We start from the raw sequence: 52,682 nt of genomic DNA, 5'->3' as shown, positions 1-52,682 counted from the left end.
AATCGCGGCGCGAGGTTTGTAACCTAGTGGGCTAAGTAAAAACCGAGCAACAAAGAGTTAATCGTCCCTAGAAAGAACCCAAAGGGCAGCGCATGTTTGGTATTTATGCTGCGTTATCGCCTATTTATGGGGAATAACCACACTACATAGGCTCTGCCTTGCCTAAATACCAAACAGTCTGCTGCAAATTCACCCACCAAAGATCAACACGCCCTAATCTATGAGAAAATAACGGATCACGTTTTTACTAACTAAGGCTAGTTTAATGCTAAAAACAACCCACTTAGTACAACTAACACGCTATTTAAAACACTAAACCACTTCACGTAGCCTACTAAAAAATTATAAAAAACCATTATAATTAAGACACTTAGGCTCATAAATCCGCAAAATAGTAATGCACCATATCCATCTTGAGTAACTATACAAAGCACCAAGCTTAGTAAAATACTGATCCAAGCAGCTAATAGCAGCTTTTTACGTTGGGATTCTGTAGGGCGTTTTTTAAATACATCTTTAAAATGATTATACTTAGCCAGCGCAAAACAGTTAAAACTGAGCAGGCATAGGCTAAACCCAAGTAAATCAATCATGGTTTTTGCCTTTTAAGGTTATTAGATTGACTAGGGCTGATTATTTTTGAGTTGTTTTTAGCAGTACGTAATTTTTCGGTTTGTATAAAAAACAATATACTAAATAACAAAAACAGTGCATCAAAAGTAAATAAAGCCCACTGTTTGTGCATCAAATAGCTAACTAGATTACCGTTAGTTGTAAGGGCATTAATAACCGGTACGCTAAAACATGCAGCAGCATTTATAGCTGCCATAACTCGCCATTGCAGCCTATCTCGTTTTAAAAGGGCAATAACAGCCACTGCTAGCCATGTTAAAAAGAACGCGAGTATTTCTTTATCGGCGCGCTCTGCGGTAGTTGAGCTAAGTAGTCTGTTAGCAATAAAAAATGCACACGTTGCCAGTGGAAGTCCCATAATAGTGGCTAGGTTTAACCCCTCAACTAGTTTTAAACCAAACGAAGGTTTAACGTTATTTTTAGTTCGCTCGCGAATTCGCTTAGCCCACATAATACAGCCAGAGCCAATCATTACACAGCCTGCAATACCGCCTAATACGTATAACCAACGCAGTAACCACGTAGCTAAACGCCCTGTATGCATTGAATTAAGTGATTCGTAAAGCGCTTTGCTGCTAGTTAGCTCGTCATCAGTTTTAGCGACCATTTGCCCTGTAGCACCACTAAATATTAAGCGTGGTGCTTGGTCACGTAGTGTTTTACCTGCGCTTACCAATACGGTAATTGTTGAAGCTGCCATATTTGGTTGGTTAACTTGTACGCGAGTAATATCTGCATGAGGCCACTTAGTATAAACCTGATCTAAAATGCGTTGTATTGGCACCATTGGCAATTCGCCTTGGGCTTTATCGGTCATGGTATTGCGAGGTGTTACATCGTTAAAAAAGCCACGCATGCCGTCATCATAAGACGTTTGCGCAGGGTAGGGAAACAACATAAATATAAGTGTAATTATACCCGTGTAAGTAATCATTAAATGAAAAGGAAGGGCAAGCACAGAGCTTAAGTTATGGGCATCTAACCATGTACGGCTACCTTTGTTACGCCTAAAGCTAAACATATCTTTAAAAATACGCTTATGAATAACCACCCCCGATATAATGGCAATCAGCATAAAAAAGCTAGCAAAGCACACAATCCAGCGTGCGGTTATTGCATCCATGTAATGTAAATCATAGTGCAGCCGATAAAAAAAGTTACCGCCTTTAGTATCTACAAAGGGCTCAAGCTCTTGCATGGTATTAGGGTTTAGCTGTGTGTTTTCAAACCGGCTGCGGCGCTGGCCTGGCTCTTTTGGTTTTGCATAACCATAAATTAAATAAGGAATACGCGGCTCGGGTAATGTAATACGCCAGCTTGATGAGTGAGCTCCATGGCTAGCTAAGTAATCAAATCCGGTAATTATTTGTTGTTTTTGCGCTTCTATACGCTGTGTTTGGGCTTGCACATTATGAATGGCTGGTTGATTCCACAACGTTATTTCGTCTCTAAAAAAGCTAAGAGTCCCTGCAAAAAATATTAAATATAATAACCAACAAACGAGTAACCCTACCCAAGTGTGCAACCAAGTCATCGATCTGAAAAAGCTGTCTTTCATACCCAACCCTTCAGTAATGCAAGCAATCCTATGAACGCTCCTGTACTTAGTAAAATACTGATCCATACTGTTTTTAATGATTTAACGCTAAAAGCATAAATAAATACAACGGCATAAATTAAAATGCTGATTGAAACACTAAACAGCACAGCGTCTTGTTTAGCTATTGGCAATACAAAACTTAATAACGCAGTGCTTGCAGAGGTAAAAGCATAGCCACCAATTATGGCAATAAAAAAACGTAAAAATACCAAAACTCGATAACTGCTTACGCTTTTTACTATAAGCGCAATCACGTTAACCTTATCGAATGGCGCACTTTGCAAAGGTGCCTGCATAGTTAATTAATCCCTTTATTTTGAGCTGAGGATAAAACAAAGGCGCTATTATATATGTTACAAATACAAAAGATAGTTATTCTCATTTGTGATATTTAATTTTTAAGTAAGTTATGCTTACTTAATTACTTAGTAAAATACTGATCTGATATTGTTTAATGATATTGCACAGGCTCTATGTAAAGCTTAAGGTTAATAAACTGAGTAAAAATAAAGAGTGAATAACGATGAGCGATCACGAAAAACTAAATTACGTTGAGTTTCCTGCATGCGACTTACCCGCAACTAAGGCCTTTTTTAGTCGTGTATTTAATTGGCAGTTTACTGACTACGGCCCAGAATACACGGCGTTTAGTGGCCAAGGGCTCGATGGTGGCTTTTTTAATGCGCCGCTTAAATCGCTAACTCAAAACGGTGCTGCGCTATTGGTTTTTTATAGTAATGACATTCACGCCACGTATAGAAAAGTACAACTCCATGGTGGCACAATATTAAAACCTATTTTTGAATTTCCGGGTGGTTGCCGGTTTCATTTTGCAGAGCCAAGCGGCAATGAATTTGCTGTATGGGCCGAGCAACGCTAGGTTTTACAAGGCTTGTAGCGCGAATGAGCTTAAAGATCACGATTTTACTAACTAACGCTCGTTTTAATTAAAATAAACCGATTTTTTACCAACTCATTTATCCTAAATGGCCATTTAGGATAAATATTAAGCATTTAAGGCCAAATAAACATGAATAGTCACCAATTAATAGAGCAAGTTAGTAAATGCGTGATCTGTGAACCTCATTTACCTTTAGGGGCTCGTCCTGTTATACAATTTAACCCAAACGCACGTATTTTAATTGCAGGGCAAGCACCTGGAATCAAAGTTCACGAAACAGGTGTGCCGTTTAACGATGCAAGCGGAAACCGCCTGCGAGAATGGCTTGGGCTAACACGTGATGAATTTTACGACGCTAATAATATAGCCATTTTACCTATGGGCTTTTGCTACCCGGGTAGGGGGAAGTCGGGTGATTTACCACCGAGAAAAGAATGTGCGCCTGCATGGCGCGAGCAATTATTGGCTGCACTACCAAATATTGAGCTGACAATAGTGCTTGGTAAATACGCGCAGGCGTATCATTTACCAGAGACTAAAAAAATGCCACTTACGGAGTTAGTAAAATCGTGGCGTGAGTATTGGCCAAATTATTTAGTGCTTCCACATCCGAGTCCGCGTAATAATATATGGCTTAAAAAGAACCCATGGTTTGAACAAGATGTACTTCCAGAACTAGATAAGCACGTGGCTGCTATTTTAAATAAGTAATACTTCTAGCTATTGTAAAGGGGCGTTACAGTTAACTTAAAAATTAACACTCTAATTAAAAACAATAACAAACGAGGCTGTCTAATTTGAATGCATCTATATTAACTGAAGTAATACTTCCACTCGCCCTTGCACTTATTATGTTTGGTATGGGTCTTGGGCTCACAACAACCGATTTTACTCGTTTATTTAAAAGCCCGCTTGGCATTGTCATGGGTTTAATAGGCCAACTTGTAGCAATGCCTTTATTAGCATTAGGGCTGTGTTATTTACTAAACCTACCAACGCCTATCGCTATTGGTTTAATGATATTAGCTGCTTGCCCCGGCGGTACTATGTCAAATGTAGTAAGCCAGCTTGCTAAAGCTAATTTAGCGCTTTCGGTAAGTTTAACAGCTGCCTCTACCGCAATTAGTATAATAACCACACCGTTTATTATTGGCTTTGCTATGAGTCAGTTTGCCCCAGCAGACGATGCTACTTTTTCTATTTTAACTACTTCATTAGGGCTATTTTTTATTACCTTAGTGCCAGTTGCTATAGGCATTTGGTTGCGTCACTTTAAAAGTGATTTTGCCATTAAAGCAGAGCCGTTTTTTAGACGCTTCTCGTTGTTTTTTATGCTTATGATGATTGCCGCACTAGTAATAAAAGAGCGCGATTTATTAGTTAGCTCATTTAACAACGTATTTTGGGCGTGCATAGCGCTTAATATTGGTTCAATGGTTGTTGGTTGGTTAATTGCTAAGTGTTCAAAATTAAATTTAACTGATTCGCTGACGCTTTCAATTGAGGTTGGAATTCAAAATGCATCGTTAGCTATTTTAATCGCTATTAGCTTTTTAAATAAACCAGAATACGCAGTTACCGGTGGCGTGTATGGCCTTGCCATGTTTATAGGACCACTGCTATTAATTGGCGGGTTAAAGCTTAAAAATAAACGTACCGCTAGGGCTGTTAACTAGGACTTTTAATTAGGGCATGTTGACCAAGTTACTTTAATTTATGGCTGCGGATAACGTAGCCTTAAACTCAAGTCTAAAAATACCACCAGTTAAATGTATGCTCTGCACTCATCGCGCCAACAAGTTGTAAGCTTATAAAACACTCTCAAGCTTGAATATTGCGCCAGGCGCTGAACTTGCTCGCGCAAGGAGCGAAGCTCCTAATTACTAAAGCGCATTTTAGGATGGGATAAGAGTGTAAGTAATACGGTAAAAAAGCAGTTAATTATTTAGTTACTAAAACAGCGCCTCAAATATGAGGCGCTACTTTAAAACTTACTATTTGGTTTGCATGTTTTTAGCGCGTTCTTCTGCATCTATTAATGCTTGCGATTTAGGCGCGCGTTTTTTCTCTTCTATTTTGGGTTTTTCAGTTGAGTCAGGATCCCAGCTTGAGTCTAACGATAAGTTAGCAAATGGATTGTTACTGTCTGCTTTTTTAGGCTCACTTTGTGGCTCATCAACTGGCGGTGTTGTTTGTGCTTGCTCAGGTGTTGAGCTTTGTTTTTTAGGCATCGGCTTTTCACCAGGTAATGGTGCATCTGGGTTAAATGTACGTACCTCTGGTTCTTTAAAGTCTTGCTCTGTTGTATATGTAGTCGATTGAGCGTCAGCTATTTGCTCTGGTGCGTGTAAATCTACAACCGGCTCACTCGCTGTTACTGGCTCAGGAGTACTAATAACCGGCTCTACAGTGTTGTGTTCGGCTTCTATTGGCGCAGGCTCCGTTACTTGCGCTGTATGGTGCTTACGTTGTTTTTTTACAGGCTTTGCATCTGGATCAAAGTCGCGTACTTCTGGCTCATTAAAGCTGCTGGCATTTTTAATACGCTCTAAGGTTGTTTTTGCTGCTGCTTCAAACTCGGCGGTATTAGGCTCAGGTTTTTGCTTTACTTCGTTAAACGTAGCGGTACTTGTTTGCTCTAAAGTATCAATTGAGTTAAGCGGTGTAGGCTCAATTTCGCTTGTTTGCACTTGTGTAGCTACGTTGTTTTGCTCATCTGAAATTTGCGGTGGTGTATGTTCAATATCAGCATTTTGTGTAGTGTTCGTAGGCTCTAAAGGCTCTTCATTTGCCTCTACGCTGCTCTCAACTGGTTTATTATTTTGAGTTACTTCGTTGATGACGACAGGCTCAATCTCTGGCTCTTTTGTTGTTTTAGTTTCAGGTTTCACTGGCGTAGCAATTTTTTCTGATTTAACTTCAGGTGGAGCCGCCATAGTAGGTTCTGCCATCGCTTTACTTTGTTTTGCACGGCGCAGGCGCACGACGACCATAGCGCCAATAAGTACCACTATAACAAGTATTAAAGTGGGTAAAAGTAACGAGCTTGGGCTTTGTGCTATAGGTTGCGGCGCAATTACAGGCGCTGGTTTAGTTAACACCGGTGCTGGTTTTACAAGTACAGGATTTTCAGGCGTAGGTTGAACGTTTTGCTCTGGCGTCGCAGGTTTTACTTGCTCTATTGCGGCTTCGTTTTTTTGCTCTGTAACTACTTGCTCGGGTACTGCTTTTGTTGGCTCTGCATCAATTAGTATTTCGTTACTGTTGGTATTTAGCTGATCGTTAATTTGTTGTTTTTGATCATTAGTTAAATTAAGGGTTTGCTTGTTGATGCTTTCTTTAACAGCTTCTTCAGTAGGTTTAATTACAGGGGCAGGTTCAACAATTTTAGGTTGTGGCTGAGTAATAATGGCTGGCTCTGGCTCTATTATTTGGGGCTTAGGTTGTGCTTGAATTTCTTTTGGCTTATTACAGTTATTTTTGTAATCACGCGCAGCTTTACGGTATTTTTGACTCGCTTTATTATTACTATTTTGCTGCATTTCTTGTTTAATTAAAATGCACATAGCTTCGTTGTATGCAGCACTTTGCGCACTATAAAATAAGGCAAAGCAAAGGGTAAATCTAATTAGTTTTGATATCATGAAGTTATGCGCGCTTAAATATTAATAGTTTGATTTTAAGCGCAAAATTAAAAATTATCCAGAGTAATACGACTAATCAATAACCATAAGGCTGCGATATTCATCGTAAGCAAATTGGTCGGTCATACCGCTTATATAATCTTGAATTAATCTACAGCGATAATAAAATTCATACGCCGCAAAGTGATCGGGCTCTTCTTGCATCGCATCTATTGCGTGTTGGTAACTGTTTAAGTGCTTTTTAGAGAGCTTTTTAACAAGTCGCGACTCTATTAATAAACGTGAATCGCCATTTAGAGCGCGCCTAAAGTCATCGCTGTTCAATTGCAGTAGCGGTTTGTAGCAATCGAGTAAGCCATTAATTATTCTATAACCTTGCAGCTCTAATTTTTCGACTTCTTTATTTGAAAAAACATGCTCAAGTGCCACTTGCTTTAGCATTTTGGTTACAGCGTGTAGATGGCTTCTATCTTCTAAAAGTGCTTGGTTAAAATCGCCATGATAAATAGGTTCTATGTTCTCAATAAAGCGTTTTGCAGCATGTCCAACTAGCGGATGTAAAAGTGCTACGCGCAGGTATATAAAAAATTCGCTGTTAAAATTATACGGTTGTGATTTGGCGCGTTCATGTGCGTAGTCAACTGCTTTATCTACAAAAGTTTGGTGCTCTGTGTCGTCTATTGTTAGGTTTATGAGTGCCTTTTTATAATGACTTTTAAGCTGTGTACATAAGAATTCGGTGCTTATGATCCCTTTTTCAACAGCATCCTCTATATCGGCTAGGCAATACGAAATGTCGTCGGCGGCTTCCATTATGTAACTTGCAGGATGGCGGCAGTAAGGCTCAATAGTGAGCTCTTTTTGTAGCGCTTCAACAAAGTTTTTTTCGCTGTAGTAGTAACCCACTTTTTTCATTAAGTAGTTTTTATTTTGGGGTATGTCTTTTACATCAAGCCCAGCAGGGCGAGTGTATTTTAAAATACCAGCACTTTGGCTGTAAGTTAAATTAAGCGTTTGCAACGAATGAATTATACGTATGCCTTGAGCGTTGCCTTCAAAGTTACAAATATCAAGCGCAAGGTGTTTAAAAACAACACCTATACCGGTATTGGGCTCTTTGCAGCGCTCGGGTGTTACACTTGCTAGGTTGTTATTAAACCAGTGGTTTATTGCAGCTTCGCCAAAATGTCCAAACGGTGGGTTGCCTATATCGTGCATTAGGCAGGCCATTTCTACTAAGCTTTCCAGGGGGCGTTCTAGGTCGGTTAAGCCGTAATCTTTTTGTTGTTGGTAGCTTAAATTTGCAAAAATACGTTGCACTATAAAACGACCAACCTGTTGTACCTCAAGCGAGTGAGTTAAGCGCGAACGAACAGCTGCGTTACGCTCAAGGGGAAACACTTGGGTTTTTTGCTGAAGCCTGCGAATAGCGGCACTGTTAATAATCCGGCCACGGTCGCTTTCTAGCGCCATTTGTAAGTTAGAGGTTGTGCGATACATTCGTGCTGGCGTTATTTTTTTACTAAAATCTATGGTCATCTTTATACTTATCCTTTTTACAATTGATGACTGGCATAGTTTTTAGCACATAGTCATTTGTCTTTAATATACAGGGTTTAATCTATCAGTTTGTATCATAAAGTAACAACTTGCTTTAAAATAATTTTTTGAGTAATTGTTGTGCATTTATAGGTGTTTATAATGAAACAGTGGATTTTAAAGGCAGTATCAATTTGCCTAATGTTAGGAATGAACAGCGCATTTGCTGCAAAAGAGCAAACTGTGGTGCTTGTATCAATTGATGGCCTGCGTTGGGATTATATTGAAAAACACGGCGCACCAAATTTAAAAGCAATGGCCGAGCGCGGTGTTCGCGCACAAAAACTAATACCTGTTTATCCGACTAAAACGTTTCCTAACCATATTTCTATTATTACGGGCTTACTGCCAGTAAATCATGGCATTGTTGATAATAGCTTTTGTGATAAAGCGCGTAAAAACGACTGTTACAGCATGGGCAAAGCATTGGGCGATAGCACTTGGGTGAAGGGGATTCCGCTTTGGAATTTAGCAAAAATGCAGGGGCTTAAATCGGCTACTTATTTTTGGCCTGAGTCAGATGCATTATTTAACGGCATGACACCAGATTACTTTTATCACTATTCTAAATACAGCGATTACCAAAGCCGTGTTGATCAAATTATTCAATGGTTAAGTTTGCCAAAAGCACAGCGCCCACGTTTTATTGCGAGTTACTTTTCGCTAGTTGATAGCATGGGGCATGAGTTTGGACCAGACGCACCACAAACGCGAGATGCAGTTAAACAGCTTGATGAATTAATGGGGCAATTACAAACTCGCTTAAGTAAATTAGAGCAAGAGGTAAACTTAGTTATTGTCTCGGATCATGGTATGGCGAGTATAGATCCAGATAAAAGCATTGATGTAACCACACTGCCTCAAGATGAAAACTTTTTAGTTAAAAACACCGGTCCACGTTTACTCATATACACTCAACCCGATGCAATAAATGCTGATATAGCCGGCTATAAAGCTCGTTTACAAAAAGCAGCAAACGGTCGTTATACAGTATTAACTGACGAGCAGTTAGCAGCGTACCATTACAATAAAGGCACTCGTGTAGGCGATATTGTGGTGCAAACTACAGCGCCAGCGGTATTTACCAATGGTAAAAAACCAACCTATTTAGGGACTCACGGTTATGCATATACCGAGGATATGGCAGCATCATTTCTTGCTGTAGGCCCTGCATTTAAACAAGGTGTAAGCCTTAAAGAAGTGAGTAACCTTGATATTTACCCAGTACTTGCAAAAGTGATGGGGCTTAAATTGTTAAATAAAGTAGATGGCAATGGTAAAACATTAATGCCAGCAATTAAGCAAAAAGTGGTTGTGCATTAGCTTAATTTATAAGAGCGCGTAAGCGCTCTGCAGGGAAGAACATGTTAAAACTTTAAAGTGGGCTATTTAGCCACTTTTTAATGCGCTACTTATTTAAAGTTAGCAATACTTGTTTTTGTAGCAGTAACCGTGCGAATTGCATACGCTTGGTTTGTAATACCAAATGCAATACCGTTTACACTCCAGTTAGGGTTAGAGAAGTAATCGTACTGAGTTGCACTACCGTAAACGTGCGGGTAAGCCATAATACTTGCAAACTCATTTTGTACGCCATGACCCATGCCATCTACATATACACCGCCAGATGTGTCACCTTGTTTGCGTGAATGCGCTAAACCTTGGTTATGACCAAGTTCGTGTACAAATGTAGTTGCACCACAATCAATTGCAGTGATTGAGTACATACGGCTGCTCATTGAGCTATATAGATTGCCATTAGTGCCTTGGCCAACCCATGCTAAACCACATGAAATAAGCCCATTGCCAGCACTTTGGCCAGTACCTAATACGGCAATCATGTCGGCTTTCCAATCGCTGCGTAAACCATCTACGTAGCTGCTATTTGTAACCGAATCTAACCAATCCTCAGACGGCGTTACTGCGTAGTCACCTAAGTTTTGTTTGCCAGCTAAGCGTAGTGTTATATCAACGCCATTTTGGCTATATACCTGATTACTAAAAGCAATTAGTTGATTTATTTTAGTGTCAATATTACTAGTTGCAGCAGCTGATTGGTCGGTATATAAAATACCGATATCGATTGTTTCTGCTTGTGCAACACTTGCTGCACATAATGCCGCAGCCAGTGCGGTTGTTGTGATTACTTTTTTCATTATTGTATTTCCTTACTCTTGTTGTGGTTGGAACTGTTTTTAACTTGGTTGAGATCATAAAAAGCAGACACACTAAAGCTGCCTTATAGTGCGGCTTTAATTGCTTTTTATACTTTTTGGTTAGCCATCAATTTTTGGTGCAAATATATCGATGCTTTTATCTGATTTGGGCTTTGGTGCGGTTACTTCATGCTCTATGTGGCTTTTATATAAATCGCGTTTTGCTGCAATCCATCCGTACTTACCTTTACTTTCGAATACATAGTTGCCAGAAGGTGCAGTAAATTGGCCATATACGGCATCTTTACCTACTGTTAAAACGGTATTATGCATGCGACCGTCAACACCCACTATTTTACCAAATATGCTCTTATCGCCATTTTCAGACTCAACCACATTAGTCACTTCTGCGGTGAATGTTTCGGCTGTTTGCGGAATAGCTAAATCAAAGTTTTCGCCAGTCTCTAACGCCTGTAAAGAATTTAAATCAAACTCAATATAGGCCTCGTTATGTAAGTCGGTAGGTAAAACTTTTGCGTTTATAAGCACTTGCTTTGCTTTGTCTGATAGGCGATTTACGGCATCAAATTCTTCAAACGGTAAGTTGTTGTCAGGGGCAGCAATGGGTTTAACAGTAATTGGATCTTTACTCATATCAATAGGTGCAGGGGGATGCGTATTGCGCGTTTTTTGTAAATCAATAGGAACAAAATCAATAGCAACAGGCGCGATAGGTTCGCCCGTTTCATCTGCATTAAAAAATAGCCCATAAACTGCAAATGCCGATAATGGTATAGCAATTAGTAAGACGACAGATCTCTTCATTTGTTTCTCTTTTAGTGTTTTTGGTTAACTATTTGTTACGTTTTATATTATTAAATGGATTAGATCAAGATAATAAATGTAACCGAAAAGAATTATTTCTTAATTTTATAATTCCTTATAAAATATAAGGATATTTATTTTTGGTGTGTTTTTTGCTCTTTTTAGTATTGGTTTTTAGTAGTGTTTACGCGGGCTTTGGCGCAGTTGTAGGTACTTGTTTGTTTAGTTAAATACAATGGTTAAAAGTGACTTTTTGACGTTAATTACAATGAAAAATAAAAAGTGAATTTATTTCATCTTTTGTAAACCAATCGCTAATTGCAATGTAATTATTGGGCACGTATGTTGTGAGCTGCATAAATGCATTACGAGGAATTTATGAAGGTGTCTGATCAGTTGCTTAACCGAATTACAGCAGGACTTGTGGCTGTAATTATTGGTTTTTCGAGTTCTATTGCATTAATTTATCAGGTAGTGATAACCCTTGGTGGTACGCCCGATTTAGTAGCTAGTTGGATTTTAATGCTCGGTTTAGTGATGGGCACAACGTCAATTGGTTTATCGTACTATTACAAAGTACCTGTTTTAATTGCGTGGTCTACCACGGGAGCTGCATTACTTATTTCAAGTGCCCAAGGGTATAACTTAAATGAGGCTATTGGCGCGTTTATGCTCAGTGCATTGCTCGTGTTTTTGTCGGGGGTTACGGGCTGGTTTGAAAAAATAATGAACCGTATTCCAAGTGAGCTTGCATGCGCCATGTTGGCCGGCGTGCTTGTTACCTTTGGTATCGATGTGTTTAATTTTATGAACGACATGCCTTTAGTAATTGGTTTAATGGTCGTTATGTACTTTATTGGTAAACGCTTTTTTGCCCGCTTTGCTATGTTAAGCGTGCTTATTATAGGTGTATTACTCGCTTGGCAAATGGGCCATATTGATACCAGCGCGCTGCACTGGAAAATGAGCGAATTTGCTTATATTGAACCCGATTTCCACTTGCAAGCATGTATTAGTATAGGTTTACCACTTTATATAGTTACCATGACTTCGCAAAATTTACCGGGTATTGCGGTTTTAAAAGCACATAAATATAAAGCGCCTATATCTGCATCTCTTAATGTTACTGGCTTTGTAAATATGCTTAGCGCTCCTTTTGGAGCCTACTCTATTAATTTAGCCGCGATTACCGCAGCTATATGTATGAGTGATGAGGCGGATAAAAATCATGATAAACGTTATTGGGCGAGTATAGCGGCTGGCGTATTTTATATTTTAATGGCGTTGTGCGCAGCTACATTAGTTGGCTTGGTAGCAAGTTTACCCCAGGCACTTATTTTAGCTTTGGCGGGCATTGCGCTATTTGGCACCATTGCTAATAGTTTGCAGCAAGCCCTTAGTCGTACTGAATATACTGAGGCCGCAATAGTCACTTTTTTAGTAACTGCATCTAACTTAACATTACTTTCAGTGGGGTCTGCTTTTTGGGGGATTATAGCGGGTGTGCTAACGCTTATTATCACCAGGAAAGACTAAAAACTGTGAATATGTAAAGCGAAATTATTGCTCATATAGATGATTAAAATAGTTTAACCAAGCTTATTAAAAAGGCTGCAATTGCAGCCTTTAGTTTTACAAACAGGGTTTACCTAATCATAAGTATGATGGCGAGTTACGCTAAACCGATTAAGTATATGGTGCATAACATACACAACACATAAGCTTAAGATTATAGCCACAGATACCGAACTAAACCGGTACATTGCACTATAAACAAGATCTTGGCCTGGCCCGAGTGAATTTCCAAACAAAATACCAAATGTAGTCAATACACCAAAACCAATGCCAGGTATGCCTCCGCCTAAAATATGAAAGCGCGCAAAAACAAACGAAAGTATCCATAAAATAGCCATCGGAAAAAGTAAAAAATCAGAGTGACTATACAAAAATAGTTGCGATAGTAACGCTGCATTACAGCCTATAAGCGTTCCAATTGCTCGCTGCCAACCGGCCATACCTGCGGCTTTCCAGCACAACGAAAATAAAATAAGCACAGAAGCTGCCTGCGCAGATATTGAGTCTTGTAAATCAAGAACCTGAAAAACAACAAAAGAGAGCGTAGCCACGGTTGAGCATAACAATACCTCATGGCGAATACTTTCTTTTGCTTTAGCTGGCATTACTCGCCCGGGCCTTGCGGTTACATCAGGAAATAGGCCATGCATTAATGCTCCAATAATAACGGTTAAAAATATAGCCAAACCATTAGTTAAAATTAATGGATAAATACTGCTTCCTTGATCAACATAGCTGGAAAAATGCAGCTGAATAGAAAGACTGATCACGCCTAAAGCGCCAAATAAAAAGGCACTACCGCTACTCATTTTATGAAATAAAAAGCAGAAAACACCAAACACTAACAATGTCATAACGACTGGTAAGTGAGAAAATAATCCCTGCATTATCAGCACTATAAGTGCGCTAAATGCAGCAGATGCTATAAATTGATTTATAAGCCCACGACTTAACGTAGGTACCATGCCCAATATCAACATAGGATAAACGGTAAAAAATATACCATTGGGCCAGTTCATTAATTCACTAATAGTAAAGCCAAGGGTACACCCACCTGCAATGCGCAGTGCTTGGCGAAGGCCATTGGAGTCTAATTGTGGGCCTTGGCTAACAATTTGAGTCATAAAGCCTCCATTAATAAATGTAGTGTAACCAGCTAATAAACCTGATTTGTGCAGAGCCAAACCATTGCCCAATTGTTGATTCTGGTAATAATTGTACTGTTGCACGTGAGCCACTAGGCATGTTTGCTATTAAGTCTTGATGATTAATGAGCTTTAAGTGAATGCGTTGACGCTGTGCATCACGCACCCAACGATTACTGGTTTCTGTTGTACTTAGTAAACCATTAGCACTAAGTTGACCACTGCTAACACCTGCTTCAAATGTTTCAAGTATTGCGTCGTAAACTTCACCTGGACGGCTATCAAATACTACGCGCGCTTGGGTGCCTTGCTTCATATTTGTGAGTGACTTTTCTCTAAAGTCGGCAACTAAATCTGCCTTTTTAGCAACAATAGCTAATAACGGGCTGCCTGCAACTGCGTATGCGCCGTTTAATAATTGTAAATTAGCAACTACGCCGTCACTTAATGCGCGCACTTTTGTGTAGGATAAATTTAGCTCAGCTTGCGCTAACTGGTTAGCAGCGTGGCGCATGGCTAAGTTTTTGTTCCCTGAGTCACCTCTAGCTAAAACCGCTTCAGCTAACTGCGCTTCAAGGGCTGCAACATTTGCTTTACTCGCTTCAAAATTAGCACGAATGCTTTCAAGTTCTTGCTCCGATATAGACTTTTGCTTATAGAGCTTTTCGCCTCTGCTTTTTAATAGTTTTTGCTCATGCTGTTTAGCGTTTGCAGCACTTATTTGTGCCTCAAGCGCTTTAACATTGGTATCAAGGCGTTTATTTTGTAATTTGGCATCATCAAGGGCGAGTTGAGCTTGTTCTTTAGCTAAATTATATGGGCCTTCATCGATACTAAATAATATATCGCCTGCTTTAACTGATTGGTTATTACTAACTTGCACACTAGTGACTCGGCCACTAATTTGCGGTGATATTTGCACAACAGGGTGATAAACACGTGCTTGTGGTGTCACAGGCAAAACCATATCGGCCACTAAATAGTAAATAAATACTAAGATAAACCCTATGAGAGAAAACCTTACATAGCGTGCAAACTTTTGATCCGGTGTCATTTTTAGCCTTACTTATTAACTTGAATACATTTAAGGGCGTTTTGCTCTATTTTGATCAAACCAAATGCAATCGCATCTAGTTGCTCAACAGATAAACCGCTGTATAACTGATTTTTTATATCGGAAATAGTCTCTTGCAATGAATGTAAAATGGCATCACTTTGCTCAGTAAAATAGAGTCTTTTACTGCGCTTATCATGTTTGTCTACACGGCGAACAATTAACGATTGCTCCTCTAATTGCTTAAGCGTACGAGTCAATGAAGGCATTTCTATCCCTAAGCTATTAGCAAGCTCAAGTTGTGTTAGTCCCTCACCACGCATACTAATATGCATTAATGCAGTCCAGCGCGATTGAGTAAGCCCTAAAGGCTCAACTGCAATGGTTACCGCTTCGCGGCATAAGCGATGAACTCGGCCCATATTACCGATAACAGTTAAATCGAGTGTTTCGTGAAAAGGTTTGTGTGTAGGCATAGCCATCCGAACATAGTTAGCAAGCTAACTATTTTATCATTACTTAGCTTGCTAAGTAAATATATGAAAGAGTGGGAAATGGTAAAATATTTGCTAAACCTCACTTGTAGAAATGGTGAGGTTTAGCAGGAGTTTAAAAGTTAAGTAAATTAGCAGGGGAGTATTGATCGGTAAGTACTTTTGTATTTGCGGGCCAATCTTGGTCGTTTTTAGTAAATTGCATAAATTGGCTAATCGCTTTTATGTCTATACCGTATTTTACTAATTTAGGGGCGAGAGCATTTACACGCGTGTTAATTTGCGCTTCGCTCGGCATTGATTTAAGTCCCGCTAAAATAATACGATTACTACGATTTTCGCGACTTACATTTATAAAGTCGCCAAATACAGCGTGGTAAGTTGCCGACTCATGCTGATAAAGTTTACTACTTGAAAACGTATTTGCAGCTATAACACCGCCTTCGGCTAATACGCTTTGTACTTCTTCAAAAAACTCTTTAGTAAGCAAATGCTCCGGAATATAGTCGCCGTTAAATGCATCCAAAATAATCCAATCGTACTTTTGTTTTTTAATTGCGGCACGTTTTATAAAAATACGGCCATCTTGCACGCTTGATGTCACTAAATCGTTTTCTATAAAGTTAAAGTAATCGCGTGCAACTTTAGTTACTGCGGGATCTATTTCAACATTATGAATTTTTGCAGTGGGGTATAGCTCATGAATAACGTTAGAAAGCGTACCGCCTCCTAATCCTATAATAAGTACATTTTTAGGGTTATCGGCTACTAAAAGGCTCGCAAAAGTAAGTTTAGTGTAATTAAAAACAAGTTTGTCGGGATTGTTCTTATACATACAGCTTTGGCTTGTTTGGCTACTTTTAGTATTAAATTTAAGGCAACGTAAGTCGCTCGTTTCTTCAACAATAATATTGCGATAAAGCGAGCGCTCTTCGTGGATAACTTTACTGCACGCAAAACCCGAAAATGCAATTAACGGCAGTAGTAAATATTTAAGCATGAGCAAGCTCCTTATTATTAGCCAAGGTATTAATTACAATCGCGACTAAACCCAGTGACCCAAGCGTTAGAGCAAAGGCGCTAATAATAGTATTTACGTCAAACGCGAGTACAAAGTAAAACGAGGTAATTATAGTACCCAGTGCACTGCCAAGCGTACTTACAAAGTATAAACGCCCAGCCACTTGGCCGCTTTTATCGCTATCGGTTACCAGTAAGCGCACAGAGTAGGGCGAGATCATGCCTAAAATAACGGTAGGTATAAAAAATAGTGCGGTTGACGCTAAGAGCGAGCCGTAGCGGCTATCTTCAATATGGGTAAATATAAATTCCATTATTGGCTGCGAAAATAATGTAATAGGCACCACCATAATGCTGGCTATTAAAAATATTAAACCATATTTGGTAAGTGATGCATTTTTAGTGCTGAGTTTACCGCCAAGTAAATACCCAAAAGATAAACTAAGCATAAATACTGTAATTATACTGCCCCAAATATGTACGCTACTACCAAAAAAAGGGGCGAGAATTCTCCCTCCTAAAAGTTCAATCCCCATAATGCAAAAACCGCTGCAAAAAGCTAAAAAGTAAATTAACGCGTTTGTTTTTATGCTCATGTAATTATCGTTATGTAACTTAAGTAGAACACTATACTAACGTGATGACACGGCAGTCGCTAGTGCATTAATTAATCGCTCAGTGATTTTTTAAAAAGAAGTTTTGTTATAAAGTAACACATGCTACAATTTTGTTATACTATAACACTTGCTTAGTTAATCAATCACATGAAGTACTCTTTAATTTATTTAGCCTGCCTAGGAATTAGTGCGCCCAGTATTGCCCAAGATCAAAAAGAAGAAATCGAAAAAATATCTGTCACTTATAAACAAGCTTATCGCGGTGATATTCCTCAAAAGCAAATGCCACAATCTATAGTTAGTATTAATAGTGCTGAGCTTAATAAAAAAGGAATTACTCAACTACAAGATGCGCTTGATTTTTCAGCTAGTATTTCACGTAAAAACAATAGCGGTGCATTGTGGGATAGCTTTTCTATTCGTGGCCTTTCGGGTAACGAAAATATGCCATCGGGCTATTTAGTTAATGGCTTTAGCGGTGGGCGTGGTTTTAGCGGCCCGCGTGATGTATCTAGCATTGATTACATTGAAGTACTAAAAGGCCCAGGCTCAGCACTTTATGGGCGATCAGAGCCAGGCGGGACTGTAAATATTGTAACTAAAAAGCCACAGTTTGATTCACAAGGTGAGCTAAAACTAAGCTTAGGCAGCGACAGTTTTAATCGCGTTGAAGGCGATTACACCAGCGGCATTAACGATACCACCGCGTTTAGAATAAATGGCGCATGGCAAGATAGTGACAGCTACCGCGATGAGGTATACACCAATAAAAAGGTGATTACGCCGTCTATTTATCATCAAATAAACGCATCGACCAGTGTAACTTATGAGTTTGAATACGTAGATTTAGCTCAGCTATTCGATCGTGGTATTGTTGTACTCGATAACGATTTTGACACCGTACCAAGCACGCGCTATTTGGGTAACCCAAACGATGGAGACACGCAGGTTTACTCTCGAGGCCACCAAATTACGCTTAACCACGATATTAACGACGAATGGTCACTCGTTGTAGGTGCAAATTATCGAGACTCTAGCTTAACGGGTTTTTCGTCAGATGCAGAACTTGCACCGTCACGCCAATCGTTATTTGACGATGGCCGCACACTTACCCGCCAGCAGCGCTATCGCGACTACGAAGTAGAAGATTTAAGTGTAAAGTTTGAAGTTAGCGGACGTTTAGATACAGCCGGCATTACGCATCATTTATTAATAGGTATTGATGCATATAAATACGATTTGCGCACGGCGCTTTCTCGTTATCGTGGCGGTAATGGCACTTATACTATTGATATTTTTGAGCCTGATTATTCTGGTGAACGTCCTGCTGTTTCGCTACTTTATGAAAATGATGAAGAGCAAAACGCTTACGGTATTTACATTCAAGATCAAATGGATATCACTGATAAGTTTAAACTTTTACTTGGCCTTAGATTTGATAGCGTAGACCAAGATATTTTAGAAACCAACAGCGGTGTATTTTCAACCAGTTCTGAGAGCCAAATAAGCCCACGCGTTGGCGTAGTGTACGAACTAAATAATACAATAACCTTTTACAGCAGTTACTCTGAAGGCTTTTTACCACTGAGCGGTACTGATGCAAACGGCGACCCGTTTGGCTTTGAGTACAGCGACTCGTTTGAAGTTGGTGCTAAGTTTGAATACCTAGGTGTAAACGGTACTGTGGCACTTTTTGATGCTTCTAAAAGTAATATGTTAGTGGCAGATCCAGTAAACGTTGGTTTTTCGGCTCCCATTGGTAAAGCTGATAGCAAAGGGTTTGAGCTTGATTTAAATACCTATATTACCGATGCAACAGCATTTAACTTATCGTACGCCTATATAGATGCCACCACAGCAAACGACATTATTAATGCCGATTGGGGCGTGCCAATAGAAAAAGGCAGCCCACTGGTAAATGTACCAAAAAACAATCTAAACCTTACACTTAGCCATCAAACAGCATTAATGGGTAAAGAGCTTGAATTTGGTGCAAGTTACCAATATACCAGCAGCCGCCTAGGTGATGCCGCAGATTTGAGCTTTAGACTACCAAGTTACCAATTGGTCGGCCTGTTTGGTCAATTAAATTTAACAGATAAAACAGAGCTAAATGTGAGCATTAATAACATTTTTAATGAAGACTACGCTCAAAGTAGTTACAACGCTTTGTGGGTTTATCCGGGGGCGCCTACGCAATTTAAAATGTCGATAGCTTATAATTTTTAATAGCTTAGCTTATTAAGCCTTTAAACAGTTTTCATCCTGAAGCGCCTTAATTTAATAATTAAGGCGCTTTTTTATTTAAATTAAGGTTTCTTAAGTTTTCTTTAAGTTTCGCTCGCTAAGTTACAAACATACACTTTATATGAGCGATGTTTATGCAATTAGCACACCTACCTTCATCACCCGTTTATATTCAAAATAACTCACGCTTTGTTAGTGCTCGCGTTAATGATGAGCATAGAAGTGCGTTAGAAAACACAGTTAAAGAAGGGTTTTTAGTCGCTTACAACGCCACGCTTACCTCTTTTATGCCATTACTTTGCCAATATACGACAAACGAAGGGCAATGCACATTGGGTTTAAGGCAAGCAACAGCTCCTCTATTTATAGAGCAATACTTAGCACAGCCCATTGAGCATTTTTTACCTGAGAACACTCAGCGTAATAAAGTATTTGAGCTTGGCAATCTATGCTCTACACATCGCAAAGCAACGCTTGGGCATTTTATTGTTGTTAATGAAGCCCTGCAAAGTGTAGGAGCAAAACATTTAGTATTTTGCGCCACTAAAAAAGTACGTGCACTGCTGCGCTTATTAGGCGTTAACTGCACTGAAATTGCTGTGGCAAACAGTTTTGTTGTGGAGCATCCGCTAAGTTGGGGAAGTTACTACGCTAATCAGCCTACCGTATGCGTTGTGAGTTTAGAGCAAGCTCACCAACAAGTATTAAATACCCCAATGCTTTATAGTTTAATGCAGCAAAACCACTCAAATATCAATTCTTTGGTAAATGCGTTGGTGAACGTATGAATTACTATAATACCCATGCAATATCGCCATTAATTATTGCTTATAATAAAGAACAAACACTTGAAATTAACGGGGATGAGTTTAACCAGCAAATACAAAAAGTAGTAAAAATACTACATAGCTTTAACGGCAAATGTATCGCTTATAAGCTCGATAATACGCCAGCTTGGCTTGTTATTGATGCCGCTGCTGCAGTTTCTAATAAAGTGGCTGTGCCAATTGCTCACTTTTTTAGTGAACAACAAATTCAATATGTACTAGCTCAATGTGGCGCTAATGTATTTATGAGCGACACACTAAACCCTTTATTTGGGGAGCCGGCTGCATCAATTACTTTATTTGAGTGTTACACATTATATATTTACGAAATCGTTGTAGCTAACCCCGGCAGTTATTTTCCAGAAACTCAAAAAGTAACATTTACATCAGGATCAACCGGGCAACCAAAAGGCGTGTGTTTATCTGCAAAGAGCCAAATGCAGGTAGCGCAATCTCTGTGCGATAAAATTAATATTAAAAAGCCTGTGCATTTATGTTTATTGCCGCTTGCTGTATTGCTTGAAAATATAGCCGGTGTGTATGCCCCTTTAAAAAGTGGCGGTACAGTGCATTTAATGCCGTTAAATGAATTAGGCTTTGTTGGTACTGCATTAAAACAGCCCGCACAGCTTATAGCTGCTATTGATAAAGTTAAGCCAAATACGCTTATTTTAGTGCCTGAACTATTAGCATGCTTAGTTACTTTTGCAGAAGATGGGTGGCAACCGCCTAGTTCGTTACAGTTTATTGCCGTAGGTGGTGCGCTTGTCAGCGAAATGCTATTAACCAAAGCGCGTAGCTTAAATTTACCGGTATACCAAGGCTATGGGCTGTCTGAGGCGGCATCTGTAGTTAGTTTAAATACACCCACAAACGATAACATCCACAGTGCCGGCTCTGTGTTACCTCATATTCAAACCAAAATTGAAAATGGTCAGCTTTTTATAAAAGGCGATTTGTTTTTAGGTTACTTAAACCATCAACCTCACAACAAAAACCAGTGGTATGCAACCGGCGATCTAGTCGAGCAGCGTCAAAATACTTTATTTATTAAAGGCCGATTAAAAAACCTAATTATTACCAGCATGGGTCGTAACATCAGTGCCGAGTGGCCTGAATCACTATTACTCAGTCAAAGCGGTATTTTACAAGCCGTTGTGTTTGGTGAGGGGCGACCTTTTCTCAGTGCCATTATTTACGCCGATACAAAGCTAAGTAACCCAGTGTTAGCGCAGTACATTAACGAAATTAATAAACAACTACCCGACTATGCACGAATTCAAAAGTGGCATCGTTTAGCTGCCCCATTAAGTGTGCAACAAGGATTATTAACAACAAATAATCGCCCAAAACGAGATGCCATAAGTAAGCAGTACCATGCTGTGTTTGAGCAATTTTACCGACTTGGAGAAGTAATTAATGAGTGATTTTTTTAACACCCTTAAAGAGCAAACTAAACAAGAGCAAAACTACCTGCTTGCAGCGCCGATTATCCAGCGTGTTTTTAAAGGCGAAGCATCACTTGAAGAATACGCCTCGTTTTTAGCACAAGCGTATCACCATGTTAAGCACACTGTGCCATTAATGATGTCGGTTGGTGCACGATTAACCGACGAACAAGAATGGCTGCGCGAAGCAGTCGCAGAATATATTGAAGAAGAGATTGGTCATCAAGAGTGGGTACTTAATGACATTGCAGCATGTGGTTTTGACAAAGAAACAGTACGGTGTAGTCAGCCGCAATTTGCTACCGAAATGATGGTGTCGTATGCGTACGACTCTATTGCACGTAAAAATCCGTTGAGCTTTTTTGGCATGGTGCATGTGCTTGAAGGCACTTCTATAGCGCTTGCTGATGGCGCGGCTTCAAACATTGCAAATGCTGTGGGCTTACCTAAAAAAGCATTTAGTTATTTAACCTCTCACGGCGCGCTTGATATAGAGCATGTAAAGTTTTTTGAAAACCTAATGAATCAAATAACAGACGAGGCGGATCAGCAAGCCATACTTCATGGTGCAAAGTGCTTTTATCGTTTATACGGCGATATATTTCGTGGACTCGATGACGAACCATTTTTTAAAGCACGTGCACAAGGCAAATTGGCATGAGTAGTTCTTTGTGTGTGCTCACTGGTGCAACAGGCGGAATAGGGCAAGCGATTGCTAAAGCCCTATATGCAAAAGGGTGGAAGTTACTGCTTGTAGGGCGAAATACCCAAGCCCTTGAAAAACTGAGCCGTGCATGCCCAGACAGTGAAATATTTACGGGCGATTTAACCGACGATACAACACGTATTAACCTAGCAATAAAAGCCAAGCAACTCGGCGGCGTTAAATTACTTATTAATAACGCCGGTATAAATGCAATGCAAAGCCTTGAGCACACAAGTAATGAGCAAATAGATAATATGCTCATTACTAATTTGTCGGTGCCTATTAAATTATGCCAGCTATTTTTAGGGCAGTTAGCGTATACCAAAGGCACCATTGTTAACGTGGGATCATCGTTTGGCAGTATTGGCTACCCGTTTCAAACGCTTTATTGCGCCAGTAAATTCGGTTTACGTGGCTTTACAGAAGCGCTCTCTCGTGAGCTTAACGGCTCAGGCATTAAAGTGACCTATTTAGCACCAAGAGCAACAGATACATCTATTAATAGCAGTAAAGCGCGGGCAATGAATAAAGAGCTCGGTAATAAAATGGACTCGCCAGAATTAGTTGCTCAAGAGTTATTAGCTCTTATAAGTTCAAACCAAACAAGGCGCTTTATTGGTTTCCCTGAAAAATTATTTGCACGCATAAATGGCGTATTCCCAAGCGTTGTTGATAACGCTATTGCAAAGCAACTTCCTAAAATTAAACGTTTTTTAAGTTAACAAACACACAAGGGCAAAATTATGTATAAATTTACACTCACATTTTATTTAATACTAACCTCTGTATTTGCAACTGCAGTACACGCAGATGAAGCGCAAGACTTAACCGATATTCAACAAAAGTGGGCAATTGCTAATTACGAACTTGAAGACGATGCGCAAATAGACGCGTTTACGCAACTAAGTGAGCAAAGCGCATTATTTGTTAAAAACTATCCAAGCTCAGCGCAAACACATATTTGGAATGGCATTGTGTTAGCTAGTTTTGCTGGCGCAAAAGGGGGCTTGGGCGCACTTGGTTTAGCAAAAGAAGCAAAAGCGTCACTCGAAAATGCACTCTCGATTGATGGCACTGCATTAAATGGCTCAGCTTACGCAAGCCTTGCAACGCTTTATAGCAAAGTACCTGGCTGGCCAATTGGTTTTGGTGATGACGACAAAGCTGAAAAATTATTTAAACAAGCGCTCGCTTTTAATCTCGAAGGCATTGATACTAATTACTTATACGGTGAATACTTGTATGACGAAGGCGATTATAAACAAGCTAAAGCACGACTACTTGTAGCACAAGCTGCTGGGATTCGTGATACTCGGGCAAAAGCAGATAAATATCGTCAACAAGCAATAAGTCAGCTATTGGCAAAAGTAGATAAAAAATTAAAAAGATAAACACATAATGCATTTATTACTCGTTGAGGACGATCATTTAGTGGCGCAAGGGCTTATTCGCTCTTTGCGCCAAGAGGGCTACAGCGTAGAGCACAGTGGCACAGTAAAGCACGCCTTAGAGTGCCTTTCTAGTGGTGAGATTGAGCTTGTTATTCTCGATTTAGGATTGCCTGATGGCGACGGCTCGCAAGTTTTAAAGCATATTAAAGCGCAAAAAAAAGTTATTCCTGTGGTTATTTTAACTGCTCGCGGCAGTATTGACGACAAAGTCCAAGGGCTCGATATGGGGGCAGATGATTATCTTGCAAAGCCGTTTGACCCTGCTGAGTTATTTGCTCGATTACGTGTAGCAAGCCGGCGCATTAACCAAACTCAGTCAAGCTTATTGCGCTGTGGTGATGTAGTAATGGATACCTCTGCTCATACAGTTAAACTAAGTGGGCAGTCACTTACGCTACCGCGAAGAGAATACATGCTTTTAAAAGCGCTGATGGAAAATCAGGGAAGGGTACAATCAAAACAACAACTCGAAAACAAACTTTACCAATGGGGTGAAGAAGTTGGCTCTAATGCCATAGAGGTGCATATTCATCATCTTCGTAAAAAATTCCCTAGTGATTTTATTAAAACCTTACGTGGCATTGGCTACGTGGTTGGTAAGCGTTAGAGTGTATTTGTTTTTCGAGGTTGAAAATGTCTATTCGTAAACGTCTGACCTTAATTTTACTTTCAATGATGGTGCTAACTTGCTTTTTAGCATTAGTAAAAGGCTATCAAAAAAGTATGCACCACGGTGAAAGTTTGCTTGATGATGAACTTAAAATAGTAGCTGGCGTTTTAATTGAGCAACCATTGGCACTAAGCACAGATGCAGTACAAGTAAGTAATAATAGCGCTCAGTTGTTGTATCAAATTTGGCAAAATAATAATTTACTTAGTGGCTCATCGAGTTTAACGAATAACCAAATTAGTTTTAGCGAGGGCTTTCAAACGGCCAATGTAGCAGGGCAGCGTATGCGGGTATTTGTGATGAGTAAAAACACCCGTAAAATCATCGTTGCTGAACCTATGGCAAAGCGTTTTGAATTAGCTGAAGCCGTTATTTTATCTGCAATGTTACCTATGCTATGGGCAGTCCCTCTGCTTGCTATTTTTATTAGCTTTTTTGTTAAATACGCATTAGCCCCTCTTACTCGATTATCTAAGCAGTTAGCGTCTCGCCAAGCGAACGACTTTACGCCAATTAACTGGCAAGTAACCGACGAGGAAATTAAACCGGTTATTAATCGTTTAAACGACTTATTTAAACGCGTAGAAACTGCCTACTTACGGGAGCGCTTTTTTGCCTCAGATGCAGCTCACGAATTACGTACCCCACTTAGTAGTTTAAAAATTAATGTACATAATTTGGCTAATAAACAAAGTAATCTGCAAGACCATCAAGAATTACAAGCTATGTCGCAGGGCATTAATCGTTTAAGTAATATTGTCGAGCAAATGCTAATTTTAGGGCGCACTCAGCCTGAACAATGGCAGAGGCAATTTAGTGAACAATCATTGCTAACGATTACTCAGCAAGTCGTATCGGAGCAATACGACAAAATAGATGAAAAAAACCAAACCATTAGTCTTGAAGGCGATGATTTTGTAATTAATGGTGATGAGTTTACATTAACCACACTTATCGCTAATTTACTTAGCAATGCCATAAAGTACACACCTGATAATGGTCAGATTATAATTAAATTAGTACCAAGTAATGACGGCTTTAGTTGGCAAATTGATGATTCTGGTGCGGGTATGACTGAAGAACAAAAAGAGCGAATATTCAATCGTTTTTATCGAGTAGGTGGCGATCAGCATCCATCAGGCGAGCAAGGTGCTGGTTTAGGTATGGCGATTGTGCAACATATAATTGCTATTTATGGCGCAAGTATTCATTTAGCGAATAGCCCTTTAGGCGGACTAACCGTTAAGGTTACTTTTACAGGAGTAAAAAGTGACTAAACGTTTATTTAATCGGTGCCTTTGTTGTTTGCTATTTTTGTCGTTTAACGCGGCGAGTAAAGAGTACCTTATTGTTTTGAAAGATCACTTGTTCTACCCCTCACAAATTACCATTCCCGCAAATAAAAAAGTAAAACTATTGATAGAAAACCAAGATAGCACACCAGAAGAGTTTGATAGCTTTGATCTAAACAGAGAAAAAGTACTCTACCCAAACCGTAAAAGCATTATTTATATAGGGCCGCTTAGTAAAGGGTATTACGAATTTTTTGGTGAGTTTTCGCCCAATACAGCAAGGGGCGTTGTAATAGTTGATGATGAGGAAGCGAAGCATGCTAATAACTAGTTTAGTCATGAGCCTTAATCAATTGCTACCTGTGGCTATTTTATTAGTGCTACTACAAGTAGTTAAAAAACAAAGCGCTTTAAAAATAGGATCTGCTTTATTAATTGGCGCGCTCATGTCGTTTTTGTACATGCAAAGTGCGTCGTGGGTGAGCCAGTGGTTTGAACACCAAGGGCTAGAGTACTCACAAATAGGGCTATGTATTACTATATTTATAGCCGTATTAGTATTTGCAATAAAACAAAAATCAGCGGCTTTTTATATTGCTGTTATAAGCACAATAACATTGTATTTAAGCCACTATATTATTTACCTCACCAGTTTTTGGCAAAGTAATGATGCAGGGCAAAGCTTATTTATTGGCACTTTATTAGGTGTTGGAATTTGTTTAAGTTTTAGCGTATTGCTGTACTTTTTAATGAATGCAATTAAGCACCGCTTTGGTATGTATCCGCTTTTTACTTTGCTTGCTTTTAACAGCGCGGCTAAGTTATTAGTTGCACTGGATTTGGCAAGCCAAATAGACTTAATTACCAACACCGCAACCGTGTGGGATTTACGCGATGTATTAAGCGAAAACTCTGAGCTCGGGCGCGTACTGCGTGCTCTTGTTGGTTACGAGGCTACCCCTGATCTAATGAGTGTACTTATATATAGTACTAGTAGCGTGATATTTTTATCACTTTGTTATGTTATTTCGGCTTCAATATCTAAGGAACGTGTATGAAAGCACTCAACCTATATTTAGCGCTTAGCTTTACCGTTTTTTGTTTGTTGGTACTTTCAATCCCAGCAAAGGCCGATGGAATTGTTGTTGATAAGGTATATCACCCCTATGTTTTACCTTTTGAGCGAGAGTTTGAATGGCGGTTAGTGTCGCACCAAACAGATAGTGGCAACATACTAGCGCAGCGTTTGGGTGGTGGCGGTGCTATTAACGATACAATGGCACTAGAAGGCTATTTAGTTGGTGAGCGAGATGACAACGGCGACTTTGGTTTAGAAGCTTATGAGCTTGAACTACGCTGGCAATTAATTGAGCAAGGTAAATTATGGGCTGATTGGGGGGCATTATTTGAGCTTGAAAAAAAACATAATGAAGATGTGTATGAAGCAACTTCGGGTTTTGTGATCGAAAAAGAGTTTGGCAAAACAAGCTTAACTATGAATGCTTTTTTGGTTTACGAGTGGGGGCAGGATATACAAAATGAATGGGAAAGCGAGTTTAGAGCGCAATATCGCTATCGATATCGTTCTGCTTTTCAGCCATCTATTGAGGTGTACGTAGGAGAAGACTTTGTTGGCATAGGGCCTGGGTTTATAGGTTTGCAGCGTTTTGATGGACAAAAGCAGTTAAAATGGGAAGCGGGTTTTATCACTGAGATAAGCCAATCAGAAAAAAATCATAGTTTTAGGCTCGCATTAGAATTTGAATTTTAATAACCAAGGAAAGCGGTTTTGGTTGTTTATCACTCTGATTATAGATAGGTACTTGACATATTTTAAAAAATCTATATAGTGGGCTGCAGCTAGAAAGAAAGCATGTAAGCTATAAATCTCCATTTCGATGTTGTATAAGTAATACTTGTAGTACCGTCCTGAAGTTTTTAAAGTACCATCTCATTTTTTGCTACACCCGCTCTTATGAGCATATTTTTTATTTTATATCAGGATATTACAATGTCTAACATCGTATCAGGTACAGTTAAGTGGTTCAACGAGTCTAAAGGTTTTGGTTTCATCGAGCAAGAAAATGGCCCAGACGTTTTCGCACATTTCTCAGCAATCAAAAGCGAAGGTTTCAAAACTTTAGCTGAAGGCCAACGTGTAGAGTTTACTCTTTCACAAGGTCAAAAAGGTCCACAAGCTGATAACATCACAGCTGTATAATTTTACTTTTTAAGTAAAATGAAAAAAAAGCGCTTAAGGCGCTTTTTTTGTGTCTGAAATTTGACTCAACCTAAGCTGCACTTATTATTAATGTAAGTTCATCAGTAGGTATCGTTATCATTAAATCCTTCCTTATACTTGTTTTTATATTTATCAGTCATTACGCACAGGCTGAAGATTTCAAGCTCACGGTCTACACTGAGCACTTTTCGCCATACAATTTTGAAAACAAAGCGCGTCAACTTGTTGGCATAAATCTCGATATTGTAAAAGATGTATGCATTGCGTCAGACATTACCTGTGAATTTAAAATATTTCCTTGGAAACGTGCTTACAGCCTAGTCCAAAAAGAAAAGCATTCAGGTATTATCTCTATCGCTAAAACATCTCAAAGAACGCCTATTTTTAATTGGGTAGGGCCTTTGGCATCCAGTGAAACATTTTTTTATAAACTTAAAAAAAATACTCAGTTAAAAATGAATAGCTTAAATGAAGCAAAGCAGTTTTCACTTGCTATCGTAAGAGGGGATATTTACGAATCCATAATTAAAAAAGTAGGGTTTGAAGCAGGTAAAAACCTTTTGTCCATAGGTGATGAAAAGCAATATATGCACTTGTTTTTAAATAGTAAAATAGATTTGATTTTAGGCTCTGAATACACCATTGGTTATCAACTTTCGCCTTTTGGGTATAGTGAAGACGATGTCGTTAGGCTGCAGGAATTACCATTACCTGAGATAGCAGGTAACTACATCGCGTTTAATAAATTAGTACCCAATTACATTGTAGAGCGTTTTAATAGGGAGTTTGAAAAGCTTAAAAAGAAGGATAACTTTTCGGCTTATAAAAAACGTTATAAGCGCTAATGTTAGTACCTGTAAGGCAGCCCTTTCTTTTGCTTTATTTTTAAAAATGCAGCTTGCAGTGATTCTATTAAATGCATATCTGTTTTTTTATTCGCAGCTAAATAAGCATCAATTGTTAGCTCATCTATTTTATAAATAAACTTTAAGTGTGCTGGTTTGAGCTTTAGATAATCACTCATCTGCTGCATATATAAAGGATCGTCTACAATTAAATCTACTTTTTTAGCGAGTAGTAAAGAGTATGACTTTTGAATATCAGAGGTTAAAACAACTTCAAACCCCAGTTTTGCGAGGGTTTGTGTTGAAAAATCATTGCGCTGCATAGCAATTTTGTACACTTTAGCTTGTTCAGTAGTGTTTATAATAAGATCATCTCGCTCTGATAGGCCAATAAAGCCTAGTTCAAAACGTTCGACAGGTCCTATCCAATAAAATTTGTCTTCTCGCTCTACAGTGCGTGCAAGGCTGTATATAAAGGTATTTTTAAGCTCATCTGCAATTTTATAAGCACGTGCCCAAGGGTACATTTGAATGTTAGGTGTTAGATCAGCCTCAGCAAATATATCTCTAATAAATTGAGTACCTTCACCTGCTACCTCACCATCAATCAACACCTGGTTTGGCGGTGCTAACTCTGTAACAACAAGGATGGGTTCTTTTGCTTGAACATACACAGAGCAAATTAAAAAAAGAGAATAAAGAATATATTTCACAATAGCGGATCGTTAGTCGGTTAGCTTAAGTAATATAAGTGTGGCTGAAAATACGAAAAACACAAAAAATATTTATGTGAATTTGTTACTAAGATATTGGTTTATTTGAGTTATATATAACCATAAATAAGGTTAAATAGCTTGAAGGTGGGGGAGTGTATAAATGTGGAAGGCCTAAAACGATAAAAGGGCCTTGCGGCCCTTGGTGAAGTATCGTTCAAGTCAGATAGAGCTTTAACCCCTTAAAGCGCTATCCTCTTGTTTTGCAACACCGGTGTTCATCTCAATAAGTTTCTAAGCTAGCGAGAGGAAAAACCCAGCAATTGCTGCGCTCATAAGGTTAGCCATAGATCCTGCTAACACTGCTCTGAGCCCTAAGCGTGCGATATCCTTCCGCCGACTAGGCGCCATACCGCCTAACCCACCTAGTAAAATGGCTATCGATGATAAGTTAGCAAAGCCACATAGAGCAAAAGTAACAATTGCTTGTGTGTGCGCGCTTAACGTATCGCGATAATTTATAAAGTCTAAGTAAGCAACAAACTCGTTCACTACTATCTTTTGACCAATAAAGCTGCCGGCTATAATTGCTTCATCCCATGGCACACCTAGTAACCATGCAACAGGAGCAAATACATAACCTAATATTTCTTGAAGCGTTAATGTTGGGTAATCAAACCACCCACCAATACCACCTAATAAACCGTTTAGTAGTGCAATTAGCGCTACAAAAGCAAGTAACATTGCACCTACATTAAGTGCTAAATGCATACCGTTTGCTGCACCTGATGCAGCTGCATCAATTACATTTACAGGCTTATCTTCGTCATCTAAATCTAAATCAGCTAAGTTATCTTTAGGCGTTTCAGTTTCTGGCACAATCATCTTGGCCATTAAAAAACCACCTGGAGCAGCCATAAAGCTCGCTGCTATTAAATACTTAAGATCTACGCCAATAATAACGTAACCGGCCATTACAGAGCCTGCCACAGTGGCTAAGCCACCTACCATCACTGCAAACAATTCCGATTTAGTCATTGTTGCTATAAATGGCTTAACTATTAGCGGTGCTTCAGTTTGGCCAACAAAAATATTTGCTGTCGCTGAAAGCGATTCTGTGCGAGAGGTTTTCAATAATTTTTGTAAACCGCCGCCTAAAATCCTAATTATCCAATCCATAATGCCAAGGTGATACAACACAGCAACAAGTGCTGAGAAAAACACGATAACGGGCAAAACTTGAATCGCAAAAATAAAACCTAATGTGTCTTGTGAGGCAAGTGGGCCAAACAAAAACCCAATACCGTCGTTTGCATAACCAATAACCGACGATACGGCTGCTGACATGCTCGTTAACACATTTTTTCCCGCTTCAAAAAACAGGACAAAACCGCCAATAACAACTTGCATCGCAAATGCTATACCAACGGTTCTTAAATTAATTGCCTTGCGATTAGTTGATGCCGCAAAGGCAATGCTTAGTAGCACACACATGCCCACTAAGCTCATAAATGTTGTCATACAAATGTTTCCCGTTGTTATTCTTGTAGTAAATATTTTATCTTACTTTTTATTATATCAATCGCAACGCGGTTCATACCGCCTCGAGTCACAACTAAATCTGCGTTATGCTTAGAAGGCTCAATAAATTGATAAAACATCGGTCTAACAGTTGCTTGATACTGCTCAACAACAGATTGTAATGTTCTGCCTCGTTGCTCCATATCACGTTGCATACGACGCATTAAGCAAATATCTAAAGGCGTATCTATAAACACCTTAATATCAAATTCTTTATTAAGCGCTTTGTCACTCAATAATAAAATACCTTCAACAATGAGTATTTTAGCAGCAGGCACTCGGCGAGTTTTCTCGCTACGTGTATGCTGTGCATAATCATACGTTGGTACTTCAACTGAATTTCCACTACGAAGCTGTGTTAAATGCTCAAGCATTAACGCATGTTCAAATGCATCAGGATGGTCGTAATTCGTTTGCGTACGATGCGCCATCGGTAAATGCGACTGATCCTTGTAGTAAGCATCTTCTTCAATAATGGCGATAGCGCCTGGTTCAAGCTCATTAACCAATTCATTGTATATAGTTTGGCTAAAAAGAGATTTGCCCGACGCAGACGCGCCTGCAATAGCTATAATAGTAGTTCGTGTCACTAAAGTTCTCACCCACACAGAAGGATATATTGTTGGTAGATCACAATAGCAAAAAAGACACGATTAATCTCTTTTGCTTCGCTTAAGAATGCAAATTTATAATGTTTAGGTTTTATGAAACAGGACTTTTGTCCTGTACGGAAAAATCGATCAGCGGATAAAGTAACCACCTAGAATCAAAGTGAGGTCAAAATGGCAAGAGCAATTATCTTAATGGCAGATAGCCTAGGAATCGGTGCAGCACCAGATGCAGATAAATTCGGCGATCTTGGGGCTAATACATTCGCTCACTTACTAAAAGCATATTACGACGAAACAGGCGCTGCATTATCGCTTCCTAACCTATCAAAACTTGGGTTAGTGGATGCATGTGAAGCTGCCGGTGGAGAACCGTGTTTAATTTCAGACCGCCAAGCTTCTCAAGGAGCATGGGGTTACGCTAAAGAATTATCTAGCGGAAAAGACACGCCATCAGGTCATTGGGAAATGGCAGGAGTACCTGTGTTATTTGATTGGGGATATTTCCCAAAAACACAGCCAAGTTTCCCACAAGAATTTATAGACGAGTTTATAGCTCGTACTGGTATCCCTGGCATTTTAGGCAACTGCCATGCATCGGGAACAACCATTTTAGAACAGCTAGGTGAAGAGCACGTAAAAACAGGTAAACCAATCTGTTACACCTCAGCTGATAGCGTGTTTCAAATAGCCGCGCATGAAGAGTCATTCGGCCTAGAGAAGCTTTATCAAGTTTGCGAAATCGCACGGGCGCTACTTGATGAAATGAATATAGGACGAGTGATTGCGCGGCCATTTTTGGGTTCAAATAGCCAAGACTTTGCCCGCACAGGTAATCGTCGCGACTATTCAGTGCTTCCGCCAGCACCAACATTGCTAGATGTGTTAGCAAAAGACGGCGGCGAAGTAATTAGTATTGGTAAAATTTCAGATATTTACGCGCATCAGGGCATAACCCAAAAGCATAAAGCACCTGGGCTTATGAACTTGCTAGAAAAAACCAGCGAAGTAATGAAAAGCGCACCAGATCATAGCTTAATCTTTACTAACCTAGTTGATTTTGATGAAAAATTTGGTCATCGCCGTAACCCAGTAGGTTATGCAAAAGCATTAAAAGAATTTGATGACTATTTACCAACTATACTAAAACAGTTAAACGCAGATGATATATTAATGATCACTGCAGATCACGGTTGTGACCCAACCTTTCCAGGTTCTGAGCACACTCGCGAATATGTACCGGTTATTGCATATAAACCAGGTATGAGTAACACACCTCTAGGTGAACGCAACAGCTTTGCAGATATCGGTCAAACACTGGCACAGTGGTTTAACTTATCTGCGCTTGATTACGGCGACAGCTTTTTAAATGAGCTAACAACGCCAAATAAAAAGGAAAACAATTAATGAGTACTCCGCATATCAGTGCAAACGTTGGTGATTTCGCCGAAACAGTATTAATGCCAGGCGATCCGCTACGTGCGCAATATATTGCTGAAAACTTTTTAGATGATGCAGTACAGGTTACAGGTGTTCGTAACATGTACGGTTTCACTGGTACTTACAAAGGTAAGCCAGTAAGCATCATGGGTTCAGGCATGGGCATTCCATCAATGTCTATTTATGCACGTGAGCTAATTGTAAGCTTTGGCGTTAAAAATATTATACGTATTGGTACGTGTGGGGGTATTGGCACAGATATCAAAATCCGTGACGTAATTTTTGCACAAGGTGCAAGCACAGATTCAAACGTAAACCGTGCACGTGTTCGTGGCTACGATTTTGCTGCTATTGCTAACTTTGACCTACTTTTAAACGGTGTAAACGCCGCTAAAGAGCTAGGAATAGAAGCAAAAGTAGGTAACGTATTTACAACCGACACTTTCTACCAAGCAGACGACTCGTTCTATAAAGACTTAGACAAGTTAGGCATGCTAGCAGTAGATATGGAAACAGCCGGTTTATATGGCGTTGCAGCTGAATACGGCGCAAATGCAATGGCATTATTTACAGTAAGTGACCACGTAATCACCGGTGAAGCAACACCTGCTGATGAGCGTCAAAGCACGTTTAACGAAATGGTTAAAATTGCATTAGAGTCAATAGCTTAAATAATACATAACAGTTCCTTGGTAACGTATTCACTAAGTTTTGGAGACACGCCCAAAGTGAAGTGAGACTAACCTCCAAAGCCGCATTTTATGCGGCTTTTTTTATGCCTGAAGAAAATGGGTAGCAGCTTCTAATTACTTATACCAATTCGCTTAATTAAGTGATCTATTTTGAGGATGGAAAACGTGTTGATAGCTAGGCAAAAAATTCGCTATTTAGTTGTTCTAAATGAGAATTTTTTAACGCAGGTAGCGACACGTTTAGCCCCTAAAAATGATTAAGTATTATTGCGGGTTGGTATTAATTCAACCATCCTAAAAACTACGTTTTTAAACGCCTGCAAGCAGCGCGTCTACAGGTAAATTAAACTGCTGAGTGTAAGTTTTCCACGTAGGCGCAGAGCTTGCTCGCGCGAGAAGCACTTAAGCTAACTACTCTAAAAGCGCAGCATCTCTAAACCTATTTGTGTATAACAGCCCTAAAAAACAATATGCACGCAGAGAAGAAAAGGAGGAGCAAATGAGAAGAGCAAAACCAATGCTGACTCGGCATTATAAAAGTACAAGCGTTGCTTTAAAAGCTTGTAACCTGCGCGAATAGCTGTGTTTATACCAAGTTTAGAGTATGACTTGTTGCTCATGTTAGAAGCACAGTTTCTGATTGTTTTTATTATTTTAACTTCTAAGCTCTTCTCTAAAAGCGCAGCGTCTCTAAACCTCTTTGTGAATTAATCACTTTTGATCTTAGCTCTACGCTAGAGCTGAGTTTGTAGAGCGCAGTTAAGCTTCTAATTACACAACAAACTTTACCTTTAAAAACAAAAAAAGGGCCAAGGCCCTTTTTTATGGTGTTGCGCCTAATCATACAGGCCAAATTCTGAGTGCTTAAACAACTTCACCAGCCACTATCGTATTAAAGCTGTCGTTGTCATGCAGGCTTGCAAATGCGCTCTCGTGTAATAATTCATTACGTAAGTTTGGAGAGTATTCAAGTGCCATTTTAATATCGGCTAAGGCATCAGCATGCTTATGTGTTAGTGCATAAGCACAGGCTCGTTGCCAATAGGCATAACCATAGTCACTATCTATATCAATAGCTTGATTACACAGCTCAATGGCTTGTGCTGTTTCGTTTATTTCTAGTAGTGCATCGGCTTTATAAGCAATGGCTTCCACATCTTCAGGTTTGCGATTGAGTATTTCGTCAAAAATTTCAATTTTATTTGCAAAATCACTTTCTAGGTTTGCGCGCATCCACAACGAATGAACTTCGTTAGTCACCGATATGCGCTCTTGGTTGCTGAGTATTTCTTCTGAGCGAACGCGTAGTTTTTCTTCAAGAATTTTTAATCGGTCTTCATACTCGTCTGTAATTACACTCACACGCGTATTTACAATATCTTCTACTTTGTTTTTAACATCGCGCAACGAGTTCCAACCCACTAAAACTAAAATCGACGCCGTAGCGGTAATTATAAAAAACACATTATTAATGGTATCTGTAGTGTACGTTAATGCGCGATCGGCAGTATCAAGCTGCGCATGAGTAACCTGCTTAGTTACATCTTCACGAAGCTTTTGCTGATCTTGCCTAACTGCTTTTAGCTCATCTAATATGTAACGTTCCATTAGCGGCTTATACATAGGCTCTTTGAGTTGTTGAAGAGCTTGTTGCTCTTGTTGTGCTGTAGGTGAAGCTGGTTGCTTTTCAGCAGAGTTCACTATGCCCGAAAACAAAGTTAAACAAACAAAAAGTACAGATAGGTAATAACGCATTGGTACGCCTAATTAAATTAATTACTGTAATAACTTTAACATGCAGGGCTTAATGGCACTAGGGCGTGTTGTTCTTTGTGGATTAAAATTGACCTAATTTAGATAGGAGCAATAGTTGTAAAATTTTTTTAGCCTAGTGAGCTTAGCAATAATAGGGTAAAGCGTGAGCATATTACCCATGCTCAGGTAATTTGAGTAAAAATAGGCAAAAAAAACCAGCTCAAGGTGAGCTGGCAAAAACTGCTTAAAACAACAATATGTCGTAGGGATTCACAGGAGAACAACTTCATACTAACTGAATATTTATGAACAAATACTTAATTCAATTCAACTAGTTAAAAATATAAGAATACTCAAAGTATTCGGTTTATAAAGTAAAGGTGCATTGGGCTTAAGTAATGCACCTTTATCATTATAACTATCTAACTACAATTTCATGGTGAAGGGGGGTATTCCAATGTGCGCTTTAGTAAACTAAAGCCACTTTCAAACCCTTCACACACCATTACGCCGAAATTTTTCAATTCGATCACAGGTCTAGTAAAAAGATTAAGGTTAATTCACCGATTTTTAAATTTTTTATTTTGCGTAATGCTTTATATGAGCACCATCTGACTTTTTTACTATTATTTTAAACGCCACTTTAAGCCTATTGTTAAATACATCATTAACGTAAGGGCAATCAAAAATATAAATTGGAGCAATCGTTTTAAATAGTATGTTGAGGCTGGCGTAGCATAATTTATACGCCTATATTAAGGATACGTAAGCACTTAGGTAGGCACGCTGAGTAAAAAGTAAGCCTATTAAATAAAAATAACCGTTACTTTTTAAAAAGTTATAAACACATAAGCAATAATACTGATTGATTAAGTATTTTACTTTTCTATTTTAAGGATTTCACAATGAGCAAGCCAACAGCGGGTAAATGCCCTGTTATGCACGGTAGTAATTCAGTTGTTTCTAAAGTAAACACCGATTGGTGGCCAAACACACTCAACTTAGACATTCTTCATCAACACGATACTAAATCAAATCCATACGGCACTAATTTTAACTACGCAGAAGAATTTAAATCTCTAGATTTAGACGAAGTAAAAGCCGACTTAAAAACCTTTATGACCGACAGCCAAGATTGGTGGCCTGCCGATTGGGGGCATTACGGTGGTTTAATGATTCGTATGGCATGGCACTCAGCGGGTACGTACCGTTTATCTGATGGTCGTGGTGGCGCAAGTACCGGTAATCAACGTTTCTCGCCTTTAAATTCATGGCCAGATAACGCAAGCTTAGATAAAGCACGCAGACTTTTATGGCCACTTAAGAAAAAATACGGTAACAAACTCTCATGGGCCGATTTATTTATTCTTGCTGGTAATATGGCATACGAATCAATGGGTCTTAAAATTTATGGTTTTGCGGGCGGCCGTGAAGACATTTGGCATCCAGAAAAAGATATTTACTGGGGTGCAGAAAAAGAATGGTTAGCACCAAGTGATGAACGCTACGACAATGTAGAAAAACCAGACACCATGGAAAACCCATTAGCCGCAGTACAAATGGGCCTAATTTACGTTAACCCTGAAGGTGTTAATGGTATACCAGATCCACAAAAAACGGCAGATCACGTACGTGAAACATTTGCTCGCATGGCGATGGACGATGAAGAAACCGCAGCGCTAACAGTGGGCGGCCATACAGTAGGTAAAACTCACGGTAATGGTAAAGCAGAGCACTTAGGTCCAGAGCCAGAAGCAGCAGACGTTCACGAGCAAGGTTTAGGTTGGAACAGCACCAAAGAAGGCGGCTTTGGTCGTCATACTGTAACTTCAGGCCTTGAAGGCGCATGGACCACACACCCAACTACATGGGATAACGGATACTGCCACTTACTTTTAAATTACGAATGGGAATTAACAAAAAGCCCAGCTGGCGCTCATCAGTGGGAACCTGTAAATATTAAAGAAGAAGACAAACCAGTAGACGTAGAAGATCCATCAATTCGTTTAAACCCAATGATGACCGATGCCGATATGGCCATGAAAGTGGACCCTGCGTACCGTAAAATTATTGAGCGTTTTTATAACGACTTTGAATACTTCTCTGATGTATTTGCACGCGCATGGTTTAAGCTAACTCACCGCGATTTAGGTCCTAAAGCATGTTACTTAGGTAAAGATGTACCAAGCGAAGACCTAATTTGGCAAGATCCTATTCCAGCAGTTGATTACACATTATCAGACGATGAAATCACAAGCTTAAAAGCACAGCTACTTGATTGCGGTGTAAGTGCAAGTGATTTAATAAATACAGCGTGGGATAGTGCACGTACGTATCGTGGTTCTGATCGTCGCGGTGGCGCAAATGGCGCACGTATTCGTTTAGCACCACAAAAAGATTGGCAAGGTAATGAGCCAGAGCGCTTAGCAAGTGTGCTTAGTGCCCTTGAAAAAGTACAGGCGGGTTTATCTAAGCCAGTAAGCATGGCTGATTTAATCGTTTTAGGTGGTACAGCGGCTGTAGAGCAAGCTGCAAAACAAGCCGGTGTTAATGTAACAGTACCATTTGCACCAGGACGAGGGGACGCAACAGACGAAATGACTGATGCAGAATCGTTCGATCCGCTTGAGCCTGTTCATGATGGATTTAGAAACTACCTTAAAAATGACTTTAGCGTATCCTCAGAAGAGCTATTGTTAGAGCGCAGCCAATTAATGGGCTTAACAGCACCAGAAATGACTGCACTTATGGGCGGCATGCGTGTACTAGGCACAAACTACGCAGGCACTAAACATGGCGTATTTACCGATAATGTAGGCACGCTATCTACCGACTTTTTTGTAAACCTAACCGACATGGCTAACAACTGGAAGCCACTAGAGCCAGGTATATATAATATTGTTGAGCGCAAAACAGGCACCATTAAATGGACTGCCACACGCGTAGATTTAGTGTTTGGTTCAAACTCTATTTTACGTGCCCTAAGTGAGTTTTATGCACAAGACGATAATAAAGAACGTTTTGTACATGACTTTGTAAATGCATGGGTAAAAGTAATGAACGCAGACAGGTTCGATCTTAAATAATCTGTACGCTAAATAAAAACGGGGGAGTATTGAATACTCCCCCGTTTTTTATGCGTTTTAATTTTACGGCTAGATAAGCCCGCTTTTTTTAAAGCAATAAAACTTATAAAAGTGCAAAAAGCTTTTGTAGTTGTGGCATATATTCGCTCACAAGTTCAAGGTTGTTTTCGCTTACTAAAGATACTGTAGACTCCTCAGCTGCGCTTGACGATTTACCAAACGATCCCATTAATGAGCTAGCGCCTTTATCTTTAGCACTTTTCATACTTTGAAAACCGCCCATTACTTTATTAGCAGTTTCTTGGTTATCAGCCGAAAGGCCCGACTTAAGATTTTCGATATAAGCCATTGATACTTCAGAACCTACAGTTACTAGCTGCTCTGGCGTAAAGCCGTAACGGTTTGTAATACTCGCAAAGCTTTTGTATAGGTCTTGTTCTTTAATCATGCTTAATGCACTGTTAGCTAAAGAGCTTTGTTCGTCAACACTTTGATCTGCAGAACCACCTAGCATACTTGCTAAATCTAAGTCTTTTAACGACTCTTGGCTGCTTGCCCAGCTAGTCACAGCTGGCAGTGCTTTCATATAGCTTTGAAGTTGACCTTCGTTAATATCCTCTGCAAGGCTTGAGAAACTCATCGCTAATAAGCTAAGTGATACAAGTATTTTTTTCATTGAGCATTTCCTAGTATTAAAGTAGTGCCAATTAGAAGCTAATAAGCAACACTTGCCAACACAAAATAAAATATTGGCTGATTTATAGTACAATTTATGAGAATTTATTTAAGTTCTAAGAATTTAGTTGATTCACCACAAGCTAATGTACTGATGATATAATGTATTTTTGACAAATAGAGCTGAACACAATGTTAACAATTTCAAATACTGTCACTATCGATGAATGGGAACTAGAGCTCACAGCTATTCGTTCGCAAGGTGCCGGTGGTCAAAATGTTAATAAAGTAGCAAGTGCAATTCATTTACGTTTTGACATTAACCGCTCTAAATTACCTGACTTCTACAAAGAACGCTTACTTGCATTAAATGATACAAGAATTACCAAAGACGGCGTCTTAATCATTAAAGCGCAAAGCCACCGTACCCAAGAGCTAAACAGAGAAGATGCCCTTAAGCGTTTAAAGGATTTAATCCTTAGTGCTACGGTAGTTAATAAAGCGCGTCGAGCCACCAAGCCCAGCCGTAATTCACAGCGAAAGCGCATGGACAAAAAAACCAAGCATGGGCAAAACAAAGCGCTACGCGGCAGCATAAAGTTTTAGCTTTAAATGATATTAATAAAGTAGATAAGGGGCTTGATATTTACATGCATGCACTATTTTTACACCGTATTGCTTGTATAAAAATATAAGTGAGGGTTAGCCTCACTTATAATAACTATTAATATTTACTTAGCCATCTCTAAATCAGATTCTGCATCTGCCAACATTGCAAACTCTTCATCAGCGCTTTTAGCAACTAAGTGTTTTGAGCTGTAGCCAAAGTAATATACGGCGCCCACAATAAACAGCATTATAGTGTATAAAAATGCACGAGGGTCGAACGCATACACACCGGTTAATGCTATAAGCGAAAGCACTAAAGCGATACTTGAAGTTACTACGCCCCCTGGGGTTTTATACGGGCGAGGTAAATCAGGTTGTTTAACGCGTAGCAAAATATGGCTCAGCGCCATTAATGCATACGATACAGTTGCACCTACTACAGCCATTGCAAGTATTAAATCACCCTCGCCACTGAGTGATACTAAAAAACCAAATATGGCAGGTACAATCAACGCACGTGCTGGCACTTTGCGATTAGTTGTAATCGACAACGAACGCGATAAATATCCGGCTCTAGATAAAGCAAACACTAAGCGACTATAACCATAAATAATAGAGAAAAACGAAGCAACTAAACCCGCAAGCCCTAATATATTTACTACAGTTGCTAAGGCCTCACTACCCGATGCATTTAATGCATCAACCAAAGGCACTGCACTTGCGCCCATTGCAGCAGCACCGCCAGCGCCAGGCACTAAAACAACAACTAAAAAAGCAGTAAATAACAAAAAGATCATTGCACCAATAATGCCTTTTGGCACATCTTTAGCGGGATCTTTTGCCTCTTCTGCAGCAAGCGGTACACCTTCAACCGCTAAAAATAACCACATGGCAAACGGTAATGCAGCCCAAACCCCGTACCAACCTAAAGGTAAAAACTCACTGGCTCCCACTGCATCGGTTACGGGGACGTCAAATAAGCGTGATGCATCAAAATTTGTAATTAAAACAAAAGCCGTTGCAATAATAGCTAATACTGCTAAACCACTTATTACCATCATTACTTTAAGTGCTTCTCCTACGCCTGCTAAATGAATTCCAACAAATAGTAAGTAAAATAATGCATATACCCATGGTCCATTAAATCCGGTAAGGGCTTCAACTGCAGAGCCTATAAAAATAACAATAGCAGCGGGTGCTAAGGCGTATTCAATTAATACCGCAAGCCCGGTTAAATAGCCTCCCGCAGGCCCCATAGCTTGGCGCGCAAAACTATAACCACCGCCTGCTGCAGGTATTGCAGCTGACATTTCAGCAAGCGACAATACCAGCGCTAAATACATAACTGCCATTAACACTGCAGCAATGGCAAAGCCACCCCAACCCGCTTCGGCAATACCAAAGTTCCAACCTGCAAAGTCACCCGATATTACATACGACACACCCAAACCTGCGAGTAATAACCACCCCGCAGTACCTCGTTTTAACTGTCTTTTAGCAAGGTACTCTGTATTATTAGTAGACATAACCTTTCTCCGTTGATGTTTAGTTTTTATTGTTTTATTTCATGTGTTTTTAATTAAAATTACTCAGCAATTAAAAAGTTAGTGGTTGAAACCTGATGCTCAATTACATCGTCTTGTGTACGGTCTTTTAAATTAACCCCAGTTAGTTTTAGTTTTTTAGCTTCACGTAATAAGTACAGCGCACGCCTAGCCGCTTCTGTATAAGGTAGGCCTGCTGGGCGAATATTCGATATGCAATTACGACATGCATCGTTAAGTCCTGTTTTAGGCTCCCATGTTAAATACAAGCCAAGGCTATCTGGCGAACTAAGTCCTGGGCGCTCTCCTATTAACACCATAACCACCTGCGCATTTAGCAACTCACCTATATCGTCGCCAATTGCTACTCGACCTTGTTCAACCAAAGTAATGGGGGCAATTTTAAATTGCTTGTCTGTTATAAGGTGCGCTAATAGCTCTGTTATAAATGGGCATGCATTTTTTTGTACCGCTAACGAGGAGAGTCCATCAACCACTACAATCGCTAAATCGTATTTAGCCTGTGTAGTGTGCTTTTGTTTATTCATATAGCTGAGAAGTATTTGCCTACCATTTTCATCAAGCTTGCGGCCTAAATCGGGTCGCTGAAGGTAAGTAACCCTGTCAACAGCTTGGCTGTGTAAATGCAGGGGAGGGGCAACATCTTTTAATACGCTAATACTGCCTAGTTGCTCAGTCATTTCGTTAATATCAAGCGGAAAACTCACTGCATCGCGCGCTTGTGCATGAGATAGCTGAAAAGCCAGCATTTCTGAGGTTGGCAAACTTATACCCGCACGCCCAAGCCCAATACGGGCGTCGGTAAAACGGCGTAAATCACTCCAAGGATTGTGCACTACATTACCGTTATTTTTATGCTTGTTTACTGAGTCATCTAAAGGAGTGCTCTGTTTTAAACGTGATTTCATGAGCCACCTCCAGTAATTGCACCCAGAGGTTTAGCAAAAGCGGGAGGCAAGGTATCTGAAAGTGTAATATCGGAAGTGCTTTGCATTATTTTCATTTTGCTTAGCCATGCTTCAAACTCGGGGGCAGGTCTAGAGCCAAGTACACGGCGAACATATAATGCATCATGAAACGACGTAGTTTGGTAATTAAGCATTATATCGTCAGAGCCAGGTATTCCCATTACAAACGAGCAACCAGCAACACCTAATAGCGTAAGCAAGTTATCCATATCGTTTTGATCAGCCTCTGCATGATTGGTGTAACACACATCGCATCCCATCGGTATGCCTAGTAACTTAGCGCAAAAGTGATCCTCAAGTCCTGCTCGGGTAATTTCTTTACCATCAAACAAATATTCAGGGCCAATAAACCCCACCACGGTATTTACCAGTAACGGGTTAAACTTACGAGCAACGGCATAAGCGCGAGCTTCACACGTTTGCTGATCAAGCTCATGATGCGCATTTGCTGAAAGCGAACTGCCTTGCCCAGTTTCAAAATACATTACATTATTGCCAACAGTGCCACGCTTTAAACTCAAAGCGGCATCTTGCGCTTCAGCCAAGGTATTTAAATTAAAACCAAAACTTGAATTAGTAGCCTCTGTGCCACCAATCGACTGAAATACTAAATCAACTGGTGCGCCAGCTTCTATACATTCAATGGTGTTAGTAACATGGGTGAGCACGCAGCTTTGGGTTGGTATGGCGTACTTTTGAATAACATCATCCATTAACGTCATTAACTTAATGGCTTGGGCAACGTTATCGGTTGCTGGGTTTATACCTATTACTGCATCGCCATTACCGTATAGCAAACCATCAAGCATGCATGCAGCAATACCATTAATATCGTCAGTTGGGTGATTTGGTTGTAAACGTGTAGATAAATGCCCGGGGAGGCCAATAGTATTTCTAAAAGCACTCGTAACATGGCACTTTTTAGCAATTAATATGAGATCTTGATTGCGCATTATTTTGCTAACAGCAGCAGCCATTTCCGGCGTAATACCTTGCCTTATACTTGCAAGTACAGCAGGTGTTGCAAAGTCACTTAAAAGCCAATTACGAAAATCGCCTACGGTTAAATGTGCAATAGCCATAAAGGCATTTGCATCGTGCTCGTCAATAATTAAGCGTGTAATTTCGTCATCTTCGTAGGGAATAAGTACCTCATTTAAAAATGTTTTAAGAGGTATATCCGCCAATGTCATTTGTGCCACAGCACGTTCTTGTGCTGATTGTGCTATTACGCCCGCTAAGCGATCACCCGAACGCTGCGGTGTAGCTTTAGCCATTAACTGGGCTAAGTTCTTGAATTTATAAGTATGTGTACCTAAAGTGTAACTGTACGCTTGCCCCATGATTTACTCCACATAACTAATATGATCAACCTTGGTATAGGTTTTGCTGCATCTTTAGCTATAAATCAATATTGAATAGTTACAAGACAGCTTATTTTGTACCAAGTAACTATCGAATTTTGGCAAAAGATTATTTATTAAACCAATTCAATTGGTTACACACGCAAAGCGGTGTTAACTTAAGCATAATGAAAGTGTAACGAAAAAGAGCATCCCCGATATGGCGCAGCAAAGTAGCTTTAACGCACCACTAAAGAGCAAGGTGCAAACACACGATATAGACGAGCAAGCGCATAGCCTTACTCAATGGCAGCAAAAATACGATCAAATGAGCGACGGCAGCTTTTATGGTTGTATTGAAGAAACGGATTACGCCAATATTCATGTGTTTAAAGAATACACTGAGCGAGCGCTTCGTCAGCAATGTAACATAGCCCCTAATTCGGTTTGGCTCGGCATTCCTTGTCAGTCACAGCAAAGTAAAATTAATGGTTTAAGTGTGGCAAGTAATCAATTTATGTGCCGTACCAGTGATAACGACTTTGAGTTGATAACCCCTGAGCAATTTAATATTTATGGTTTGGTAATCGATTGGAACTCAATTGAATATATGGCGCAGCTCCAAGGCGTAACATTGAAAAACCTGGCATCTGCACAATCAGCTCGTTTATCGGTGAGCAACTCATCTTTGCAAACGGCAAGACAAATAATTAATAGCATGGTTGTAGGCAAGGGCTTTGGACTTAGAACCGAATCACAACAAGATATGCTAAACATGTTGGCACTACACTTATTACAAGCAGACAATACGCAGCAAAATATTGCGCCAAGTTATAAACACCGCAAAGCCGTAGTAGATAAAGTAAAAGATTACGTGGCCACAAATCCACAAAACTCAATAACCATAACCGAGCTGTGCGAGCTTTCCTTTGTAAGTAGGCGCACACTTCAGTATAGCTTTGAGAGTATTTTAGGAATTAACCCTTTGCGGTTTTTACGTTTAACACGCTTAAATAACGTAAGGCGAGAGCTAAAAAAACCAAACCAAGATAAGCCCATTTCAGTAATAGCAGCCAATTGGGGATTTTGGCACGCGGGACAATTTGCTAAAGATTACACGCAACTATTTGGTGAAAACCCATCACAAACAGTTAAAAATAATAGTTTTAAAGGTTAAAAACTACACTTCTAACGTGAGCACGTTTCTTCTACAGACCATACTTTAACTTGAGTTAAACACCTGTGGACGCGCAGCTTGCTGGCGTTTAAAAGCACCGCTTTTACATTTAGTCGGATGCATTAGTAACAAGTAGCTTAATCACCACCGAGAAGTGAAGGAGAAAACAAAGAGCAGTGACTAACCATTACTCGTGTTTTCTTTGTGTAGTGCACAGCGCATCGGTGAACTCGGTGGTGAAATATCATATAACTTAAACAAATGGACTTTGTCTGCTCATTTACTCCTCTTTTTCTTCTCTTTGTGCATTCATATTTTTAAGGGCTGTTATTCACAAAGAGGTTTAGAGGCGCTGCACTCTTAGAGGATAGCTTGGGAGTTAAAATAATAAAGAACTAAAAGTAAAAGCGAGGTATAAAACCTCACCTACATCGTGCAAACACCGAACCCGTAGGTGCGAATTTATTTCGCGCTCATGTAACGGGGGTTTAAATGCTTTAAAGTAAAAGCGAGGTATAAAACCTCGCTTATTATATTCAAAAGCCCTATTTGATCGGTGCTAATTAAGCCGCGATTAAATAGGACTCTTGTCCTGAATGTTTGTTGCTACGTTTAAACGAGCCTTTGCCTTTTTTAGCTTTAACCACTTGTGGTTTAAATAATTTAGAGGTGACCATTGCCGCTAGTGCATTGTGGTTTATAACGCCTCGCCCTGTGTCTACCGCGCTGGTGTTTGCGGTTTTTGTTTTAGATTTTTTAGTCATATATTTCCTATCAACTAATGGTTATTTTAAGTTAAATAATAAAGAGGCTTTTATATTGGCCTATTTAAGAGATGGCGATTGTAGGCTTAATTTTCAACCGCGCAAGTATTTTTAACATCCATTTGGTAGTTTTTTAATAATAAAAAAGCATAAAAAAGCGCAGTTAATAACTGCGCTTAATATTACTTTAGTTTGCTTGATAAATTAAAAACTAAAGCTTACTTTTGCGTAGTACGTTCTGCCGTCAAAGCCGTATGGCAATGCGCGTACTGGGTATTTAAATGCGCCGTTGGTGATAAAATTAAGTACTTCGTCATCACCTAATTCATCTGGTGTTTCGTCAAATACGTTATCGGCACCTACCGAAAGCGCAAACATGTCATTAATTTGGTAACTAACATTTAAATCAACTAACACAGCAGACTCAACCGTACTTGTTGGTTTAAATGACCCCGTAGGCGAAAGCTCACCTGGTAATGAAATATGGTCGTTACCAAAGTATTTTACGTCTGTTTCACCAAAGTAGTTAAAGCGAATGGTTGATGTGTAGGCATCGCGTTCGTAGTCAAACGTAAGCGTTGCACGCTCACTTGGTTGTCCGTCGGTAAAAAAGCTGCGTTGTAAATCATCAAAAGCAACCGCTTCAGGAATACCGTCTTCTGCATTTACGCTGTCAATTTTAGTATCGTTTAGGTTACCTGCAAAGGTTACTCCTAAATTACCGCCTTCAACTTCAGTGCGGTACGATGCAATAATATCAACACCTTGCGTAGTAGAATCAACCGAGTTTGAGAAGTAGTTAGCTTGCACTGCACCAGTTGCTTGTAGCGCTGCAACTGCTTCTGAGCTAAACGATACGTCGTCAGCCGAAAGCAAGCTGCCAAGTGTAATACGGTCTTCAATTTCTACGCGGTAAAAATCAACCGTTAACGAAAGCTCGCTTGTTACATCATAAACAAAACCAGCACTGTAGTTTGTTGATGTTTCAAGCTCTAAGCTATCTACGCCTAACGCACTTGGGAAAGCGGTCCCTGTGTTTGCCGTGAACGACTGCGTTAATGTGCCGTCTGAGCCTAAGTTAGTTGTAAAAGCTGTATAACCACTTTGTTGAAGTGATGGCGCTCTAAAACCAGTAGACAGTGCACCACGTACTGCAAAGTCATCTGAAAATTCATAACGTGTTGCTAATTTACCAATTAAATCATCCCCAGCATCTGAGAAATCTTCATAACGTAGCGCACCACTGACGTTCCATGCGTCGGTGATCATAGTTTCTACGTCTACATAAACTGCGTAGCTGTTACGGTCGCTGTCGTTAGCCGCTTCAGGGCGTAGGCCGTTATAAGCTTGAAAACCACACTGTGCAAATTGATCTGGATCGTTTACTGATGGGTACGAAGTATCCATATTTGCTAACCCACACGCGTATGATGCTTCATCGCCAGGCACTATTTCGTAGTTTTCTTTACGGTATTCGGCGCCTACTGTTACATATAAAGGCTCACTACGGCCAATATCTACAATACCGTTTACATCAAGGTTAACCGTTGTTTGATCGAATCTAAAACCACCTGAGTAACCGCCAGTAGGCCCTGAGTTTGCTGCAATGTCGGCATCGCTTGCATCTGGGTTATTAAATAAATACTCAGCCGCGTAAGAAGCATTTAATGTATTGCGTGATGTAAAATCGTATTGGTTTTCACCATAAACAGCCGATACATCGTAAGTCCAGTCTGTGTTTATATCGCCTTTAAACCCAAGTGCTACTGAAATATCTTGTGCTTCGTTATATATGCGCGGTAAAAAACCATCGCTGTATACTTGTGTTACGTTTTTAGAGGCTTCGTTAAAGTTACGGTAAAAACCATTACCCAGCGCCGTGCGCTCAGAGTAGCCACCAAACGAGTAAAGCTCGCCGTCGCCCATTGGTAATGCCATGTTGTAAAATAACGACGTAAATTCACTTTCTGAGTTACCTTGGCCCCAGCGTACATCTTCACTTAGCGTACCTGGCTCAACATTAAGCGACCCCCCCGTATCGCGCTCTGCACGGTTAGTGCCGTCGGCATCACGGTACTCAAGCGATAGGTTAATAAAGCCGCCTTCGTTACCTAATTCAAAACCACGGTTTAAACCTGCTGAAATAGTGTCGCCGTCACCTTCACTTGTGCCGCCGTATTGTACAAAACCCGTTGTAATACCGGTTGAGTTATTAAGAGATAAGTTAATAACACCTGCAATAGCATCAGAGCCATACTGCGCTGCAGCGCCGTCGCGTAATACTTCAACGCCTTTAAGTGCTGTTAGCGGAATGGCATTCATATCAGTACCCGCAGCGCCTGCGCCTACTGTACCGTTAAGGCCAAAAATTGATTGGTTATGACGACGTTTACCATTTACTAATACAAGGGTTTGATCTGGTTGTAAGCCACGAAGTGTTGCAGGTCTAAATAAATCAGAACCGTCTGAAACTTGTGTACGCGAAAAGTTAAATGAAGGAGCTGTCGCTTGAAGGCTTTGGCCTAATTCGGTAAAGCCACCTTTAGTTAAATCATCCGCGTCAATTAAATCAATAGGAGAAGAAGACTCTGTAGAGGTACGGTTAGATACACGCGATCCTAATACAGATATTTGCTCTATGTTTTTAGCAGCTTGCACTGGTGCTTCTTCAGCGTTAACAATGCTTGGTGCGCTAAACGCGAAAGCAACGGCTACAGCAAGTGTGTTTAAACGGTATGTTGACATAGTGACGACCCTGTTTTTTGTATTCTTAATAATATGTGTGTGGTTATGATGCTCACAACCTGTTGCAAACATCCTAGCAACATATGCAAACAAAAAGAAATGAAAAAAACTAAATGTTTGGTCTAAGTATGCAAATAAACTTCAAGATAAGAAAAAACCACATCAAATCGGTTAAAATACGTGCTAAGAAGGGATTAAACATCAAAAAACAGAATGTTTAACACTTTATTTACAATGTGGTTTTGTTCGTTATTTTACACTTTTAAAGGTAATAGGCAGCGAATGGTCGTACCTGTGCCTAATATACTGTTAACTTCTATTTTTCCACCGTGATCGCTCACCATAGCGTATACAAGTGTCATACCCATACCGGTGCCTTTTCCGACTTCTTTTGTTGTGTAAAAAGGGTCAAACATATGCGCTATTGTGTCTTCATTCATGCCACAACCGTTATCTTTTATTTCAATACAAATATTTGTGTTGAGTTCAAAAATATTGACTTCAATAATGCAGCCTTTTTCTAAATCTAACTCGCAAGCTTGCCAAGCATTCATTAAAAGATTTACAAAAATCTGATTAATTGACGATAAATTGCACCAAATGAGTGGTAGGGATTCAAACCGCGTTTTTATTTCGCATAATTTAAGTTTGCTACTTAATAATCTTAAAGCATTATTAGCACCCGTTGTTACATCGGCTAATTGTTTATCTTGAGAAGAGGTGGGGTGGGCAAAGTTTAATAAGTCATGCACTATTTGTTTTATACGTTTAAGTCCTTCAACGCTGTCGTTAATTTGCCCCTGCAAATTGTTATAAATCCACGCGTACGGATACTGTAAATTGAGTATGTCAATTTCGTGTTTAAAACGGCTCTCTTTAATTTCGTTATTTAAATATTGTTCGTTAAGTTTTAGCAGCGCTACCAGTAAAGGGCTTGCGTTTTGTAGGCTCTCTACGTTACTCATTGCATAGGCAAGCGGGGTATTTATTTCGTGGGCAACGCCTGCACTAAGTGTACCTAAAGTCGCCATTTTTTCGGTTTGCACAAACAGCATTTGTTGGTGTTCTAAGTCGGCTACTTTTTTTTGTAGTTCATTATTTATGGCAACTAAAACGCTACTTTTATCTTTGAGTAATTGCTCTGCAGCTAAGCGCAGCTTTTGTTCGTTTAAAAAAGCACGTTCAAAATTACCATCTGATCCATCCATTCCCTTCATCCATATAGATAACTTTATACTTAACGTTTAGTCGTCTGTATGCAAATTTGCAACTTTAGTGCAGCCAAGGCCTAATATTATGCATAAGTAATTATCTACTTATTGCTAATAACTCCATTATGTAAATACCACTTAATATAAAAGGTAGGCACAAACACACCATAGAGTATTTTTTTAAGCTATTATTTAACCAGAAGTAATTTAAAGGCGACTCAATGACTCAAGTAACACCAAGCATACCAATAAATCAGGTTGATGTACTTTGCATTGATGATGATGAAATAGTACTACGCACGTTAACACGGCTACTTGAAGTAAATGGCCTGTCGGTTATTGTTTGCGATAACCCGCAAAGTGCACTAACGCTTTTTAAAAATCATGAGTTTGGTTTAATTATTAGCGATATGCGTATGCCGGTAATGAACGGTGCCGAGTTTTTAGAAAAAGCGCGTGCGCTGGCACCCGACACCCAACGCATTTTATTAACCGGCTACGCCGACATACAAACCACCTTAGCGGCTGTTAATCAGGGCCAAATAAATGGTTATATTCAAAAGCCTTGGCAAAACGATTTATTACTTCGTAGCATTAGAGATAGCCTAGAAAAATTTGCACTAAAAAAACAAAATCAAAAATTAGAGGCACAAGTTAAAGCGCAAAACCAAGAGTTGCTAGAGCTTAATAACTCGCTTGAACAACGAGTAGAAAAACGCACCTTACAAATCAAACAGGTTTTAAAAAAGCTTGAAGACGCCAACGAGCGCGAAAAACAAGAGCATAAATCGACCGTAGAGCTGCTATATAATTTTGTTAACGCAAACCCTTACCTAGATGGTAACAAAGCACAAAATATTGCTAATACCTGTACACAAATAGCACTTTATTTAAACTTGTCGCAAAAAAGCATTGATCTTGCCCCTATGGCTGGTTACTTGGCGCAAATAGGCTTGCTTGCTATGGATCCTGATCTTTATAAAAAACCAGTTAACCGCTTAAACGAGCAACAACGCAAAACCTTTTATACTCATCCAAGTACTGCACAATTAATGTTAATGCCAGCAATACATTTACATGACTTATCGGATGCTATTTATTATCAGTTTGAGCGCTTTAACGGAAACGGAATGCCCAAAGGCCTTGCCGGAAACGACATACCAATAGGCGCTATGGTGCTAGGTTTAGCGCGCGACTATTGGGACGCGTTTGAGCAGAGCAATGCAAGTGATGAAAAGCAGCGCCACGATGACGCACTCGAAAGTGTAAAACTTTATAGTGGATCGTTTTATCACCCTAAAATTGTACGTGCACTTGAAGCAAGCCATGCAAAACTACATGAACAAAAAAGTTCAGCAGGATCAGTGCTAATTTGTAACGCCCATGAACTCAAAGAGCAAATGGTACTGGGCCATGCTCTACACAGCCATACGGGCATAATGTTGCTGCCTAAGGGTCATGTATTTGGCAGTAAATCGATAGAAAAACTCCAACAGCTAGAATCGAAAAAACCAACCCCGTTCAGAATAATGGTGAAAACTGCTAAATGATTGATCTAAACCGCAGTTTTTTTCGTTACAATGTGCATAAAATAGATTATTGAATTTGCTTGAAGGAGCACTCTGTGTCGCGATTTTCTGCGGTTACTGACAACCCCCATGATGGGCGTTTTAACCAAAAAACGGGAATACTGCTAACTAACTTAGGCAGCCCTGATGCACCAACAGCGGCTGCGCTTCGTACATATTTACGCGAATTTTTATCAGATCCACGCATTGTAGAAATACCACGCTTAGTATGGATGATAATTTTACATGGCATTATTTTGCGTGTGCGCCCTAAACGTTCGGCTAAATTATACGAGAGTATATGGACCGAAAACGGCTCACCACTTACCCACATTACTCGCCAGCAAAGTGTAAAGTTAAATACTTTATTAAAAGAGCAAGGTTATACCAATACTGAAGTAGTAATGGCAATGCGTTATGGCAACCCTTCAATAGAGGCAGGCCTTGAAGAGCTTCGTGATAAAGGCTTAACGCGTATAATTATTTTACCAATGTACCCGCAATATTCTAGCCCAACTACGGGTTCTACGTTTGATGCTGTATCGAGCGTACTGCGTAAATGGCGCTGGGTGCCAGAGCTTCATTTTATAAATGGCTATCATAAAAACACCCGTTACATTGAGTCGCTTGCTAATAGTATTAGTGAGGATTTAGAAGCGAATGGTATGCCACAAAAAATTGTTTTTTCGTATCACGGTATGCCTAAATTGTTTTTAGATCGCGGCGATCCGTACCATTGCCTATGTTTACAAACCACGCGTTTAGTTGCCGAAAAACTAGGCCTTGATAAAGACAAAGTAATTAGTACTTTTCAAAGTCGATTTGGTAAAGCAGAGTGGTTAAAGCCTTATACCGACGCAACTCTTGCAGCCTTACCTGATGAAGGTATTACCGATGTAGCTATTATAAGTCCTGCTTTTAGCGCCGACTGCCTAGAAACACTTGAAGAGCTAGAAGGTGAAAACCGTGAAATATTCGAAAACGCAGGCGGCGAAAAATACCGTTACATAGCGGCACTAAACGACAGAGACGACCATATAGAAGCTGTGTTTGATGTTATAAAACCTATGTTGTAACCCAAGCTTACTAAAGCTAAATATATTACGCATTAAGCGGTGTTAAAATTAACACCGCTTTTTTGTTTTTAATGCTTTTAAAGGGCGAATTATTCACAAAGAGGTTAAGAGGCGC

48 protein-coding genes are annotated in these 52,682 nt (G+C 39.7%); 25 read left to right on the top strand and 23 right to left on the bottom strand.

Features of this window, described 5'->3' with window-relative positions:
- Positions 1 to 257: 257 nt before the first annotated feature.
- From H5090_RS06165 to H5090_RS06155, 3 genes are read right to left on the bottom strand one after another with little or no spacing between them, the layout of a single operon-like run.
- The gene (locus tag H5090_RS06165) at positions 258 to 593 is read right to left on the bottom strand and encodes a DUF3325 domain-containing protein (RefSeq protein WP_182695294.1); all 336 of its coding nucleotides are present in this window, start codon (positions 591 to 593) and stop codon (positions 258 to 260) included.
- The gene (locus H5090_RS06160; protein WP_182695293.1) at positions 590 to 2,191 is read right to left on the bottom strand and encodes a PepSY domain-containing protein; all 1,602 of its coding nucleotides are present in this window, start codon (positions 2,189 to 2,191) and stop codon (positions 590 to 592) included. The genes H5090_RS06165 and H5090_RS06160 overlap by 4 nt, the downstream gene beginning before the upstream one ends.
- The gene (locus tag H5090_RS06155) at positions 2,188 to 2,529 is read right to left on the bottom strand and encodes a hypothetical protein (protein WP_182695292.1); all 342 of its coding nucleotides are present in this window, start codon (positions 2,527 to 2,529) and stop codon (positions 2,188 to 2,190) included. The genes H5090_RS06160 and H5090_RS06155 overlap by 4 nt, the downstream gene beginning before the upstream one ends.
- 227 nt (positions 2,530 to 2,756) lie before the next feature.
- Between H5090_RS06155 and H5090_RS06150 the strand changes: the two genes are divergently transcribed.
- The 3 genes from H5090_RS06150 to H5090_RS06140 all read left to right on the top strand — a co-directional run bounded on the left by H5090_RS06150 (position 2,757) and on the right by H5090_RS06140 (position 4,810).
- A complete protein-coding gene (locus H5090_RS06150) occupies positions 2,757 to 3,113 on the top strand; it encodes a VOC family protein (RefSeq protein WP_024595859.1) in 357 nt (118 codons plus the stop codon).
- Between the two features lie 150 nt (positions 3,114 to 3,263).
- On the top strand, positions 3,264 to 3,845 hold the full coding sequence (locus H5090_RS06145; RefSeq protein WP_138490136.1) for a uracil-DNA glycosylase family protein: 582 nt from the start codon (positions 3,264 to 3,266) through the stop codon (positions 3,843 to 3,845).
- 86 nt (positions 3,846 to 3,931) lie between these two features.
- Positions 3,932 to 4,810 (top strand): bile acid:sodium symporter family protein, encoded by an 879-nt coding sequence (locus H5090_RS06140; protein ID WP_165723796.1) that lies wholly within the window; start codon positions 3,932 to 3,934, stop codon positions 4,808 to 4,810.
- Between the two features lie 318 nt (positions 4,811 to 5,128).
- On the opposite strand, the gene H5090_RS06135 is transcribed toward H5090_RS06140, so the two are convergent.
- Positions 5,129 to 6,778 (bottom strand): cell surface protein, encoded by a 1,650-nt coding sequence (locus H5090_RS06135; RefSeq protein ID WP_182695291.1) that lies wholly within the window; start codon positions 6,776 to 6,778, stop codon positions 5,129 to 5,131.
- A gap of 72 nt (positions 6,779 to 6,850) precedes the next feature.
- On the bottom strand, positions 6,851 to 8,317 hold the full coding sequence (dgt, locus tag H5090_RS06130; protein WP_182695290.1) for a dGTPase: 1,467 nt from the start codon (positions 8,315 to 8,317) through the stop codon (positions 6,851 to 6,853).
- 162 nt (positions 8,318 to 8,479) lie between these two features.
- On the opposite strand from dgt, the gene H5090_RS06125 reads away from it, so the two are divergent.
- Positions 8,480 to 9,700 carry an alkaline phosphatase family protein gene (locus H5090_RS06125; RefSeq protein WP_182695289.1) on the top strand — a complete coding sequence of 407 codons (1,221 nt, stop codon included), beginning with the start codon at positions 8,480 to 8,482 and terminating at the stop codon, positions 9,698 to 9,700.
- Between the two features lie 89 nt (positions 9,701 to 9,789).
- Here H5090_RS06125 and H5090_RS06120 read toward each other — a convergent pair whose 3' ends face one another.
- Complete coding sequence (locus H5090_RS06120; RefSeq protein ID WP_002959157.1) at positions 9,790 to 10,533, bottom strand: zinc-dependent metalloprotease family protein; 744 nt, start codon at positions 10,531 to 10,533, stop codon at positions 9,790 to 9,792.
- 120 nt (positions 10,534 to 10,653) lie between these two features.
- Positions 10,654 to 11,358 carry a hypothetical protein gene (locus tag H5090_RS06115; protein ID WP_182695288.1) on the bottom strand — a complete coding sequence of 235 codons (705 nt, stop codon included), beginning with the start codon at positions 11,356 to 11,358 and terminating at the stop codon, positions 10,654 to 10,656.
- Positions 11,359 to 11,736: 378 nt separating this feature from the next.
- On the opposite strand from H5090_RS06115, the gene H5090_RS06110 reads away from it, so the two are divergent.
- On the top strand, positions 11,737 to 12,894 hold the full coding sequence (locus tag H5090_RS06110) for a benzoate/H(+) symporter BenE family transporter (protein ID WP_182695287.1): 1,158 nt from the start codon (positions 11,737 to 11,739) through the stop codon (positions 12,892 to 12,894).
- A gap of 113 nt (positions 12,895 to 13,007) precedes the next feature.
- Here H5090_RS06110 and H5090_RS06105 read toward each other — a convergent pair whose 3' ends face one another.
- From H5090_RS06105 to H5090_RS06085, 5 genes are all read right to left on the bottom strand, one after another.
- Complete coding sequence (locus tag H5090_RS06105) at positions 13,008 to 14,057, bottom strand: DUF2955 domain-containing protein (protein WP_024595851.1); 1,050 nt, start codon at positions 14,055 to 14,057, stop codon at positions 13,008 to 13,010.
- A 10-nt stretch (positions 14,058 to 14,067) separates the two neighbouring features.
- On the bottom strand, positions 14,068 to 15,132 hold the full coding sequence (locus H5090_RS06100; protein WP_165723799.1) for an HlyD family secretion protein: 1,065 nt from the start codon (positions 15,130 to 15,132) through the stop codon (positions 14,068 to 14,070).
- 8 nt (positions 15,133 to 15,140) lie between these two features.
- A complete protein-coding gene (locus H5090_RS06095) occupies positions 15,141 to 15,608 on the bottom strand; it encodes a MarR family transcriptional regulator (RefSeq protein ID WP_024595849.1) in 468 nt (155 codons plus the stop codon).
- 133 nt (positions 15,609 to 15,741) lie between these two features.
- On the bottom strand, positions 15,742 to 16,626 hold the full coding sequence (locus H5090_RS06090) for a spermidine synthase (protein WP_165723800.1): 885 nt from the start codon (positions 16,624 to 16,626) through the stop codon (positions 15,742 to 15,744).
- Positions 16,619 to 17,242 (bottom strand): fused MFS/spermidine synthase, encoded by a 624-nt coding sequence (locus H5090_RS06085; protein WP_039488814.1) that lies wholly within the window; start codon positions 17,240 to 17,242, stop codon positions 16,619 to 16,621. The genes H5090_RS06090 and H5090_RS06085 overlap by 8 nt, the downstream gene beginning before the upstream one ends.
- A 168-nt stretch (positions 17,243 to 17,410) precedes the next feature.
- Here H5090_RS06085 and H5090_RS06080 point away from each other — a divergent pair, with 168 nt between their 5' ends.
- The 13 genes from H5090_RS06080 (at position 17,411) to H5090_RS20675 (ending at position 28,991) form a co-directional block, all read left to right on the top strand.
- Positions 17,411 to 19,492, top strand: a complete 2,082-nt coding sequence (locus tag H5090_RS06080) for a TonB-dependent siderophore receptor (protein ID WP_182695286.1) — start codon at positions 17,411 to 17,413, stop codon at positions 19,490 to 19,492.
- A gap of 152 nt (positions 19,493 to 19,644) precedes the next feature.
- Positions 19,645 to 20,298: a thermostable hemolysin gene (locus tag H5090_RS06075; protein ID WP_002959142.1), complete on the top strand. Its 654-nt coding sequence runs from the start codon at positions 19,645 to 19,647 to the stop codon at positions 20,296 to 20,298.
- Positions 20,295 to 21,764 carry an AMP-binding protein gene (locus H5090_RS06070; protein ID WP_182695285.1) on the top strand — a complete coding sequence of 490 codons (1,470 nt, stop codon included), beginning with the start codon at positions 20,295 to 20,297 and terminating at the stop codon, positions 21,762 to 21,764. The genes H5090_RS06075 and H5090_RS06070 overlap by 4 nt, the downstream gene beginning before the upstream one ends.
- Entirely contained in the window at positions 21,757 to 22,446 is a 690-nt protein-coding gene (locus H5090_RS06065) for a TenA family transcriptional regulator (protein WP_182695284.1), read from the top strand. Before H5090_RS06070 ends, H5090_RS06065 begins: the two co-directional genes overlap by 8 nt.
- Positions 22,443 to 23,213: an SDR family oxidoreductase gene (locus H5090_RS06060; RefSeq protein WP_182695283.1), complete on the top strand. Its 771-nt coding sequence runs from the start codon at positions 22,443 to 22,445 to the stop codon at positions 23,211 to 23,213. Before H5090_RS06065 ends, H5090_RS06060 begins: the two co-directional genes overlap by 4 nt.
- Positions 23,214 to 23,234: 21 nt before the next feature.
- A complete protein-coding gene (locus H5090_RS06055) occupies positions 23,235 to 23,882 on the top strand; it encodes a hypothetical protein (protein WP_002959134.1) in 648 nt (215 codons plus the stop codon).
- Positions 23,883 to 23,889: 7 nt separating this feature from the next.
- Positions 23,890 to 24,549 (top strand): response regulator transcription factor, encoded by a 660-nt coding sequence (locus H5090_RS06050; protein WP_024595841.1) that lies wholly within the window; start codon positions 23,890 to 23,892, stop codon positions 24,547 to 24,549.
- A gap of 26 nt (positions 24,550 to 24,575) precedes the next feature.
- Positions 24,576 to 25,889 carry an ATP-binding protein gene (locus H5090_RS06045; RefSeq protein WP_182695282.1) on the top strand — a complete coding sequence of 438 codons (1,314 nt, stop codon included), beginning with the start codon at positions 24,576 to 24,578 and terminating at the stop codon, positions 25,887 to 25,889.
- Entirely contained in the window at positions 25,882 to 26,235 is a 354-nt protein-coding gene (locus H5090_RS06040) for a cupredoxin domain-containing protein (protein WP_182695281.1), read from the top strand. Before H5090_RS06045 ends, H5090_RS06040 begins: the two co-directional genes overlap by 8 nt.
- Positions 26,222 to 26,962 carry a hypothetical protein gene (locus H5090_RS06035; RefSeq protein WP_024595838.1) on the top strand — a complete coding sequence of 247 codons (741 nt, stop codon included), beginning with the start codon at positions 26,222 to 26,224 and terminating at the stop codon, positions 26,960 to 26,962. The genes H5090_RS06040 and H5090_RS06035 overlap by 14 nt, the downstream gene beginning before the upstream one ends.
- Positions 26,959 to 27,675, top strand: coding sequence for a hypothetical protein (locus tag H5090_RS06030; RefSeq protein ID WP_182692991.1), 717 nt, complete (start codon positions 26,959 to 26,961; stop codon positions 27,673 to 27,675). The genes H5090_RS06035 and H5090_RS06030 overlap by 4 nt, the downstream gene beginning before the upstream one ends.
- Before the next feature lie 240 nt (positions 27,676 to 27,915).
- Positions 27,916 to 28,125, top strand: a complete 210-nt coding sequence (locus H5090_RS06025; protein ID WP_002959120.1) for a cold-shock protein — start codon at positions 27,916 to 27,918, stop codon at positions 28,123 to 28,125.
- 83 nt (positions 28,126 to 28,208) lie between these two features.
- The gene (locus tag H5090_RS20675) at positions 28,209 to 28,991 is read left to right on the top strand and encodes a transporter substrate-binding domain-containing protein (protein WP_310736307.1); all 783 of its coding nucleotides are present in this window, start codon (positions 28,209 to 28,211) and stop codon (positions 28,989 to 28,991) included.
- Positions 28,992 to 28,993: 2 nt separating this feature from the next.
- Here H5090_RS20675 and H5090_RS06015 read toward each other — a convergent pair whose 3' ends face one another.
- The 3 genes from H5090_RS06015 to udk all read right to left on the bottom strand — a co-directional run bounded on the left by H5090_RS06015 (position 28,994) and on the right by udk (position 31,875).
- Entirely contained in the window at positions 28,994 to 29,704 is a 711-nt protein-coding gene (locus tag H5090_RS06015; RefSeq protein WP_024605581.1) for an ABC transporter substrate-binding protein, read from the bottom strand.
- A gap of 294 nt (positions 29,705 to 29,998) precedes the next feature.
- Positions 29,999 to 31,225 carry a NupC/NupG family nucleoside CNT transporter gene (locus H5090_RS06010; RefSeq protein ID WP_039488805.1) on the bottom strand — a complete coding sequence of 409 codons (1,227 nt, stop codon included), beginning with the start codon at positions 31,223 to 31,225 and terminating at the stop codon, positions 29,999 to 30,001.
- 17 nt (positions 31,226 to 31,242) lie between these two features.
- Positions 31,243 to 31,875, bottom strand: a complete 633-nt coding sequence (gene udk / locus H5090_RS06005; RefSeq protein WP_024596281.1) for a uridine kinase — start codon at positions 31,873 to 31,875, stop codon at positions 31,243 to 31,245.
- Positions 31,876 to 32,067: 192 nt separating this feature from the next.
- Between udk and H5090_RS06000 the strand changes: the two genes are divergently transcribed.
- Positions 32,068 to 33,300 (top strand): phosphopentomutase, encoded by a 1,233-nt coding sequence (locus H5090_RS06000; RefSeq protein WP_024596282.1) that lies wholly within the window; start codon positions 32,068 to 32,070, stop codon positions 33,298 to 33,300.
- Positions 33,300 to 34,004 (top strand): purine-nucleoside phosphorylase, encoded by a 705-nt coding sequence (gene deoD, locus H5090_RS05995; RefSeq protein ID WP_024596283.1) that lies wholly within the window; start codon positions 33,300 to 33,302, stop codon positions 34,002 to 34,004. The genes H5090_RS06000 and deoD overlap by 1 nt, the downstream gene beginning before the upstream one ends.
- Before the next feature lie 885 nt (positions 34,005 to 34,889).
- Here deoD and H5090_RS05990 read toward each other — a convergent pair.
- The gene (locus tag H5090_RS05990) at positions 34,890 to 35,780 is read right to left on the bottom strand and encodes a TPR end-of-group domain-containing protein (RefSeq protein ID WP_002959108.1); all 891 of its coding nucleotides are present in this window, start codon (positions 35,778 to 35,780) and stop codon (positions 34,890 to 34,892) included.
- A gap of 905 nt (positions 35,781 to 36,685) precedes the next feature.
- Between H5090_RS05990 and katG the strand changes: the two genes are divergently transcribed.
- Positions 36,686 to 38,866, top strand: a complete 2,181-nt coding sequence (katG, locus tag H5090_RS05985) for a catalase/peroxidase HPI (protein ID WP_182695280.1) — start codon at positions 36,686 to 36,688, stop codon at positions 38,864 to 38,866.
- Positions 38,867 to 38,969: 103 nt separating this feature from the next.
- Here katG and H5090_RS05980 read toward each other — a convergent pair whose 3' ends face one another.
- The gene (locus H5090_RS05980; RefSeq protein ID WP_182695279.1) at positions 38,970 to 39,542 is read right to left on the bottom strand and encodes a short-chain dehydrogenase; all 573 of its coding nucleotides are present in this window, start codon (positions 39,540 to 39,542) and stop codon (positions 38,970 to 38,972) included.
- A 191-nt stretch (positions 39,543 to 39,733) separates the two neighbouring features.
- On the opposite strand from H5090_RS05980, the gene arfB reads away from it, so the two are divergent.
- Positions 39,734 to 40,147, top strand: coding sequence for an alternative ribosome rescue aminoacyl-tRNA hydrolase ArfB (arfB, locus tag H5090_RS05975; RefSeq protein ID WP_002959105.1), 414 nt, complete (start codon positions 39,734 to 39,736; stop codon positions 40,145 to 40,147).
- Between the two features lie 125 nt (positions 40,148 to 40,272).
- Here arfB and eat read toward each other — a convergent pair whose 3' ends face one another.
- The 3 genes from eat to H5090_RS05960 are packed head-to-tail and all read right to left on the bottom strand — an operon-like array spanning position 40,273 to position 44,026.
- The gene (gene eat, locus H5090_RS05970; protein ID WP_182695278.1) at positions 40,273 to 41,676 is read right to left on the bottom strand and encodes an ethanolamine permease; all 1,404 of its coding nucleotides are present in this window, start codon (positions 41,674 to 41,676) and stop codon (positions 40,273 to 40,275) included.
- Positions 41,677 to 41,735: 59 nt separating this feature from the next.
- The gene (eutC, locus tag H5090_RS05965; RefSeq protein ID WP_182695277.1) at positions 41,736 to 42,623 is read right to left on the bottom strand and encodes an ethanolamine ammonia-lyase subunit EutC; all 888 of its coding nucleotides are present in this window, start codon (positions 42,621 to 42,623) and stop codon (positions 41,736 to 41,738) included.
- Positions 42,620 to 44,026, bottom strand: a complete 1,407-nt coding sequence (locus H5090_RS05960; RefSeq protein ID WP_182695276.1) for an ethanolamine ammonia-lyase subunit EutB — start codon at positions 44,024 to 44,026, stop codon at positions 42,620 to 42,622. The genes eutC and H5090_RS05960 overlap by 4 nt, the downstream gene beginning before the upstream one ends.
- Positions 44,027 to 44,246: 220 nt before the next feature.
- On the opposite strand from H5090_RS05960, the gene H5090_RS05955 reads away from it, so the two are divergent.
- Positions 44,247 to 45,203: a helix-turn-helix domain-containing protein gene (locus H5090_RS05955; RefSeq protein WP_182695275.1), complete on the top strand. Its 957-nt coding sequence runs from the start codon at positions 44,247 to 44,249 to the stop codon at positions 45,201 to 45,203.
- 563 nt (positions 45,204 to 45,766) lie between these two features.
- Here H5090_RS05955 and arfA read toward each other — a convergent pair.
- The 3 genes from arfA to H5090_RS05940 all read right to left on the bottom strand — a co-directional run bounded on the left by arfA (position 45,767) and on the right by H5090_RS05940 (position 49,920).
- Positions 45,767 to 45,967, bottom strand: a complete 201-nt coding sequence (arfA, locus tag H5090_RS05950; protein WP_182695274.1) for a ribosome alternative rescue factor ArfA — start codon at positions 45,965 to 45,967, stop codon at positions 45,767 to 45,769.
- Positions 45,968 to 46,171: 204 nt separating this feature from the next.
- Positions 46,172 to 48,712, bottom strand: a complete 2,541-nt coding sequence (locus H5090_RS05945) for a TonB-dependent siderophore receptor (RefSeq protein WP_024597458.1) — start codon at positions 48,710 to 48,712, stop codon at positions 46,172 to 46,174.
- Positions 48,713 to 48,966: 254 nt separating this feature from the next.
- Positions 48,967 to 49,920, bottom strand: a complete 954-nt coding sequence (locus H5090_RS05940; protein ID WP_182695273.1) for a sensor histidine kinase — start codon at positions 49,918 to 49,920, stop codon at positions 48,967 to 48,969.
- Positions 49,921 to 50,144: 224 nt separating this feature from the next.
- On the opposite strand from H5090_RS05940, the gene H5090_RS05935 reads away from it, so the two are divergent.
- Both H5090_RS05935 and hemH read left to right on the top strand, forming a co-directional pair.
- Positions 50,145 to 51,473 carry an HD domain-containing phosphohydrolase gene (locus H5090_RS05935; protein ID WP_182695272.1) on the top strand — a complete coding sequence of 443 codons (1,329 nt, stop codon included), beginning with the start codon at positions 50,145 to 50,147 and terminating at the stop codon, positions 51,471 to 51,473.
- Positions 51,474 to 51,547: 74 nt separating this feature from the next.
- Positions 51,548 to 52,567, top strand: a complete 1,020-nt coding sequence (gene hemH / locus H5090_RS05930) for a ferrochelatase (RefSeq protein ID WP_182695271.1) — start codon at positions 51,548 to 51,550, stop codon at positions 52,565 to 52,567.
- Positions 52,568 to 52,682: the final 115 nt, after the last annotated feature.

This window comes from Pseudoalteromonas sp. SR43-5, from assembly GCF_014163835.1.
Taxonomy (GTDB): Bacteria; Pseudomonadota; Gammaproteobacteria; order Enterobacterales; family Alteromonadaceae; genus Pseudoalteromonas; species Pseudoalteromonas distincta.
Note: the sequence above shows the minus strand (reverse complement) of the source record. Positions and strands in the feature narration are given on the sequence as shown.

What these genes read in the sequence shown, in the direction of transcription:
- H5090_RS05960 (WP_182695276.1), bottom strand. Translation starts at nt 44,026, where the DNA reads ATGGGGCAAGCGTACAGTTACACTTTAGGTACACATACTTATAAATTC.
- H5090_RS06095 (WP_024595849.1), bottom strand. Translation starts at nt 15,608, where the DNA reads ATGCCTACACACAAACCTTTTCACGAAACACTCGATTTAACTGTTATC.
- H5090_RS06010 (WP_039488805.1), bottom strand. Translation starts at nt 31,225, where the DNA reads ATGACAACATTTATGAGCTTAGTGGGCATGTGTGTGCTACTAAGCATT.
- H5090_RS05980 (WP_182695279.1), bottom strand. Translation starts at nt 39,542, where the DNA reads ATGAAAAAAATACTTGTATCACTTAGCTTATTAGCGATGAGTTTCTCA.
- eutC (WP_182695277.1), bottom strand. Translation starts at nt 42,623, where the DNA reads ATGAAATCACGTTTAAAACAGAGCACTCCTTTAGATGACTCAGTAAAC.
- katG (WP_182695280.1), top strand. Translation starts at nt 36,686, where the DNA reads ATGAGCAAGCCAACAGCGGGTAAATGCCCTGTTATGCACGGTAGTAAT.
- H5090_RS06105 (WP_024595851.1), bottom strand. Translation starts at nt 14,057, where the DNA reads ATGACTCAAATTGTTAGCCAAGGCCCACAATTAGACTCCAATGGCCTT.
- H5090_RS06055 (WP_002959134.1), top strand. Translation starts at nt 23,235, where the DNA reads ATGTATAAATTTACACTCACATTTTATTTAATACTAACCTCTGTATTT.
- H5090_RS05945 (WP_024597458.1), bottom strand. Translation starts at nt 48,712, where the DNA reads ATGTCAACATACCGTTTAAACACACTTGCTGTAGCCGTTGCTTTCGCG.
- dgt (WP_182695290.1), bottom strand. Translation starts at nt 8,317, where the DNA reads ATGACCATAGATTTTAGTAAAAAAATAACGCCAGCACGAATGTATCGC.
- H5090_RS05990 (WP_002959108.1), bottom strand. Translation starts at nt 35,780, where the DNA reads ATGCGTTATTACCTATCTGTACTTTTTGTTTGTTTAACTTTGTTTTCG.
- deoD (WP_024596283.1), top strand. Translation starts at nt 33,300, where the DNA reads ATGAGTACTCCGCATATCAGTGCAAACGTTGGTGATTTCGCCGAAACA.
- H5090_RS05940 (WP_182695273.1), bottom strand. Translation starts at nt 49,920, where the DNA reads ATGGATGGATCAGATGGTAATTTTGAACGTGCTTTTTTAAACGAACAA.
- H5090_RS06100 (WP_165723799.1), bottom strand. Translation starts at nt 15,132, where the DNA reads ATGACACCGGATCAAAAGTTTGCACGCTATGTAAGGTTTTCTCTCATA.
- H5090_RS06000 (WP_024596282.1), top strand. Translation starts at nt 32,068, where the DNA reads ATGGCAAGAGCAATTATCTTAATGGCAGATAGCCTAGGAATCGGTGCA.
- H5090_RS06145 (WP_138490136.1), top strand. Translation starts at nt 3,264, where the DNA reads ATGAATAGTCACCAATTAATAGAGCAAGTTAGTAAATGCGTGATCTGT.
- H5090_RS06025 (WP_002959120.1), top strand. Translation starts at nt 27,916, where the DNA reads ATGTCTAACATCGTATCAGGTACAGTTAAGTGGTTCAACGAGTCTAAA.
- H5090_RS06075 (WP_002959142.1), top strand. Translation starts at nt 19,645, where the DNA reads ATGCAATTAGCACACCTACCTTCATCACCCGTTTATATTCAAAATAAC.
- eat (WP_182695278.1), bottom strand. Translation starts at nt 41,676, where the DNA reads ATGTCTACTAATAATACAGAGTACCTTGCTAAAAGACAGTTAAAACGA.
- H5090_RS06165 (WP_182695294.1), bottom strand. Translation starts at nt 593, where the DNA reads ATGATTGATTTACTTGGGTTTAGCCTATGCCTGCTCAGTTTTAACTGT.
- H5090_RS06115 (WP_182695288.1), bottom strand. Translation starts at nt 11,358, where the DNA reads ATGAAGAGATCTGTCGTCTTACTAATTGCTATACCATTATCGGCATTT.
- H5090_RS06045 (WP_182695282.1), top strand. Translation starts at nt 24,576, where the DNA reads ATGTCTATTCGTAAACGTCTGACCTTAATTTTACTTTCAATGATGGTG.
- H5090_RS06060 (WP_182695283.1), top strand. Translation starts at nt 22,443, where the DNA reads ATGAGTAGTTCTTTGTGTGTGCTCACTGGTGCAACAGGCGGAATAGGG.
- arfA (WP_182695274.1), bottom strand. Translation starts at nt 45,967, where the DNA reads ATGACTAAAAAATCTAAAACAAAAACCGCAAACACCAGCGCGGTAGAC.
- H5090_RS06120 (WP_002959157.1), bottom strand. Translation starts at nt 10,533, where the DNA reads ATGAAAAAAGTAATCACAACAACCGCACTGGCTGCGGCATTATGTGCA.
- H5090_RS06155 (WP_182695292.1), bottom strand. Translation starts at nt 2,529, where the DNA reads ATGCAGGCACCTTTGCAAAGTGCGCCATTCGATAAGGTTAACGTGATT.
- H5090_RS06070 (WP_182695285.1), top strand. Translation starts at nt 20,295, where the DNA reads ATGAATTACTATAATACCCATGCAATATCGCCATTAATTATTGCTTAT.
- H5090_RS06050 (WP_024595841.1), top strand. Translation starts at nt 23,890, where the DNA reads ATGCATTTATTACTCGTTGAGGACGATCATTTAGTGGCGCAAGGGCTT.
- H5090_RS06160 (WP_182695293.1), bottom strand. Translation starts at nt 2,191, where the DNA reads ATGAAAGACAGCTTTTTCAGATCGATGACTTGGTTGCACACTTGGGTA.
- H5090_RS06090 (WP_165723800.1), bottom strand. Translation starts at nt 16,626, where the DNA reads ATGCTTAAATATTTACTACTGCCGTTAATTGCATTTTCGGGTTTTGCG.
- H5090_RS06030 (WP_182692991.1), top strand. Translation starts at nt 26,959, where the DNA reads ATGAAAGCACTCAACCTATATTTAGCGCTTAGCTTTACCGTTTTTTGT.
- H5090_RS06125 (WP_182695289.1), top strand. Translation starts at nt 8,480, where the DNA reads ATGAAACAGTGGATTTTAAAGGCAGTATCAATTTGCCTAATGTTAGGA.
- H5090_RS05955 (WP_182695275.1), top strand. Translation starts at nt 44,247, where the DNA reads ATGGCGCAGCAAAGTAGCTTTAACGCACCACTAAAGAGCAAGGTGCAA.
- H5090_RS06110 (WP_182695287.1), top strand. Translation starts at nt 11,737, where the DNA reads ATGAAGGTGTCTGATCAGTTGCTTAACCGAATTACAGCAGGACTTGTG.
- H5090_RS06035 (WP_024595838.1), top strand. Translation starts at nt 26,222, where the DNA reads ATGCTAATAACTAGTTTAGTCATGAGCCTTAATCAATTGCTACCTGTG.
- H5090_RS06150 (WP_024595859.1), top strand. Translation starts at nt 2,757, where the DNA reads ATGAGCGATCACGAAAAACTAAATTACGTTGAGTTTCCTGCATGCGAC.
- H5090_RS06065 (WP_182695284.1), top strand. Translation starts at nt 21,757, where the DNA reads ATGAGTGATTTTTTTAACACCCTTAAAGAGCAAACTAAACAAGAGCAA.
- H5090_RS06080 (WP_182695286.1), top strand. Translation starts at nt 17,411, where the DNA reads ATGAAGTACTCTTTAATTTATTTAGCCTGCCTAGGAATTAGTGCGCCC.
- H5090_RS06135 (WP_182695291.1), bottom strand. Translation starts at nt 6,778, where the DNA reads ATGATATCAAAACTAATTAGATTTACCCTTTGCTTTGCCTTATTTTAT.
- arfB (WP_002959105.1), top strand. Translation starts at nt 39,734, where the DNA reads ATGTTAACAATTTCAAATACTGTCACTATCGATGAATGGGAACTAGAG.
- H5090_RS05935 (WP_182695272.1), top strand. Translation starts at nt 50,145, where the DNA reads ATGACTCAAGTAACACCAAGCATACCAATAAATCAGGTTGATGTACTT.
- H5090_RS06085 (WP_039488814.1), bottom strand. Translation starts at nt 17,242, where the DNA reads ATGAGCATAAAAACAAACGCGTTAATTTACTTTTTAGCTTTTTGCAGC.